Here is a 40,999-nt window from a genome sequence, read left to right on the forward strand (position 1 = left end):
CGGAAGCCCGCGACCACGAACCCCGCGTGGCGCTGGACGGCGGCACGGACGGCCTCGACGTACAGCGCCGGGTCGCGGCCGACGCGCTCCGGTGGCTCGCCCCCGGCGGCCATCTGCTGATCGAGACCAGCGAACGCCAGGCACCGCACACCCTCGATGCCTTCCGCCGCGGCGGCCTCGTCACCCGGCTGGCGACCGACGACGACCTGGGCGCGACCGTCGCGATCGGCACCAGCCCGGCCGGGGCGCCGTGACGGTCTGAGGCGCGGACGGCGCAGCCACCGCGGGCCCTACCGCCGCCGCTCCCTCCGGAGCGTCTCCTCGGCGGTACGGGCCCGCTCCCCCGCCCCCGGCGGCGGGGCGAGGGTGATCCCGGCCCGCGTGAGGATGCCCAGGTCCAGCTCCCACGTCACCCGGGACCGCCGCTCCCACACGTCGAACGCGTCCCTGACGTGCTGCCGGGCCGCGCCCCCGGCCATCCCGGTGACCTTGACCAGGTGCGCGAACGCCTGCGCCTCCAGGCCGCGCACCTGCGCGTACCCGAAGTGGGTGACCGTGTGGCAGTCGGTGCACAGACAGACGAGCCGCCCGAGGGTCTGCACCCGGGCGGCGTCGTCGAAGACCCACCGCTCGTGCGCCTCCAGCCAGCGCTTGGCGTCCCGGTCCTCCGCGGCGCCGCATATCTCGCAGCGGCGCCCGGCCCGGCGGGTGATCGTACGGCGCAGCCGCTCCCAGTCCTTGGCGGCCACGCACGACCGCACGTTGGTGAACCAGCAACCGCGCGGCACCAGATCGACGAAGAGGCCGCTGCCGAGCCCGCGGTCCTCACCGGGCAGCAGGTCGGGCACGTCCGGCGCCGCCGCCCAGCGCCGCAGCGCCTCCGTCCCGGCCCGGGGCGCGTACCACCGCTTGGCCGCCGGGTCCCAGCGCGCGCCGCCCTTCTTGGCCTCGTCCTTCTCCACGAACGGCACGTCCAGCCAGAACCGTTCGTCAGCCATCGCGGCCCCCTTCGACCGGTCACCACGTCCGGCGGCATCCTGCCCACGGTGTGAGCCGAACCACACCGCCGGAGTGTCACGCTTCTCCGACGCGACGTGTCTCCATGACACCCGAGGAGAGGAACCGGACGCCATGCCCAGGTGCCAGGACCCGCGCGGAGCGGCGGTGAACCATGCCTGAGGAGACCTGCACGGACGCCTTCACCGAACACCGCTCCCTGCTGTTCACCATCGCCTACGAGATGCTGGGCAGCGCCGCCGACGCCGAGGACGTCCTCCAGGAGAGCTACCTGCGGTGGCGCGCGGTCGATCCGGCCACGGTCGGCCGTCCGCGCGCCTACCTGGTCCGTACGGTGACCCGGCAGGCCCTCAACCACCTGCGCGCGGCCAAGGCGCGGCGCGAGGACTACGTCGGCATGTGGCTGCCCGAGCCGATCCGTACGGCGCCCGGGGTGAGCGAGGACGTGATCCTGGCCGAGTCCGTCTCGATGGCCATGATGCTCGTCCTGGAGACGCTGAACCCGACCGAGCGCGCGGTGTTCGTGCTGCACGAGGTGTTCGGCTACACCCACGGCGAGATCGCCGCCTCGATCGGCCGGACCGAGGTCTCCGTACGCCAGACCGCCCACCGCGCCCGCCGGCACGTCCACGCGCGGCGCCGGCGTTTCGAACCCGTCTCGGACGCCACCGCGGAGATCGTCCGGCGCTTCCTGGCCGCGGCCGCCACCGGCGAGATCCAGCCGCTGATGGACCTGCTGGCACCCGACGTCGTGGTGATCTCCGACGGCGGTGGGAAGGCGGCCGCCGTCCGCCGCCCGGTCACCGGCCGCACCGAGGTCGCGCGGTTCGTGCTCGGCGTGTACCGCGGCGGCACCGCCACCGCCCGCGTCGAGCCCGCCACGTACAACGGCATGCCCGCGGCGCGGTTCGTGACGGACGACGGCCTCGACTGGCTGGTCGCCTTCGAGGTACGCGACGGACGGATCACCGGTCTCTACGGCGTACGCAACCCGGACAAGCTGCACCACGCCGAAGCGGTGCGCACACTCGACAGAGGAGGACCCCAGCCATGGAAACCATGACCGTGGAGCGCGTCATCGACGCCCCGATCGCGACGGTGTTCGCCTGGCTCACCACGACCACCCACTACACCCGCTCGCCCCTGGTGGTGCGCTGCCGCCTGACCCGGCACGGGGAGGGCGCGCCCTACGGCGTCGGCGCCGTCCGCAGCCACCTCTGGCTGATCGGCTGGTTCCGCGAACGCATCACCCACTACGACCCGCCGTACGCCACCGAGTACGTCGTCGAACGCAGCCTGCCGCCGTCCCGGCACGAACTCGGCCGTATGACGTTCACCGAGGCCCCCGAAGGCGGCACCCACGTCCGCTGGACCACCCGCGCCGAGATCCCCGTCCCCCTCCTCGGCGGCTTCCTCACCCGCCACGTCGCCCGCCCGATCATCACCCGCACCTTCGGCAACATCCTCGCCGCCGCGGACACGGCTCTGTCCGGGGCCCGCCGCTGACCAGCCGCCGGACGCCCACGCGCTGCCGGCGGCACCCGGAAACCACTGGCCCGCACCGCCGCCCGCATGATGACGTGGCACGGTGACCGACCCCGATGAGGCGGCAACGCGCCGACCGAAGACACTGGCTTGGGCGAACCGGCACCTGGAGCCCGGCGAACGGATCGTCGGCACCAGGCGCCTGCACGGCGGCATCACCGCGGAAATACGGCGGCTGACCATCGCCGCGCGGGACGGCGGCACCCGCGCCCTGGTGCTGCGCACCTTCGTCGGCGTGGAGCAGGCCGAGGACTGGCTGGCCAGGGAATCCGGCGCCCTGACCCAGCTCACCGACACCGACGTCCCGGCCCCTGAACTCGTCGCGGTCGACCCGACCGCCGCGCACTGCGAGTACCCGTCACTCCTCATGACCCACGTGACGGGACGCACGGTCCTCGACAACGACGGACTGGAGACGCGCCTCCCCCAGCTCGCCCGCCAGCTCGTGGCGATCCACGCCCTGCGCCCCGCCGTGCGGCCCCGGGAGTACGTGGCGCTGACGACCGCCGAAACCGTCGTGGTCCCGACAGGCGCCGACGCGACGGCATGGGCGGCCGCGACCGACGTGATCCGCAACCCCCCGCCGTCCTACGAAGGACGCTTCCTGCACCGCGACTTCCAGCCCGGCAACATCCTGTTCGATGCACCCCCCTCAAGCCCGGCGAGCGCCCGGCTCACCGGCGTCGTCGACTGGGCCACCACCTCCTGGGGCCCGGCAGACCTCGATGTGGCGCACTGCTCCGCCGTCCTCGCACTGCTGCACGGCCCGGCATGGGGCCTGCGGTTCACCGAAGCCTACGAGGAGGCCGGCGGCGTACTGGCCGCGACCGCGAGCGAACGGCTGTACTGGCAGGTGCGGGACGCGCTGGCGTCCTCGGAAGAACTGCCGTCCGTGGCCCAGCCCTGGCAGGAGGCCGGCCGGACAGACCTGACAACACGAGCGCTGGAGGAGCGGCTGGATGCCTATGTCACCGCCCTGATGAAAGGGGCGGGGTGAGCGGTGCGGTCCGGGGGCACCCGAGAGGGGGCGGGACACGTGGCAATCGGCTGAGACTGAGCAGGCTAGGTGTCGTCATCCCGCCGTGCCGACCTGGTGTTTCTTGAGGTTCTGAGCACGACATCTGTCGTCAGATTCGCATGTTTCTTGACGTGTTCCGTGCTTTTTGCAGGCAAGTTGTCGCCAACTCCTAAGGGCGCCTGTCCGCAGGGAGGCGCGTCGCTTACCTGGGGACATGAACGAAACGCAGGCTGGCGGAGGGACGGTCGGCCGCCCTGGGACATCGTCGTACGCGGATGGACCGTTGTGGTCGCACCGGTGTACGTGGACGGATCTGCTGGTGCCCGTCTCGCTGGACGCGGGGCGGGGCCGCCTGGACCTGTCTGACGGCTGGGCTGAGCGGTGGACCGCGACGTGGAAGTACGCCGGGGACGAGGTGACGAGCCCGGTCCGGCATCTGGGGCAGGCCCCGGTGGACAGCCGTGTCCCGATGCGGGGGTTCACCTGGCGGCGCGAGCAACGGCACCGGCCCGGTCTGGAGTCGTTGCTGTCGACCGGGCGGCTGCACGGGTTCGAGAGCCTCGAGGAGGACCAGCTCCTGGTCGCCTTGGACTTTGCCGGTGATCTGGTCGAGGTGCTGTCGCAGCCGCTGCGGATCCGGTTCCGTACGGTGGAGGGGTGGCGTAAGCACACACCGGACTTCCTCGCGGTCACGCGGACGGGGACCTGGCTGATCGACGTTCGGCCCAGGGAGTTGATCGGGCCCGAAGACCTGGAGTCCTTCGCGGCGGCCGAGGAAGTGGCGCTCGTCTGCGGCTGGCACTACGCGGTGGCGGCCCAGTGGCGTCCGCATGTGCGGTCCACGCTCAGCGCGATGTACGGGAAGCGTCGTCCGACGCGTGACGTGCTCGGTGTTGAAGGTGACCTGCTCGCTGATGCTGAAAAGGGCGTGACGTTCGGGGAGTTAGCGGCCGCGCAGACGTACTGGCCGGTGGTGCGGGCCCGGCTGCTGCACCTGCTGTGGCATCGCAGGCTCGGTGTCGACCTCTCGCAGCCGTTGACGGACGGGTCACGGGTGGTGCCGGCGGGAGGCGCGCTGTGATCGAGGCGGCCGCGCTGGACCTCTCGCCCGGAGCGGGCGTGGTGCTCGATGACGTGGAGTGGCTGGTGGAGCGGCAGGAGCCGCACCTGGGGCGGGTCCACCTGGTGGGGGTGGACGGAGAGCGGCAGCAGGTGAGCTTCCGGTTCCTGGTCAATCACCCGCAGTGCCGGCCGTCGTCGCGTACGGCGGCGGAGGGTGCGAACCGCGTGCGCCAGCCGTCGTCGTGGTGTGACGTGAAGCCGGAGAAGCGCCCCTTGATGGAACAGCGCTTCGCTCACCTGATGGAGGTGAACTGTGGTTTCCGCAGCGGTGTTCCGTACCGTTCCGAGCCGGGGGAGCCGCGCCCCGAGTACGACCCGGACCGCACGACGCTGACCGAACGGAGGGAGGCGAAGGCCGCCGAGTTGTCGGCGTTGCGGCCCGAGGAGGCCAAGCTGCTCCTGGGGGTGGCCCATGTCGGGGCGCGCACGCTGGAGCGGTGGGAGCGTCGGCGCAGGCGGTACGGCATCGTGGGGTGCGCCGATCACCGGTGGCTGCGGGAGAGCGGGGGACACCCGAGCATTTCCGAAGAGGTCCGTGAGGCGATCTTCGCGGTGAGGCAGGAGACGCTGCACCGGTCCCGGGTGAGTGGCCGCACTCGCGAGAACATGATCCAGCGCTATGTGCGCGAGACCTTCGAGGACGAGGAGATCGAGGTCCCCGGCTATCACACGCTGCTGCGGGTGTGGAAGGAGTGGTTCGGTCCCGGCGGTGCCCGGCAGAAGTACGAGCGGTCGGCCGAACTGCCCGCCAAGAACGGGCATGTGTTGGTGACAAGGCCGGGCCAGGTCGTTGCGCTGGACACGACGGTCCTGCCGGTGAAGGTCCGCGAGAACGTCTTCGGTGATCCGGTCGATGTGCACCTGACCCTGGCGCTGGATGTCTACACCCACTCCATCTGCGCGTTCCGCCTCACGCTGGTGTCGGACTCGTCGGTGGACGTCGCGATGGTTCTGCGCGACGTCATGCTGCCTCTGCCGATGCGTAAGGAGTGGGACGAGGACATGGAGTGGCCCTACCCGGGGCTGCCGGCCGCGGTGGTCGCCGAGTTCGCCGGGCACAAGGTGGCCGGTCTGCCGTTCCTCAAGCCCGAGACCATCACCTCCGACCACGGTTCGGTCTACCGCAATCACCACCTGGTGGATGTCCAGGAGGCGATGGGCTGCCGGATCCTGCCCGCTCGCGTGCTGCGGCCGCAGGACAAGAGCTTGGTGGAGCGGGTGTTCGGCAGTATCCGCTCGCTGCTGTTCGAGAAACTGCGCGGCTACAAGGGAGTTGATGTCGCCGACCGCGGGGCCGATCCCGAGGGCGATGCCGTGCTGACCATTGCCGAGATGGAGCACGTCATCGCGACCTGGGTCGTGAAGGTGTGGCAGAACCGCAGTCTGGGCAAGTTCGCGCCCAGCTGGGATCCGGGTGGCGACCACAGTCCCAACTCCCTGTTCGCGGCCTCCTTCGCTCAGGAAGGCTTCGACCTGGACATCCCGTCACCGGAGTCGTACTACCGCCACCTGCCAGCCCACCATGTGTAGCGGATCTACCGCCGGGGCGTGAAGGTCAAGGGACTCTGGTACGACGCCGACGTTCTGCACCGTCTCGACGAGCCCCTCACCCGGGGCGGCCGGTACAAGCAGCAGTGGGTCATCCACCGCGAACCCCGCGACCGGCGTGAGGTGTTCTTCCAGGACCCCGGCACGCACGAGTGGCATGCCCTGCGCTGGACGGGCCTGCCGCCCGAGGGCGAGATCCCGGCGTTCGGTGACGCCCGTGTCGAGGAACTTCTCACCCGGGTACGGCAGGCCGGGCTCAAACCGCGCTCGGACAGCGACCTCGCCCCGATCCTGCTGGAGATGATCGGGGCCGTCGACCCGGTCAAGCACTGGCCGTCGAAGATGACCAAGTCCCAGCGCGTACAGCACGCCCGGGAGATCACCCAGGCCCGGGCCGCCGCTGCCGACCGGCCTCCAGCACCGCCCGGCAGCCCTGCGTTGTCCGCGATCAGCACGCCCGTGGCGGAGCCGTCGTGGCAAGGGAGGGCGAAGGAGGCCGCCCGAAGCCTCGATGCCCATCGGCGCCGCCGACGGGAGGACGCCATGACAACGCAGCCCTCGGACCCTCCGCCACTCGGTACGAGCCGCCGTGGCCGCAACTTGTTCGTCCTGGCCGACGACGAACCCGCAGACCAGACCCCGCAGTCGGCAGATGAGGAGTGAGATGAGCGACGAGGGCACTGCCGGAGCCGACGAGGGCGCCGCGCGAGCCGCGGACGGCCCGGTGCCGTTCCTGCGCTTCGGCCCGCGACCGGACCGCACCACGTACGAGGGCTGGCAGGAGTTCCGCAAGACGCGGGGTCTGTTCGTGCCGGTCAAGAAGATCACGCTGGCCGAGTATCGGCGGATGAGTCCGCGTAAGAAGTCCCTCCACGACCTGCACCGGGCCGCCACCCACGTCAACCTGCGGCTGCAGCAGACCCCGATGAGCGAGGCGGTCACCGCGTTGATGCGCTCCCGCATCCAGAACAACGCGATGCGTTTCGACCCCAGCACCCTCGACGGCCTGATGATCAACGGGGGCGGCTACCAGGGCAAGACCGAGACCGCCTGCCTGACCGCCGCCGAATTCGAGGACGACTGGCGGGTCCTGTTCGAGGAGTACCGTGCCTACCACCTCGATGCGATGCCCGGCACCCGCAACCTGAGCGCACCGGTCGCCTACTGCCAGACCCCGATCAAGGCCACCCCGATCGGCCTATGCGAGGCGATCCTCGACTTCTACGGCGCCCCCTACGGCCGCAACCTCCGCGGCATGATCCGCAACGCCCGCGAATCGATCAAAGTGCATGGCACCACCGTCCTCATCATCGACGACATCACCCGGCTGAAGATGCACCGCGAGGACGACCAGGACACCCTGGACCTGATCCGCGGCCTGATGGACCTAGACGTCACGCTCGTCCTGATCGGCGTGAACATCCCCCGTTCCGGACTGCTGCGGGAGGGCTGGCACGATCCGCGCACCAAGCAGTGGGTCTACGCGCCGCTGAAGAAGGGCAAGAGCTACAACCCCGAGGCCTCCACCCAGACCGAACGCCGCTTCGACATGGTCGACCTCGACCCGTTCGACGACAGCACCCCCGCCGGCACGGAGGCGTTCGTCCAGCACCTCGTCGGTATCGAGAACCAGATCCGGCTCTTCGGTGCCGGACCGGGCACCCTCTCCGCCGGCGACATGCCCGAGTACCTGTTCCGCCGCACCCACGGCATCGTCGGCCTGCTGCGCCGACTGATCGAGGACGGGCTGGTCAAAGCGATGGAGAGCGGGCTGGAGAACCTCACCACCGACCTCCTCGACGAAATCACCATCAACCTCGGCAACGTCCCCGGCCACGACGACATCCGGGACGCGGACGCCGGCGAGATCCCCGACGTCGACACCGCACCCCGCCCCGGTCCGGGCAAGAAGCCGAAGAAGGGCCGCAACACGGTCTACGACGACCCCGGCACACCCCCGGCGGCCGAAGCATGAACCAGAACACCACCGCGGTTCGCCCGCTGCCGCGCAGCCTCGACCCGCTCGACGACGAGACCCTCGTCGGATTCCTGCTGCGCCTCGCCCACCACAACGGCACCGACCCGGCCCAGATCGCCACCCGCATGGGGCTCACGGAAACTCAAGGAGCCGCGGCCGGAATCGCCTCGCCGTGGCTGCTCGCCGACATGGACAAACCGCGCCTCGTCAGGGCGGCCCGCGCGGCGCATCTGACGGTGGCCGAGGCCGACAAGCTGCTGCTCTCCCCTATGGGACTCCGATACGGCCTGGTCAGCCGCCGGTACTCGCCCTGGACAGACCCGGGGCAGCTGGGCCGTCCCAGCCGCTGGGTCTACCTGCGGACCTCCCAGTACTGCCCACCGTGCCTAGCCGGAGACGACAGCCCCATCCAACGCCTCTACGGAGGGGCCTGGAAGCGCATCTGGAGATTCCCGGTCGTCTTTGCCTGCTCGCAGCACCAACAGCTCCTGCAGCGGACCTGCCCCGTGTGCCGCGCTCCCGCCCAGTCCGCCCAGACCGGAATAATCGCCCGACCAGCTACTCCCGATCTCCACCCGGCCCAGTGCCGTTCGGCCCCCACAGCGGCATCAGGCAGCAGACGGGGATCGGTGTGCGGCGCGGACCTGCCCCGTGAGCACTCACCTCGCAAGAAGGAAGACGCCACCTCTCTGAAGGTGCTGCTGGCCCTCCAACAACGCCTCGACGTACTGCTGTCCGCCGACGGACCCAGCACGGTCAAGAGCTGTGGACGGCTCGTGCCGGTCGCCCAGTACTTCATCGACCTACGCATCGTGGCCAGCCTCATCCTGGCCTCCTGGCCGGAGGCGAGGTCCTACGCCCCCACCCCTGTCCTCGCCGAGGCCATCGGACGGGAAGCAGAACGCCGCCGCCGCGCCGTCCTGCGCCGCAAACCGACAGCGGGCAAGAAGACCCCCGCACCCGCACCCCGTACATCGCTCCTCGCACCTCTGGAATCCCCTTCAACCGCGGGCGCGGTGCTGGCGATTGCCGAACAACTCCTTGACGCCCGTGAGAACCGGTGGACCCGGATAGCTCTGGAGCCGATCTACCTCAAGGCCATGGAGATTGGCCGGCATGCCGTCGGTGACCTTGCCAGGCATCCCGGACGCTCCGCAGCGCTGCAGACAGCCCTCAGCATCGGCGGGGGCCCGGTAGACCTCCGGAGCGAAGAGGAAGAGATCTGCATCCGTCTCGGCCCGCGGAACGGCTGACCGTGCGCCCCCTGCCCCGCAGCCTCGCCCCCCTGCCGGACGAACTGCTCTCCGGCTACCTCCTGCGCCTCAGCTGCCACCTGGGCACCTCACCGGACGAGATAGCCGCCCGCACCGGCCTCGCCCCCGGCTTCCCGGACCGACGACGCCCCAACCGGCTGCCGCTCGGTACGCTGTACCACCTCGACGAGGAACGCCTCCATGCCTTCGCCGTCGCCTCCCGGCTGTCCGTCGAGGAGGCCGCATCCCTGCTGCTGGCTCCACTGGGTCGCCGCTATGGGCCGCTCCACCCGGACTTCAGCCCCCGTAGGGACCCCGCCCGGATCATGTCCGACAACCCCTGGATCCTGACCCGCTCCACCCGCTGCTGCCGCACCTGTCTGACGGGTGACGGCAGCGAGATCCAGAACCTGCTCGGCGGAGCGTGGAAGCGCAGCTGGCGCCTGCCTGTGACCTTCGCCTGCACCGAACACCAGCGGCTCCTGGACCACCAATGCCACGCCTGCGATCAGCCGATCCACGTCGCCAACACCCACACCGCGATCCCCCGCCTTCACGACGCAACCCTGCACCCGCTCCAATGCCGATCAATCCCCAGCGGCAGAGACCGCACCGCGGCATGCGGAGCCGACTTCACGACCGCCACCGCGCCGACCGACATCCCAGACACGCCGACCCTCGAGGTGCTCCTACGCCGCCAGGAGCACCTCAACATGCTGCTGGACGACAACGGCCCCGAACGGGCCCTGAGCGCCGGGACCTTGGTGCCCATCGCCCGCTACTTCGCGGACCTGCGGGCCACAGCGGGACTGCTCTTCCTCACCTGGCCCCTGGTCCGCGAACACACGGCCACCCCGCAGCTCGCCGCCGCGCTGGACCGCTCTTACAAGCGCCGCCGCACCCTGGCTGTACCCCTGATGAACGCCGCGAGCAAGCGCCACAGTTCCCGCCCGTACACCGTCCCGCCCGACGACGCGTTCACCACCGGCGCCGCGCTCGACACCGCAGCCCGCCTGCTCGACGCCCCCGACCCTGCCGAAGCCCGCACCCGGATGGCCCCGCTCTTCGCACGGCTGCACCGGACCAACCCCGGCCTCAGTTCCTACGTACGACGCCCCGCATGGATCTCCGCATCCCTGAGGGCCGCGGCAGACGACCACTGACCGACCCGCGATGCAAGCAAGGCGCGCCAGTGTGACTTTTCGAGGTAGCTGACACCTGATCGCGGTGGTTGCCACCTGGGGGCGATGGGGCACCCTGAACACGGCCACCTCGTACTCGGGGTGAGCCCGGATCTACTCGGCCTTGTTCCCACCGGCGTCCGCCAACCAGTGGGCGGACGCCGGTGACCCGGCCGCGTCAGGCGGGGCCGATTCCGCTGATCAGGGAACGGATCACCATGTCAGCCCCCTGAGCGGTGCTCAGCTCCGGCATCTCGTGTGCGGCGATGTTGGTGAGGTGGATCAGCAGGGAGCGGGCCCAGCGACCCGGAAGGCCGGGGCGGATGACACCCTCGCGCACCGCTCGGTCCATGAAGGCGTCGAGTTGCTCGATCAGCCGGCGGAGGCGGGCGGCAGCCACCTCGTCCGTTACCTGCTGCACGTCCACCGGCCACCGCCTGCTGACGGTGATGATGCCCTCCGCATACCTGTGCAGCGCCACCATCACAGGCGCCTCGGTCAGCCGTGCCTCGGCGACGGCATTTTCGCAGGCATCGAGTTTGGCCGCATGGACAGCGGCCATGAGTGCCTCACGAGTCTTGAAGCGTCGGTAGACGGTACGTCGGTCGACGCCTGTCGCCGCTGCGATCGCCGCGATGCTCGTGCCGGGGTCACGCGCGAGCAAGCGCGCCCCGGTCTGCAGGACCGCGTCCAGGTTACGTGCCGCGTCAGCTCTCATCGTGACCGGAGCATACGCAGAGGTGAGACCAATGGGCCAGCAAGTGCCACATCTCTATTGCAATCCATAGCCTAAGTGTCACACTGTTGTGGTGAATTGGCTCGGCGTATCCGCGCCGGGTCCCCCTTCGTTCGAGGAGCCTCGCGTGAGCCCGGTCCGTATGTCCGAGAAACTGAAAGAGACCCTCGACTCCAGGGTCTTCGTCACCGTGGCAACCCTTCAGCCCGACGGGAGACCGCACCAGTCGGTGGTGTGGGTGGGGAGGGACGGCGACGGCCTGTTCTTCGTGACAGGTGTCGACAAGCTCAAGGTGCGCAATCTGCGGCGCGACCCCCGGCTTAGTGTGACGGTCAACCCGCCGGACGAGCCATACGGGTACGCGGTGATCAGCGGCACCGCCCGGTTCGAGAGCGCGGGCAGCCACGAGCGCCTGGACGGACTGGCCGTCAAGTACACCGGCAAGACCTATGCCGAACACCACCCGGAGTCACATGCCACCCTCCCGGAGCTGGTCACCGTCCACGTCACCCCCGAAAAGATCGCGGCCCGGTTCCTGTGAGGCGAAGAGGCAAGAGGAACACCGAGTTGAAGACCTACGTCATCGCCGGCGGCACGGACGGCATCGGCAAGGCCGTCGCGCACGGGTACCTGGAAAGAGGGCAGGAGGTGGTGGTCGTAGGGCGCAGCGCGGAGAAGGGCGAGGCATGGCTCGCTGCCGCGCGACAACGTGGCGCGGACGAGCGGGCGCACTTCATACCCGCCGACCTGAGCCTGCTGTCCGAGACCAGAGCGGTGGTCGACCACATTCGGTCGTCCTTTGCGAAGGTGGACGCCCTTGTGCTGTGTGCCCGACACTTCCGGACCACCCGCCTGGTCACGGCTGAAGGCTTCGAGAACACCTTCGCCCACTTCTACCTCAGCCGCTTCGCACTGAGCCACGGGCTGGCCGACCTGCTCGAATCAGCCGATGCCCCGGTCATCCTCAACATCGCCGGGCCCGGCACCGAAGGAGAGATCTACTGGGAAGACCTGCAGCTTGCAAGGGAGTACGACGGGCAACGAGCGCTCATGCAAGGCGGGCGACTCAATGATCTGCTCGGTGTCGCGTTCCTCGACACCCGGCCCGGGACGAAGGTGCGATACGTGCTGTTCAACCCGGGCACGGTCAGCACCAGTTTCTCGGGGCAGTACACGCCGGACGTCATGGCGCAGGTCGACATCATCCGCCGGTCCGCACAGTCGGTCCACGAGGCCATAGTCCCGATCGTCAAGGTCCTGGACGACCCGCCCGCCGCGCCGCTCAGCGCCTTCGTACGGGACGTGCCACTCAGCCCACACGGCCCCGGGTTCACGATCGAGGAAGCACGGCGGCTACACCTGCACACCAAGAGGCTGTTGGCCGACTGAGCAACAGGGACGACGAGGGGCTGAGGCAGCGGACCTCAGCCCTCCGCAAGCAATCGGCTGATCAGCCCCCCCAGCGCCTTCCATCTGTACGCGCTCCTCGAAGTACGCCACCCTGCAGGGGAAGTCGACGGCGTCGACCGCACCGTCGATCTTCGAGGTTGGTGTCAGCTGGACCGAAAAGCCGATGAAGGTGCCAACAGAATCGACCTTCTGGTGCCAAGTACAGCGATCAGATCCACCGAGCAGCCCAGCCCAACCCACAGCCCTGGTGTCACCTACCGCGAAAAGTCGCAGCCAGTCCTGCACAGTCACGACTTCACGACAGATGTCGTGCTCACACGACAAGTACCGTGCTCAGCCTCATCGGCTCGGCCACCCCGTCTACGCCACTTTTGCTAGCACCCGCTTGCAATAGTTAGCACGATGGCGCACCATCGGGGCATGGCATCACTCAACGTCGGCAATCTCGGCGAGTTCCTGCGGGAGCAGCGGCGCACCGCGCAGCTGAGCCTGCGGCAGCTGGCCGATGCCGCCGGGGTGTCCAATCCGTATCTCAGTCAGATCGAGCGCGGGCTGCGCAAGCCGAGCGCGGACATTCTTCAGCAGCTCGCCAAGGCGCTGCGGATCTCCGCCGAGACGCTGTACGTGCAGGCCGGGATTCTCGACGAGCGGAAGGTGGACGGGGTCGAGGTGCACACCGCGATCCTCACCGATCCCGCGCTGACCGAGAAGCAGAAGCAGGTGCTGCTGCAGATCTACGAGTCCTTCCGCAAGGAGAACGGACACGGGAGCGGGCACGGCGAGAGCGGCGGCGCGACGGCGCACGAGCCCGCTCCGGACGCCCGAGAGGCCGACGGCGACCCGCACGCCACCTGAGCGACCGACCACCGATTCCAGGAGGAACCACGCCATGGCCATCACCGACGACGTCCGCAAGGTGCTCACCGACCCGACTCCGCTGTACGCCTTCGCCGGCGGTGTGGACCTCGCCGCCGAGAAGGCCAAGGAGCTGCCGGCCCTGGTCGAGAAGCTCCGCGAGGAGGCTCCCAAGCGCTTCGAGGCCGTCCGCAACACCGACCCCAAGACCGTGCAGGACCGCGTCACCAAGGAGGCCAAGGAGGCGCAGGACTGGATCACCCGGCAGCTCGGCCTGCTCGACGCCGACTTCAAGAAGCTGAGCCAGCAGACGCAGGACCTCGTGCTGCAGGGTGTCGGCCGGGCCGCCGAGGCCGCGGTCAAGGCCCGTGAGGGCTACGAGGGGCTGGCCGAGCGCGGTCGCGGCGCGGTGCAGAACTGGCGCAGCGAGACCGCCGAGGCGACCGAGGACCTCGCGGTCGCGATCGAGCCGGAGCCGCGGCAGGAGCCGAAGCAGGAGCCCGTGGCGGGCGGCGCGCAGCGCGCGGAGACCGCCGGGAACACCGGCGGGAGCGAGCCGGAGGCCAAGGCCGCCACGGCCAAGAAGGCTCCGGCCGCCAAGAAGACGACGGCGAAGAAGACCGCCGCGCCGGGCGAGAACGACAAGTAGGCGATCCAGGACAGCGGGCCGGGCACGCCACGCGTGCCCGGCCCGTTCTCCGGGTACGGTGGGCCGACGACGGACCAGAGTCGAACGGGTGGTGGCAGTGCTGATCTACGGGTTCCAGAACGTGCTGAGCTGGGTGCAGCTGGTACTGGCCGTGTACGCCGCCGCGATGCTCGTCGACGCGGCCGTACGGCGCGAGGACGCCTACCGGGCGGCGGACAAGCAGACCAAGGGCATGTGGCTGATCTTCCTGGTGATCGCCACCGCGCTGCTGTTCCTGCTGCCGCTGATGTCGTTCCTGCCGATCATCGGCCTGATCGCCGTGATCGTCTACACGGTCGACGTGCGGCCCGCGATCAAGGGGATCACCGGCGGCCGGGGCCCGCGCCGCGGTGGATCGAGTTCGGACGGGCCGTACGGGCCGTTCAACGGCGGGCGGTAGGGCGCACGGGTACGGCGGCGGTCACGGAGCGGTGCAGCCGGCAGGTGACGGCGGCGTGCGGTGGGTGCGCCGGTGGCGCGTCCGTCGCGTCCGTGCGCCTCAGTTCTGTACGCGTCCCCGGTCCAGCAGCAGGACGGCCACGTCGTCCGTCAGCTCCCCGCCGTTGAGGTCCCGCACCTCCGTGACCGCCGCGTCGAGCAGTTCCTCGCCCCGCAGTCCGGCGGCCATCTGACGCCCCACCAGCTCCGTCATGCCCTCCTGGCCGAGGCGCTGGTTGCCGTCGCCGACGCGGCCTTCGATCAGGCCGTCCGTGTACATCATCAGGCTCCAGGAGCCGCCCAGCGCGACCTGGCGGCGCGGCCAGCGGGCGCGTGGCAGCAGACCCAGCGCCGGACCGCCCTCCTCGTACGGGAGCAGCCGCGGCTTTCCGCCGGACCGGGCGAGCAGCGGCGCGGGGTGGCCGGCCAGGCACACCCCGGCGTGCCGTCCGTCCGGCGCGATGTCCACCAGGCACAGCGTCGCGAAGATCTCGTCGTCGGCGCGTTCGTGCTCCAGGACCTTCTGGAGGGTGGACAGGAGCGCGTCGCCGCACAGCCCGGCGAAGGTCAACGCGCGCCAGGCGATGCGCAGTTCCACGCCGAGCGCGGCCTCGTCGGGGCCGTGGCCGCAGACGTCGCCGATCATCGCGTGCACGGTGCCGTCGGCCGTCCGTACGGTGTCGTAGAAGTCGCCGCCGAGCAGCGCGCGGCTGCGTCCGGGGCGGTAACGGGCCGCGAAGCGCAGGTCGGAGCCGTCCAGGAGCGGGGTGGGCAGCAGGCCGCGTTCCAGCCGGCGGTTCTCCTGGGCCAGCATCCGTGACTCGGTGAGCTGGCGCTGCGCGAGGTCGGCGCGTTTGCGCTCGACGGCGTACCGCACCGCCCGGCTGAGGGCGGCGCCGTCGAGTTCGTCGTGGAAGAGGTAGTCCTGCGCGCCGACGCGTACGGCCTCGGCGGCCCGCTCGGCGTCGGCCTCGGAGGTCAGCGCGAGGACGGCGTGGGAGGGGGCCATCCGCAGTACCTCGCGCAGCGCGCCCAGCTCGTCGTGGCCGCCGTCCTCCTCCGCCGGGTGCCCGTCCCGGTCGGTGCGGTCCCGCGCGACCGCGGGCGTCAGGTCGAGCAGGATGCAGTGCACGTCGTCGGTGAGCAGCCGCTCCGCCTCGGTGAGATTACGGGCCGTACGGACACGGGCCCTGCGGCCTTCTCCGTCCCGCATCTCGGGTACGGCGCTGCTGGGGTCGTCGCCTATGAGGAGCAGGGTCAGTCCGGCGTCGCCTGAGCGGGAAGGGGCGGGAGAGGGGGAAGGGGCGGTGGGAGCGGAGGTGCCCGCGGCGTCCGCCGGCGCCGTGGACGGCCCGGCCGGGTGCGCCGCGCCGCCGCGCGCGTCGCCCGCCGACGCTGCCTCCTCCGGCAGCACGGCCGTCCGCTGGCGCGGAATGGGTACGGACATGCTCTGCTTCCTTCCCTCCCCCCGAGGGTGCGCGGGCCCGCCGAACGGCGCGCCACTGTGCCCGGTTCCGCCGCCGCCCGGCGGTCGGTCCGGGCGGTGCGCCACCGGGCACCGAGAGGCGACCATAGCGGTAGCGCGGAGGCTTACGGAATGGCCGACGGCACCCGGCACTTGTCATATGCCGTGCCCCACATGCCCGGTGACCTGGGCGGAGAGGAGCGCGGAATGACGAACATCACCTCGACAGCGTCAGGTCGGCCGTCGACGCTCCGTGACGAAACGCACGCGCTCCTCACGCTGCGTACCGGGGCGAACTCCCCCGTGTACGGCGCCACGAGCCCCTCCCGCACCGCTACTTGTCTGGCCGCACCACCCCGAGAATCGGCATCGACCCGGCCCCGGCGACCGTGATCTGCCGGCCCGGCCGCGGCGCGTGCACCATCGCGCCGTCCCCGATGTACATACCGACATGGCTCGCGTCCGGGTAATAGATGATCAGGTCGCCGGGGCGCAGGTCCTTCAGATCGATCCGCGGCAACTGCCGCCACTGTTCCTGCGAGGTGCGCGGCACCGACCGGCCGCCCGCTTCCCAGGCCCGCATCGTCAGTCCCGAGCAGTCGAAGGTGTCCGGGCCCTCGGCGCCCCACACATAGTCCTTGCCGATCTGCGACGTCGCGTACGCCACCGCCTTCTTTCCGGCCTCCGAGGCGTGCGCGCCGATGTCCTTCAGCACGCCGGAGTCCAGCCACTTCTGCTGCTCCTGGAGCGCCCGCGCGTCCTCCAGCTTCTTCAGCCGTTCCTTCTCCTCCGCGGCCAGCCGCGACTCCAGCTGCTGCGCGGCCTCGATCTTCTTGCGGACGTCGAGCTGCGCGGTCTCCGTCTTCCTGCGGTTCTCCTCCAGCCGCTCCCAGCGGTCGGTGGCGTCCTGCGCGTACCCCTCCAACGCGTTCTTCGTGCGGGCGAGTTGGTCGCTCAGGTCCTTCGCGGCGTGCTGGCCCTTGCGGACCAGTGTGGCGTTGTCGAGGAAGCGCTCGGGGTCCTTGTTGAGCATGAGCCGGGCCTCGGGGGGAACGCCGCCGCCCCGGTACTGCGCGCTGGCCAGCGCGCCCGCCTGGCGTTTGAGCTCGTCCATCTGCTGCTGCGTCCGGTCGATCGTCTGCGCCAGCTTGACGATCTCCTTCTGCTGGAGGGCGACCTGCTCCTTCGCCGCGTTGTACGCCTCGGTGGCCTGTTCCGCCTTGCGGTAGAGGCCCTCCAGCTCCTTGCGCACCTCTTCCAGGTGCTTTTCGGACACGGCGGGGCCGGGATCGGCGTACGCGGCCGGAGCCGTCCCGCCGAGGATTCCGGTCACGCCCAGGACCACCGCCGTGGCGGCCACCACGGCGCCGCGCAGCCCCCGTGCACCCCGCCGGCGCCCGGCGCCCGCCCGGCTCCGTCCCCCCGCCCGCCGCGGCCCGTCCGCCGCACCCGCCCGGTCCCCTACGTCACGTTTGCCGTACGCATCGGGATTGCCCCGCCCTGCCCCCTGCCGCCCCACCAGCCACCTCCGGTCGTTCCGCACCGATTCGTGCACGTCCACAGGCGCGGATGCTGCCATACCGGCGGGTAATCCGACAGAGCGCTGCGCAGGATCACGGGCCGTCCGCGCGCCGCCCCCAGCCGACGGCCGAGGTTCACCCGGCGTTCACCCTCCTCCTTCGGCGGCTTCACCTGATCTGCCTAATTTCGGCCGTACCGAGCGGCGCGCCACTCCTGCGGAGCGACCGCGGCACGGCATTGCTGAACCGTCCGACCACCCGCTCCGGCGACCCTTGCCCGACCGCTGCGGCCGCCGCACAGTGACCACACGGTCACCATCCGGGTGACCACCCGGTCGCCACGCCGGTGACCATCACGTCTGCACCCCGCACGCCGAACAAGAAGCGGCGCGCCCCAGGAAGGAACTCACGACAGTGAAGCAGCTGCAGCGCAAGAACCGGGTTCGCGCCCTCGCCGTCGGCGCTCTCGCCGTCACCGGTGCCCTGGCCCTGTCGGCGTGCGGCTCCGACGACACCAGTGGTGGCGGCGGGGCGGCTTCCGCGGCGAAGACCGGCAACATCAAGTGCGAGGGCAAGGGCAAGCTGCTCGCCTCCGGCTCGTCCGCGCAGAAGAACGCCATGGACGCCTGGGTGCAGGCGTACTCCGGCGCCTGCAAGGACACCAGCATCAACTACCAGCCCACCGGCTCCGGCGCGGGCATCACCACCTTCCTCCAGGGCCAGACCGCCTTCGCGGGCTCCGACTCGGCGCTCAAGCCCGAGGAGGTGGAGAAGTCCAAGAAGGTCTGCCAGGGCGGCCAGGCGATCAACCTGCCGATGGTCGGCGGCCCGATCGCGGTCGGCTACAACGTGCCGGGCGTGGACAGCCTCGTACTGGACGCGCCGACCCTCGCCAAGATCTTCGACTCGGAGATCACCAAGTGGAACGACGAGGCGATCAAGAAGCTCAACCCGGACGCCAAGCTGCCGGACCTCAAGATCCAGGCGTTCCACCGCTCGGACGACTCCGGCACCACCGACAACTTCACCAAGTACCTCAAGGGCGCCGCCCCCGACGCCTGGAAGCACGAGCCCGGCAAGACCTGGGAGGGCAAGGGCGGCCAGGCCGCGTCCGGCTCGGCAGGTGTGTCCTCGCAGGTCAAGCAGACCAGCGGAGCGATCTCCTACTTCGAGCTGTCGTACGCCACGGCCGGCAAGATCAACACGGTCAAGCTGAACACCGGCGCCAAGGACCCGGTCGAGGCCACCGTCGACAACGCCTCCAAGGCCATCGCCGAGGCCAAGCAGGTCGGCAAGGGCAGCGACCTGGCCCTGAAGCTCAACTACACCACCAAGGCCGAGGGTGCCTACCCGATCACCCTGGTCACGTACGAGATCGCCTGCGACAAGGGCAACAAGGCGGAGACCCTGCCCGCCACCAAGTCCTTCCTGACCTACATCGCCGGCAAGGACGGCCAGAACGCCCTCAAGGAGCTGGGTTACGCGCCGCTCCCGGCCGAGATCGCCGACAAGGTCCGCTCGGCCGTCGCCTCGCTCTCCTGACCCACCGGGCGGCGGCCCGCGCCCCGCAGGCCGCCGCCCGTCCGGTGCACCGCCGCGCCAGGAGCCCCCGCCGGGCTCCGCAGACCGGAGAAACCATGAACTCAGCACCCTCGATATCCAGCGCACCACCGCCACCACCCGCGCCGCCCGCCGCCTCCCCGGTGTCCGGCAGCGCGGTACGCCCCGGAGACCGGATCTTCCTCGGCCTGTCCCGCGGCTCGGGCATCGCCCTCCTGGTGATCATGGCGGCCATCGCGGCCTTCCTGACCGTCCGCTCCGTGATCGCCGTCTCCGGGGACCACGCGAACTTCCTGACCTACTTCGAGTGGACCGCCTCCGGCACCGAGCCGAAGTTCGGCATCGCCGTCCTGGCCTTCGGCACCGTGGTCAGCTCGGTGATCGCGATGGTCATCGCGGTCCCGGTCGCGGTGGGCATCGCGCTGTTCATCTCGCACTACGCGCCGCGCAGGCTGGCCTCCCCGCTCGGGTACGTCATCGACCTGCTCGCCGCGGTGCCCAGCATCATCTACGGCCTGTGGGGCGCGCTGTTCCTCGTACCGCACCTGACCGGCCTCTACGGCTGGCTGGACGACTACCTCGGCTGGACCGGGATCTTCTCCTACGCCGACGAGGCCCCCCGCTCGCTGTTCACCGTCGGCATCCTGCTCGCGATCATGATCCTGCCGATCGTGACCAGCGTCAGCCGCGAGGTCTTCCTCCAGGCGCCGAAGATGCACGAGGAGGCCGCGCTCGCGCTCGGCGCGACCCGCTGGGAAGTCATCCGGATGTCCGTCCTGCCGTTCGGCCGCTCCGGCGTCATCAGCGCCTCGATGCTGGGCCTGGGCCGCGCGCTCGGCGAGACGATGGCGGTGGCCACCGTCCTGTCCCCCAGCTTCCTGATCAACAGCAGCCTGCTGGACGGGGGCGGCGGCACCTTCGCCCAGAACATCGCCAGCAAGTTCAGCGAGGCCGACGAGTTCGGTCAGGACGCCCTGATCGCCTCCGGCCTCGTCCTCTTCGTCATCACGCTGCTCGTCAACGGCGCGGCCCGCCTGATCATCGCCCGCCGCAAGGAGTACTCGGGGGCCAACGCATGAGTAACACGGTCACCGCGCGGCGCCCCGTCGCCGACAGCGCCCCCCTCCCGGTCTCGCTCAAGCAGCCCCGGCTGCCCCGCTGGGCCCCCGCCGGCCTGGCCGTGGCCGCGGCCGCCGTGGGCTGCGGCATCGGCCTGGCCGCCGGCCTGGAGAGCCGCATCCAGTGGGGCCTGATCGCCGCCCTGCTGTTCGTCCTCGGTACGTTCCTGCTCGCTGCCGCCGTCGAAGGCACCCGGCAGGCCAAGGACCGCCTCGCCACCAGCCTGGTGTGGATCTGCTTCCTGCTGGCCGTGATCCCGCTCGCCTCCCTCATCTGGGAGACCGTCGCCCGCGGCATCAAGGTCGTCGACGGCTACTTCCTCAGCCACTCGATGGGCACCCTGCCGGACGCGATGGCCGGCGGCGGCATCTACCACGCCCTCGTCGGCACCCTCCAGCAGGTCGGCCTGGCCGCGCTGATCGCCGCGCCGATCGGCCTGCTCACCGCGATCTACCTGGTCGAGTACGGGCGCGGCAAGCTGGCCAAGGCCGTCACCTTCTTCGTCGACGTGATGACCGGCATCCCCTCGATCGTGGCCGGCCTGTTCGTCCTGTCGGTGTGGATCCTGATCCTCGGCTTCGGCCCGTCCGGCTTCGCCGGCGCGATGGCGCTGGCCATCCTGATGATGCCGGTGGTCGTGCGCTCCACCGAGGAGATGCTCAAGCTGGTCCCCAACGAGCTGCGCGAGGCGTCCCTGGCCCTCGGCGTGCCGAAGTGGCGCACCATCCTCAAGGTGGTGCTGCCCACCTCGGTCGGCGGCATCGCCACCGGCGTGATGCTGGCCATCGCCCGTATCACCGGTGAGACCGCGCCCGTACTGCTGCTGGTCTGGGGCGCGAAGACGATCAACAGCAATCCCTTCGAGGGCGCCCAGCAGTCGCTGCCGCTGTATGTGTTCCAGCAGTGGCAGCAGGGCTCCGACGCCTCGTACGACCGTGCGTGGGGCGCGGCGCTCGTCCTGATCGCCTTCGTCATGATCCTCAACCTGGTGGCCCGCGGCATCGCCCGCTGGAAGGCCCCCAAGACCGGCCGCTGACCCCAGCGACACGAAAGAAGCAGTGATTCCCATGGCCAAGCGAATCGACGTCAGCGGCCTCTCCGCCTACTACGGCAGCCACCGGGCCATCGACGACATCTCCATGACCGTCGAGCCCCGCTCGGTGACCGCCTTCATCGGCCCCTCGGGCTGCGGCAAGTCGACGTTCCTGCGCACCCTGAACCGGATGCACGAGGTCACCCCGGGCGGCCGCGTCGAGGGCAAGGTGATGCTGGACGACGAGAACCTGTACGGCAGCGGCGTGGACCCGGTGGCGGTACGCCGTACCGTCGGCATGGTCTTCCAGCGCCCGAACCCGTTCCCCACCATGTCGATCTTCGACAATGTCGCGGCGGGCCTGCGCCTGAACGGCACGGTGAAGAAGAAGTCCGACCTGAACGACGTCGTCGAGAAGTCCCTGAAGGGCGCCAACCTCTGGAACGAGGTCAAGGACCGGCTGAGCAAACCCGGCTCCGGCCTGTCCGGCGGCCAGCAGCAGCGGCTGTGCATCGCCCGCGCCATCGCGGTCGAGCCGCAGGTGCTGCTGATGGACGAGCCGTGCTCGGCCCTCGACCCGATCTCCACCCTCGCCATCGAGGACCTGATCGGTGAGCTGAAGGAACGGTTCACGATCGTCATCGTGACCCACAACATGCAGCAGGCGGCGCGCGTCTCGGACCGTACGGCCTTCTTCAACCTGGCCGCGGTCGGGCAGCCCGGCAAGCTGGTCGAGATCGACGACACCGAACGGATCTTCTCCAACCCGTCGGTCCAGGCCACGGAGGACTACATCTCCGGCCGCTTCGGCTGAGCGCCCGTCCGGGCCCCGCGCGGCGCCCGGACCCGGGCCCGGCCCGCCCCCTGCGTCCTGCGGTGCTGCATGGCGGTGCCACCGCAAGGACGAGGCCCGCCCTCCGGAACCGGAGGGCGGGCCCACAAGAACGTGCGGCTCAGCGGCCGCGCACCGTCACGCGAACACCAGATGGACGGCCCAGTAGCACAGCGCGGCCACCGCCGCGCCGGCCGGCATGGTGATGAACCAGCCCATGACGATGTTCTTGGCGACGCCCCAGCGCACCGCCCGGGTGCCCTTGGTCGAGCCCACACCCATGATCGCCGAGGTGATGACGTGGGTGGTGGAGATCGGCGCGTGGAACATGAACGAGGCGGTGTACATGACGGACGCCGCGGTCGTCTCGGCCGCGAAGCCCTGCGGCGGGTCCAGCTCGATGATCCGCCGTCCGAGCGTGCGCATGATGCGCCAGCCGCCCGCGTACGTGCCCAGCGACAGGGTCAGCGCACAGGCGATCTTCACCCAGACCGGGATGGCGTCGCCCGCGGTCTGCACGTCCGCGATGACCAGCGCCATCACCACGATGCCCATGGTCTTCTGGGCGTCCTGGAGGCCGTGCCCGAGCGCCATGCCGGCCGCCGAGACCGTCTGCGCTATACGGAAGCCCCGCTTCGCCTTGTGCGGGTTGGACTTCCGGAACAGCCACATGATCACGACCATCACCAGATAGCCGAGGACCAGGCCGATCACGGGCGAGAGGAACATCGGAACGACGATCTTCTCTATGACGCCCGACCAGTAGACGGTCGTACCGCCCGCCAGCGCCGCGCCCACCATGCCGCCGAAGAGCGCGTGCGAGGACGACGACGGCAGTCCGAAGTACCAGGTGACCAGGTTCCAGACCACCGCTCCGACCAGGGCGGCGAAGAGGATGCCCATCCCCTTGGAGCCCTCGGGCGTGGAGATCAGCCCCTCACTGACCGTCTTGGCGACCCCGCTGCCCAGGAAGGCGCCGGCGAGGTTCATCACCGCGGCCATCGCGAGCGCCGCCCGCGGGGTCAGGGCCCGGGTGGAGACCGAGGTCGCGATGGCGTTCGCGGAGTCGTGGAAGCCGTTGGTGTACGTAAATCCGAGCGCGACCCCGATGGTCACGATGAGCGCGAAGGTGTCCACCGGAGGTCAGGACTCCTTGACCGCGATCGTCTCGACCGTATTGGCGACATGCTCGAAGGCGTCGGCCGCCTCTTCCAGGATGTCCACGATCTGCTTGAGCTTGAGCACCTCGATGGCGTCGTACTTGCCGTTGAACAGGTGCGCGAGCAGCTTGCGGTGGATCTGGTCGGCCTGGTTCTCCAGGCGGTTGACCTCGATCCAGTACTCGGTGAGGTTGGACATCGTCCGCAGGTTCGGCATCGCCTCGGCGGTCAGCTCCGCCGCCCGCGCCAGGACCTCGATCTGCTGCTCGACGCCCTTGGGCAGCTCCTCGATGCTGTAGAGGACGACGAGATCGACGGCCTCCTCCATGAAGTCCATGATGTCGTCGAGCTTCGAGGCGAGGTTGTAGATGTCCTCGCGGTCGAACGGCGTGATGAACGAGGAGTTCAGCTGGTGGAAGATCGCGTGGGTCGCGTCGTCCCCCGCGTGCTCCGCCGCCCGCATCCTCTCGGCGATCTCTGTCCGCGCGGAGGCGTCCGCCCCGAGCAGTTCCATCAGGAGCTTCGAGCCTGTGACGATGTTGTCCGCGGACGCGGCGAACATGTCGTAGAAGCTCGTCTCCCTGGGGGTCAGACGAAAGCGCACGTGAAATCCTCGGGGTGCATCGGATTCGGTCGAGTTGATGCTAGGCGCATCATCCAGCCACTGCTAACCGGCATTCCTTCAGTGTCGCCCATCGGGCACCATGCTCTGCACGGGGTACCGCCCGCGCCTGCGAATTTCTGTACCATATACCCGCTAGGGGTATATGGAACGCCTACGTACCACGGGAGATGGCCATGACGACCACGGACGCCGACACCAACGGCACCACCGCAGCCGCCGCGGCCCGCCCCGCCGACGGGCCGGTAACCGCCCTCGGCACCGACCCCGCCGCCGTCACCGCTCACGATCTGGGCATCCACGGTTACGCGCAGCAGAAGGACGCACACCTCAAGAGGCTGCGCCGGATCGAGGGCCAGATCCGCGGTCTCCAGCGGATGCTGGAAGAAGATGTGTACTGCATCGACATACTCACCCAGGTGTCGGCGAGCACGAAGGGATTGCAGTCCTTCGGCCTCCAGCTCCTGGAGGAGCACCTGCGGCACTGCGTCGCCGACGCCGCCGTCAAGGGCCCCGAGGCCATCGACGAGAAGGTCAAGGAAGCCACCAAGGCCATCGAGCGGATGCTGCGCACCTGACCGCGGCCGCCGGACGCGGGTGCCGCGCAGCACCGTCACGCCCGGCGCCGCCGCCCTGTCACCTGCGGTTCCCGGGTCCGTGACCCGTTCGCACGCGGTCCGCGTCCACGTCCAGCACCTCGTCGATACGGTCCGAGCTGAGCCGATCCTCGCTCGCGGCGGCCGCCGCGATCATCAACTCACCAGTCAGGTCGATCTCGACGAGGGCCACGTGGTCCTGAACCGTCGAGTTGCGGTGTCCGGCCACGTACAACACCTCCTCCTTCGAGCGCCTCCCCACTCTTCTGGTGGTTACCGCCCAGAGTAGGTACGGGCGCACGCTCCGCGCATGGCACGGATGGACCATTTCCGCCAGTTCGCACAGGCCGTGGAGACGTGCCCCGGACACCGCGGTCCGAGTCGGGGCCGAGCCCGCCGGCCCGCGCTGCCCGGCCGACCGTGACGGCCGTGGTCAGCCGCCCGTGGCGACCGTGCTCAGCCGCCCGTGGCGGCGACCTTGCCCGTGTAGATGTCGTCCCGGTCGGGCAGCCGGACCGGAACCGGCGCCCCGAAGCCGTACAGCGTGGTGGTGGAGGTCACCGACGTGCCGCCCGTCGTGCCGTTGGCGAAGCGGAAGCGCTGGCGCACCTTGCGCAGCCGCCCGGCGTCGTCCAGATACGCGTCGAAGGCCACCACGTCGGTGGTGAAGCCTTTCTCCGCCGCGGTCAGCGCGGGCCGGAACGCGGCGGACGCCGCGCGCGCCGCCGACCCGATGTCCGTCGTCCCGCTGAAGTGCCGCACCGGGACGCCGTCCAGCCGCTCCCGCCCCTCGTACGTCACCTCCCGCACCCCCCGCAGCAGCTCGGCGGCGGCCATCGGGTCGGTCGCGCCGCCGGTGACGAGATTGCCGTCGGCCAGCGAGGCGGTGTCCACCCGTACCCACTTGCCGGCCGGCACGCCCGCCCCGCGGTTCTTCATGTACAGCGCGGACGGCGTGAGGATCTCCGTGATCGTGCGGTGCGCGCCGCTCCCGTCGCCGGTGTCCGGCAGCCGTACGTTCAGCTGCCCGATCCGCTCGCGGTAGTCGTGGCCGCCGGTCCCCCGGATGGCGACGCGGGTGCCGCCGCTGACGGTCTCCAGCTCCGTACGCACCCGGGAGGTGCCGGCCCGGACCAGCGCGTCGGCACTGGCGCGCAGGGCCGCGGCGTAGTCCGTACGGCCGGACGGGGCACCGGCGTCCGCCGGGCCGGCGGCATCCCGCGGCCCGGCGGACGACCGGCCGCCCGGTGGGCGGGCACGGTCGGTGAAGGGCGGCCCGGCCGCGGACCCGCCCACCGGGCCGTCTGCGGAGCGGCCGGCCGAGGTGTGATCGTCGGCCGCCGCCCCGTTGGGGGAGCAGCCCGTGGTGAGCAGCCCGGCCACCAGGCCCGCCCCGCACACGGCGGCCGCGACGGCGCCGCCTCGCCTGTCCTGCACCACCATCGCGTACGAGCCCCCTCGGCCGCTCTGCTCGTGAAGTTGCGGACCGGGATGTTCCGGTTGTCCGGACCACCACGACCCGTTCCGTTCAACGACTGTTCAGCCCGCTTCGTCACGCCCGTACACCCCGGGCGCGTACGGTGGCGCCGTGCAGGACCGAGCAGCACAGGAGCCGACAGCGCCGCCCTCCGGGGCGTCCGACCACCGGACCACCACCACCGAACGAGGTTCGTTCTGCCTGGCCCGCTGCATCTGCGGCTGGCACGGCCCGGCGCGCCGGGCCCGCTCCCAGGCACGGACGGACGCGGAACAGCACCACCGGACGGGGTGAGCGCCACCCCCGCCGGCCGGCCCCGGGCGGGCGCGCCGTACCCGCCCGGCAGACCGGTTCCGGGCGGGCAGCCGCACCCGCCCGGCAGACCCTCCATAACCGCCCGTAGAGCCCCGTCGGCACGCCCCTGGAACCTCCCCGGGCCCCCGTCCCATCTGGGTAGGGGGAAGCATCCACGGCGCGCGGACCCGCAAAGGGTTCCAAAAGGGGCAGTTCACAATGAAGCGGCGCACGATACTGGCAGCCGGCGGCGGACTCGCGGCGGCGACCGCCGGCTTGACCACCGCCTGCAGCACCGACACCGGCCACGCGAACACCCCCGGCGGCACGGCGTCCGGCGGCGTCGGCCTCAACACCAGCTCGCAGGCGGGCAGGCCCCCGGCCGCCAAGGCGTCGTGGGACGCGCTGCGCAAGAGCCTCGACGGCAAGCTCGTCCGCGCCGGCGAAGCCTCGTACGACGCGGCCCGCCGCCTGTACAACACCCGTTACGACAACCTGAAGCCCGCGGCCGTCGCCTACGTCCGCCACCCGGCCGACATAGCCGAGTGCCTGTCCTTCGCCCGCCGCCACAACGCCCCCGTCGCGATACGCAACGGGGGTCACTCATATGCCGGTTGGTCCAGCGGCAACGGCAAGCTCGTCATCGACGTGTCCGCTCTGAACTCGGTCTCCGCGCCGTCCGGCGGCATCACCCGCATCGGCGCCGGCGCCAAGCTCATCGAGGTCTACGAGGGCCTGGGCCGGCACAACGTCACGATCCCCGGCGGCTCCTGCCCGTCCGTCGGCATATCCGGCCTCACCCTCGGCGGCGGTCACGGCGTCGCGTCCCGCGCCTACGGCCTGACCTGCGACAGTCTCGTCGGCGCCACCGTCGTCACCGCCGACGGCAAGACCGTCGAGTGCGACGCCAAGCGCAACAGCGACCTCTTCTGGGCCCTGCGCGGCGCCGGGAACGGCAACTTCGGCGTGGTCACCGCACTGCGCTTCCGCACCCACGCGGCGCCCCGCTCGGTGATGGCCTACCTGACCTGGCCCTGGGCCAAGGCCACCGCCCTGCTCCGCTCCTGGCAGGAGTGGGGCCCCACCCAGCCCGACGAAATATGGTCGTCCCTGCACCTGGACGCGCACCCCGGCGGCACCCCGACCGTCTCCGTCGCCGCCTTCTCCCTCGGCTCCTACGGCGACCTCCAGAACGCCGTCGACGAACTGGCCGACCGCGCGGGCGGCCCCGGGCCGGCGAAGTCCGTACGCCTGACTCCCACCTCGTACCTCGACGCGATGGAGTCCTACGCGGGCTGTTCCACGAAGACCACCGAACAGTGCCACCTGCCGGGCGCCCTCCCCGGCCGCAGCGCCACCGGCAAGCTCGCCCGCGAGACGTACGCCGCCCGCTCCGACTTCTACGACCGCTCGCTCGACGCGGCCGGCCTCCGGGCCCTGCTCGGCCAGATCGAGGCCGCGAGCCGCAAGGGCGTCGCCGGAAACGCGTCACTGACCGCGCTGGGCGGGGCGATCAACCGGGTCCGCCCCACCGACACCGCCTTCGTGCACCGCCGGTCGCGCTTCCTCGCGCAGTACCTGGCGTCCTGGAAGGCGGGCGGCACGGGCGCCGCGCAGAGCGCCTGGCTGAACGGCATCCACGGCGCGATGCGGCGCTACGCCTCGGGCGCCGCCTACCAGAACTACACGGACGCGGCCCTGACCGACTGGAAGAAGGCCTACTACGGCCCGGCCGCCGGCCGCCTCACCGAGCTGAAGCGGCAGTACGACCCGAACGGGCTGTTCAGGACGTTCCCGCAGGCCCTGTGACGGCACGTCCGTCCCCCCGTACGACGAGGGAGGACCGGGCTGTCGGCCCCGGTCCTCCCTCGTCGTCCGCTCCGTGGTCCCGGCTACGCCGCCAGGTCCTCGTCCCGCTCCTCGCGCGCCACCGGCGGTACGGCCGCCACCGGCTCGGAGACCGCGCGGGGCGCCGGGCCGCCGGCCCGGACGAGCCACCAGGCGGGCGAGCGCCCCACAGCCGTCGTCACCGGGACGAGCATCGCCTGCGCCACCGGCGCCAGCAGCAGCGCCACCGCCGTACCGAGCGCGAAGCCGCCGATGACGTCCGTCGGGTAGTGCACGCCCATGTAGACCCGGCAGAACCCTTCCAGCAGCGCCAGGCCGATACCGATCAGCCCGTACACGCGGTGCGCGATGAACAGCCCCACGCCGACCGCCATGGTCAGCGTCGCGTGGTCGCTCACGAACGAGAAGTCCGTCTTGCCGGGAATGAGCACTTCCAGTCCCGCATGGACCCGGAACGGCCGGGGCCGCTCCACCACCGCCCGGATCGGTATGTTGGCCAGCAGCGCCACCCCGGCGGCCAGCGGCGCCCAGACCAGGCCCGCCACCGCGCCCGGCGCGTCCCGCCGCCTGCGCGCACCCCACCAGGCGATCAGACACAGCACGGCGAGCGCGGCGATGAGGCCGTACTCACCCACGAACTTCGTGGCGCGGTTGAGCCACTCCGGTGCGTCCTTCGCGAGGCCGTTGATGCCGTCGAGCACGTTCACATCGGGGTTCGACCCGTCCATTGCGAGTCCAGCCATCTGCCGCGGCCCCTTACCTTTCGCGCGCGCGAGCGCCGTGTGAGTGCTGCCAACCCCCGTGGTCGTCGGGCGTGGCCGGATTTCCACGGCCTCGCCATGTCTCCATGCCCAGGAAACGCGATGGACAGCCGAGCCGTTCCAGCTTCCACCGGATGATCACCAGGACGTTATCGAAGAGAGACTGATGTCCGCAGTTCAGGGCCCCATGTTCACGCAACGTTCGACCGGGGCAGCGCTTTCGCGCCATCTTCGGTGACGCGGGTCGCACCGATGTAGTCCGGCGTGTCGATCTTGTCGAAGCGGATCACCGCTCCCGTGTACGGAGCGTTGATCATGTAGCCGCCGCCCACGTAGATCCCCACGTGGTGGATGGACCGCGGATCGTTCAGGTTGTGCGCGAAGAACACCAGGTCCCCGGGGAGCAGCTCGTCCCGCTTCGGGTGCGGCCCGGCGTTCCACTGGTCGTTCGCCACCCGCGGCAGCTCGATGTCCACCGAGTGGTACGCCGCCTTCGTCAGCCCCGAGCAGTCGAACCGCCCGTCCTGGTCCGGCGTGCCGTTCCCGCCCCACAGGTAGGGCTTGCCCAGTTGCTCCTGCGCGAAGGTGATCGCGGCGGCCGCCTGCCGGGACGCCGGGACCCGCCCCACCGGCGCCTCGAAGCTCTTGGCGAGGGTCGTGATGATCCTCACGTAGTTCTGCGTCTCGCGGATCGCCGGCACCCCGCCCGCCTTGATGACCCGGTACGCGCCCGCGTTGTACGCCGCGAGCATGTTGTGCGCCGGGTCGCCGGGCACGTCCTTCACGTACTTCGCCAGCTCGCAGTCGTACGACGCCGCCGACGGGATCGCGTCCGCCGGGTCCCACACGTCCCGCCGGCCGTCCCCGTTGCCGTCGATGCCGTGCGAAGCCCACGTACCGGGAATGAACTGGGCGATCCCCTGCGCCGCCGCCGGGCTCTGCGCCTTCGGGTTCCAGCCGCTCTCCTGGTACAGCTGCGCGGCCAGCAACGCCGGATTGATGGCGGGACACAGATTGCCCCACTTCTGCACCAGCGGCTGGTACGACGCCGGCACCGCGCCCTTCGCCAGCCCCACCGCCCGGCCCGCGCCGCCCGCCAGGCCCGCGGCGGCGGTGTACGTGCCCACCACGAGCAGCGCGAGGAAGCAGAGCACCAGCCCGACCCCGACCCCACCGGCCACCCAGTATTTGCGCACCCCTCAACCCTCCCCCATACGGGCGCGTTTCACCGCCGTTTTCGTCATGTACCTCACCACACGACGGCTGTACGGGCCCACACCCACGCCCCCGTGAACCGCCCGGGGCGCGCGGCCCCGCCCCGCTCCCGCCCCCTCACTCCCCCAGCCCGAACCGGACCGGCTCCCCGCCACCCGGCCCGTGCCGGCCCACACCCCGGCCGTCGGCGCATGCCCCGGGCCTCTCCGGCGACCGGGCCGCCGCCCTGACCGACGCCGCCCGCCAGCGCGTCAGCCACATCGAGAGCGACCGCGTCCACGTCCCGTGCAACGGCCTCCACCACCTCCTGCGCTCCACCGCCATCCGTATGCACGCGCCCTCCGTCGTGCCGGGCATGTTGCAGGCCGCCGATTACGCCCGCGCGTTGAGCGACATGGCGGAGGGGACCGACCGGAACGAGGCCGTCGACCTCTACGTCGACTTCCGTATCGCCCGCCAGCACGTCATCCGGCCGGTGCGTGGAGGTGGCCGCGAACACGAACGGACCGATCCTCTGCCCGGAGTGCGACCGGCCAGGGGTGGCCGCCCGTGTGGGCGCCCGCGCCTGGGCCGCGTTCCTCCGGGACGCCAGGACGGGGAGCGGCCCCCCGGAGCGACACCCACCCGTCCCCGAGCCGCCCCTGACGGGCCGTAAAGTCCTCCGCGTACGAGTGAGTGCACGAGGTCACCGCCCACCGCGGACCCGACGGAGGAACTGATGCCGACCACCCCCACTCCCCCCGAGAACCTCACCTGGCAGAAAGCCACGGACGACGAGAGCGCGCCCGAGTACATCGAGGTCGCCTTCGGGGCCGACGGCAACGTCTACCTGCGGACGAACACCGAGCCTGACAACGTCGTGGTCACCACGCGCGTCAAGTGGGACGCCTTCGTCCTGGGGGTGAAGGCCGGCGAGTTCGACCACTTCGTGGGGCTCTGAGCAGCGCCCGTCACGGCGCACCATTCGAACATTGCCCGGTGTGATCGGCCGTGATACACACGGTGACACCGACGGGTCCCCGGGCGACGCACGTCCCCGTACGCACGCAATCCCCACGGGATCCGTCAAAGAAAGCCGCCAAGTCGACATCTGGTGGCGGTTTTGTCAGCGAAGATAGATGCTGGCCCGTACCGTGTGGCGCGGGTACGCAACAACCCATAAGGGGCGGTGAGTTCATTCATGCACTTGGCGGCCGAAAAGGGCGACATCACCACCATCATTGGCGGAATCGCCCCGGACTGGGGCCCGTTCGGGACACTGGGCAACGAGGCACGCGTCATGATCGAAGTGGTCATGGCAGTAGCGATTCTGCTCTGTCTCGGCATCGCGATCTGGGGCGCGGCGAAACAGCGCATCGGCGCCACCGCGCTGCGCGACACGTTCAGCGCCGAACAGGGCAAGGGCCTCATCGTGGCCGGCCTGACCGGTGTCTTCATCATCGGGTCGCTCGGCACGCTCTTCACGATCGTGTACGGGATGGCCGTGTAGCCGGGGCGGTCGGCGACGGCCGCGCCGGCACCCCGGGAGGGCCCGGCCGCCCCGTACGGACGACGGGCCGACGGCCCGGCCGGCGAACGGACAGGCCTTGCGGGCCGCAGCCGCCCCTGTAGCACCACTGCGCCCCACCGCCCCCTCCCATCACCCCGAATCCCCTCGTCCACGCCTCGCACGCCCCCGGCGCAGCGCACCACGGACCGCCTCCTCCCGTACGCCCCGCCGGCCGCCCGCACCACAGCCCCTCCTCACCTCCCCCACCACCGGCCACACCCCACCGCCGAGAGCACCCGCCGATGCCCGCTCATTCCGCCCCGAACCGTTCCGCTTTGCGCCACTCCGGCGAGCAACGGTCCGATTGGGCCGCGTACCGGGCGGGGACACAAGGGCTTGGCGGGGACCGAGCGGCAGCCGCGGCCCACGGGGTGACCGCAAGTGCCGCAGAGTCCCCCATTCGCCTCTTCCGCCCGACATCTGAGGTCCCGTCACGGTGAGATCTACTCGTACCACTGCGCCCGAGCCGCTGCCCGCGCGGCTACGGTCATATACGGGCGGCAAAAGGACAGCAGGGACGGCCAGGTCGGTTGAGGGGGCACAGGCACGATGAGTCTCAGCGATGGCGGTGGATACGGCGGTGGCGAGCCGGGCGGCCCGGACACGGGCGGCCAGACCCGCACCAGACTCCCCGACGGCGGCGGCGACCCGTACGGGGGCGGCCGCCGCACCCGTACGGGCTCCTCCAGCCGGAACCTGATCACGATCGTCGGCGTGGTGGTCCTCCTGATCGCCGCCATCGCCTTCGCGAACCGGGGCGGGGACGGGCCGGGGGCGGGCGACGACAACGCTAAGGAAGCCGACGCCCGCTCCACCGCGCCGACCGGCACCAAGCCGGTCGAGGGCAAGAACGGCGGCATCGCGTCGGGCTTCGCGAAGACGGAGCAGGGGGCACAGTCGGCGGCGGCGAATTACGCGGTGGCGCTCAACAGTGACGGCATGTACGAGAAGGACCGACGGCGGACGATAGTCACCACGGTGTACGCGCCGGACGTGGCGGCAGCCCGCGAGAACGCCCTCGACAAGGCGTACGGCAACCCCAAGTTCCTCGGCCGGATCGGGCTCAAGCCCGACGGCCGGGCCCCCGACGGCTCGACGTTCGTCTCCCGGGCCAACCCGGTCGGCACCAAGGTCGAGAAGTTCTCGGGTGCCGCGGCCAAGGTCTCGGTCTGGTACTCGGCCCTCTTCGGCATCGCCGGAGCCGATTCCAAGAACCCGGTCGCGGAGGGGTGGTACACGAACACCTTCGACCTGCGGTGGATCGACGGGGACTGGAAGATCACCGACTTCACGCAGAAGGACGGTCCGGCTCCGGTCGGCCGGGACCAGACCGCGTCGTCGGCCGAGGAGATGTCCAAGGCTGTGCAAGGTTTCGGAGGGTTCACGTATGCCCGCTAACCATCGTCGTCGCGTTCTCTCCCTCGCCGCACTGGTGACGGGCGTACAGACGGCTGTCCTCCTCCTGGCGTCACGCGCCTTCGCGGAGCCGAGCCCCACCCCCACCCCCACACCCACGGGCACGGGCAGCCCTTCGGCGAGCCCCTCTCCGAGCAACGAGGCATGCGACCTCATTCGCGGCCTCGCCAGGGAATATTGCCAAGAGGGCGATAAAGCTGACACCACCCCCAAATCCCCCGGCGGCCTGACCGACAACAACCCCCTCGACCCCCTCACCTCCCTCGCCAAGGGCTGTGCCGACGCCGCCGCCTGGATCGTCAACAAGCTGTCCGACGCCGTGAAGGCGACCTCGCAGGTCGACTTCACCAACGCGGCCTTCCTGAAGCAGTACGCCGTCGTCTTCGCCGCCTCCACCGTGCTGACGCTCGTGCTGTGGCTGCTCGCCGTCGCCAAGCGCGCCGTGCGCGGCGTGCGGCTGACGGAGGCGATCAGTGAGGCGATCGGGTTCCTGTGGCTGACCGTGCTCGCCTCCGCGTTCACGCCGCTGATCCTGTACACCGTCGTCTCCGCGACGGACGGCATCACCGAGATCATCGCGAAGGGGACGGGCGCGCAGACCGACACCTTCTTCGGTGCGTTCGCGGCGGCCCTGAAGAAGGACACGGACATCGGTGGCGGCCCGATCATGCTGATCGTGGTCTCGCTGGTCTCGGTGCTGGCAGCCGGTGTGCTCTGGCTGGAGCTGGTGATCCGGGCGGCCCTGCTGTACGTGGGCGCGCTGCTCGGCACGGTCGTCTACGCGGGCCTGGTCGACAAGAACATGTGGGGGCACGTCCGCCGCTGGGCGGGCATCATGATCGCGGTGATCATGGTGAAACCGGTCATCGTGATCGTCCTGGGCATCGCCGGCGCGCTCACCACCGGCGACGGCCCGAACGCCATCTCGGCCGTCGTCTCCGGCCTCGCGATCATCCTGCTGGCCATCTTCGCCAGCGCCGTGATCTACCGTTTCGTGCCCGGTTTCGGCGACGAGATGGTCTCGGCCCGTACGAACAAGAAGCAGGCCACCGAGGGCTCACAGGCCGCAGCCGTGATCTCCTCGCCCGCCGCGCTGGTGTCCCAGGGCATCAAGACGCACAGTTCCCGCAGGTCCGGCGGGGGCGGCCAGGAGCAGGGCGGCGGCCAGGCCCGGCCCGCCGACGCGGTCTCCGGCGGTGTGGCCGCCCACGGCAGCCGCGGCGGCTCCGGCGGCCGCGTCCCGGCCCCCGCCTCGCCCGCCCCCCGTTCGCGTCCGTCCCCCGGTTCCAGCTCCGGCTCCACCGGCACCGCCCGCTCCGGCAAGACCTCAGGAGGTGACGGGCGTTGACGACCCAGTCCCACCCGATCGCGCCCCGCCGCACGTACCTGATCGGCCGCGCCCGCCCGAACGCGATCGTCGGCAAGAACCGCGAGACCGGCGAGATCGCGCTGATCATCGCGGGCGCGTTCCTCGGCATGGTGTGCGGCCTGCTGGTGCCGGTGCTGTCGCTGCGGATCGCCACCCTGACCGGCTTCCCGCTGCTGGCGATCGCCGCGGTCTACTTCCCGTACCGCGGCCGTACGTTCTACAAGTGGTTCGAGATCAACCGCAGCTACCGGCGTACGGTCCGCCGGGGCACGACGTACCGCTCCGGCGTCGCCGAGGCCGGGGTCCGGCTGGACGGCCGGGAGGTGGAGATCGGCCCGCCGCCCGGCATCGGCCGCATCAACTGGCTGACCGCCCCGTTCGGCCCGGACGAGATCGCCGTCCTGCTGCACGCCGACCGCCGTACGGTCACCGCCGCCATCGAGATCGAGGGACCGGGCGTCGGCCTGCGCGACAGCGAGGACCAGGAGGCCCTCGTGGAGCGGTTCGGCACACTGCTCAAGCACGTCGCCAACGGGGACGGCTTCGTCACCCGCCTCCAGATGCTGGCCCGTACGCTCCCCGCCGACCCCGACGCGCACGCCAAGGACGTCGCCCAGCGCGGCAACGCCGACTCCCCCGCCTGGCTCCAGGAGTCGTACGACCAGCTCCAGTCCATGGTCTCCACCTCCTCCGAGCAGCACCGCGCCTACCTGGTCGCCTGCATGCACTACACCCGCGAACTGGCCGCCGAGGCCCACACCATGGCGCGCGCCGCGCACCTGCACAACGGCGGACTGATCCGCAAGAAGCTGGACCGGGACGCGGGCCTGGCCGTCGTCATGGCACGCGAACTGACCGACATCTGCGCGCGGCTGGCCGAGGCCGACATCCGCGTGCGCCAGCCGCTCGGGCAGAGCCGGCTGTCGTCCCTGGTGCACTCCATGTACGACCCGGACCACCCCATCGACCACATCCAGGCGATGAGCCAGCGCAACGCCTGGCCGGCCGAGCTGGACGCGATGGAACCGACGTACCTCCAGGCCAAGACCCGTGAGTCGGCCACCCGCGCGCCGTGGTGCCACGCCACGGCCTGGGTCAAGGAGTGGCCGCTGACCCCGGTCGGCGTCAACTTCCTGGCGCCGTTGCTGGTGCACACTCCCGACGTCATCCGTACGGTGGCGGTCTGCATGGACCTGGAGCCCACCGAGATCGCGATCGAGCGGATGCTGACGGAGAAGACCAACGACGACGCGGAGGCCAGCCGGGCCGCCAAGATGAACCGGGTGGTCGACCCGCGCGACGTGGCCCACCACGGCCGCGTCGACCAGCGCGGCGAGGACCTGGCCTCGGGCGCCGCGGGCGTCAACCTCGTCGGCTACATCACCGTCTCCTCCCGCTCCCCGGAGGCACTGGCCCGCGACAAGCGCACCATCCGCGCCTCGGCGGGCAAGAGTTACCTCAAACTGGAGTGGTGCGACCGGGAACACCACCGCGCCTTTGTGAACACGCTGCCGTTCGCGACCGGGATCCGCCGCTAAGCCGCTGGGAGGCGCGTACGTCATGGCCATGCTCGATCCGCTCGCAGCGCTCACCGAGGCGTTCACCAGCTTCCTGTTCGGGAAGGTGGAGACGACGCGGCTTCCCGTACGGACCTCCACCGGCCAGGCCCAGGCCGTCTACCTGCCGACCGCCGCGCCGGGCCTGGGCGACTCCGGCGTGATCATCGGCCGCGAGGTCTACAGCGGCAAGGGCTACATCTACGACCCCTTCCAGCTCTACGGACAGCAGTTGCCGGCCCCGCACTGGCTGGTCCTCGGCGAGTCCGGCAACGGCAAGTCGGCGCTGGAGAAGACGTACGTCCTGCGCCAGCTCCGCTTCCGCGACCGGCAGGTCGTCGTCCTGGACGCCCAGGGCGAGGACGGCGTCGGCGAGTGGAACCTGATCGCCGAGCAGCTCGGCATCACCCCCATCCGCCTGGACCCCACCGCCGCCCTGAACGGCGGTATCCGCCTCAACCCCCTCGACCCGTCGATCACCACCACCGGCCAGCTCGCCCTGCTCCGTACGATCATCGAGGTCGCCATGGGCCGCGGCCTGGACGAGCGCTCCGGCTTCGCGCTCAAGGTGGCGCACGCGTACGTCAACGAGACGATCACCAACCGGCAGCCCGTACTGACCGACATCGTCGAACAGCTCCGCCACCCGGAGGAGGAGTCGGCGGAGGCCATGAACGTCGACATAGACGACGTACGCGCCTGGGGCCTGGACGTCGCGCTGGTCCTCGACCGGCTGGTCGACGGCGACCTGCGCGGCATGTTCGACGGCCCGACCACCGCTGGCATCGACCTCGACGCACCGCTGATCGTCTTCGACCTCTCGCACATCGACCGCAACTCGATCGCGATGCCCATCCTGATGGCGATCGTCGGCGTCTGGCTGGAGCACACCTGGATCCGCCCCGACCGGAAGAAACGGATCTTCCTCGTCGAGGAGGCCTGGCACATCATCAACTCGCCGTTCGTCGCCCAACTGTTCCAACGGCTGCTGAAGTTCGGCCGCCGCCTCGGCCTGTCCTTCGTCGCCGTCGTCCACCACCTCAGCGACGTGGTCGACGGCGCCGCCGCCAAGGAAGCCGCGGCGATCCTGAAGATGGCCTCCACCCGCACGATCTACGCCCAGAAGACCGACGAGGCCCGGGCCACCGGCGCCGTCCTGGGCCTGCCGCGCTGGGCCGTCGAGATCATCCCGACGCTCACCCCCGGCATCGCGGTGTGGGACGTCAACGGCAACGTCCAGGTCGTCAAACACCTGATCACCGAGGCGGAACGGCCGCTGGTCTACACCGACCGGGCGATGACCGAGAGCTCCGCGACGATGACGGAGGAAGCGCTCGCGATCGGGCGGGCGGCGGACGCGGAGGCCGAACAGCGGGCCGAAGCGCTGGCGCTGCGGCGGCAGTTCCGGGACGAGTCGAGCGAGACGGTGGCGTGAGGCGGGCATACGGGCACGGGGGCGGGGACGGGCGCGGTGGTACGGGCCCGCAGGGCGGCTCGGGAGGCGCAGGGGGCCCTGGCGGCCCGGGTGCCGGGCGGGGGCGCGGCATCCCCGACTCCCTCCTGATCGGCGTCCTCGCCTTCCTCCTCGGCCTCACCCTCCTGACCTGGACGGCGACCGGCCTGGCCGGACTCTTCACGCACGGCGCCTGGCCGGACGGGGTGACCTTCACCCGTACGCCCCTGGCCCTGCGCAGCCTCATAGGCGCCCCGCACGACCTCGCCGCCGCCTGGCCCGACACCCCGGCCGTACAGCTCTCCGGGTACGGGCTGTTCTGGGGCATCCTCATCAGCGAACTGCTGGTCCTGGTCGTCCTGACGGTCTTCGTCCTGGGGACGATCGCCCGCTACCGGGCCGTACGGGCCCATCGGCACGCTGTGGGCAAGGGGAGCGGGTGGGACGGGACCACTGGGGCCTTCGGGTGGGACGGGGCTGCTGAGACGGGTGCGGCCGCTGGCACGGGCGGGGCCGACGGGCAGAGCCAACCGGCGTCTGCGGACGGCCGATCCGCGGCTGCCGCCCCTCCCCCGGCCCCTACGCCCACCGCACCACCGCCCTACGCCTCTCCCGCCACGCCACTGCCGGCCTCGCAGCTTGCTGTGCCACCGATCTCGGAAGCCACAGTTCCAACGCCCTCGGGACGTGGGACACCACCGGCCTCGGGCCCCGCAGCGCCAGCGGCCTCATGGCTCACTCCTGCCGCAGCGGCCTCGGGGGCACCCGTGACGGCCGCCCCGACCCCCACACCGGCCTCACCAGAGACTCCTGCCGCTCCCACCCCGGCCGTCCACTACGGCACCGACCGCCGCCAGGCCGGCACGCTCGCCGCGGCCGCCGTCGCCGCCGCCGAAGGCCCCCTCGTCGTGGCCACCACCGACCCCGCCCTCTGGGCCGACACCAAGGACGGCCGCGCCAAACTGGGCCCGCTGCTGACCTACGACCCGCAGCACCTCCTGGACACCCCGGCCCGGATGCGCTGGTCCCCGACGTCCGGCTGCGAGGACATCGCCACCGCCACGGCCCGCGCGACCGCGCTCCTGGCCCCCGTACGCCCTTCCAGCACCCTCGACTCCACGGTGGCCGACGCCGCGACGACCCTGCTCCGCTGCTGGCTGCACGCCGCCGCCGTGGACGGGCGGCCCTTCCGCCAACTGCACCGCTGGGCCCACACCAAGGGCGCCGCGCACGAGCCCGTACGCATCCTGCGCACGAACCAGAAGGCGTCGGCGGGCCAGGCGGGCGAGCTGGAGTCCGTACTGACCGCGCACACGGAACGGCGCGAGATGGCTCAGGAGCTGGTCTCCCGCACCCTGGCGTCCCTGGCCTCGATCCACATCCGGGACGCCTGCAATCCGGCGCGAACCGATGCCCTCCTTCTCGAATCTTTCATCGACGAAGGGGGAACGCTCTACGTGGTAGGGGAATCCATCGAGGATCCGCGAACCACTCCGGGTGCGATGCCACTGTTCGTCGCACTCCTCTCCAACGTGGTCGAGCGCGGCCGCCGCATGGCCGAACGGTCATCCGCCGGTCGGCTCGACCCACCACTCACCCTCGTCCTGGACGACATCGCGGCGCTGGCGCCGTTCCCCGCTCTGCCCGGCCTCCTCGAAACCGGCCGTGCACAGGGCCTGTTGACGCTGGCCACGATGCGCTCCCGGGAACAGGCCCGCGCCCGCTGGCCCCGCACCCCGCTCCCGGACTGACCGGCGGCCCGCTACGCGCGCTCCAGCGCCATCTCCCGCTCGACAGCGGCCTCGTCCTTGGGATCGGCCATCGTCCGGCCGGTCTCCACGAAGCCCAGCGACCGGTAGAGGGCCGCCGCGCGGTCGTTCTCCTCGTGCACCCAGAGCCGTACGCGCTCCACCGCCGGTCCGGACCGGCTCCACGCCCACTCCACGGCAGCGGCGAACAGGTCGCGCACCAGCCCCGTGCCGCGGTGCTCCGGGCGTACGTAGACCCCCACGATGTGCGCCCACGGCGCCTCGCCGCCCCGCTCGTCCGCGCCCTCCTTCTCGACGAGCACGACGACCATCCCGCCCCAACTGCCGTCCGGTGCCTCGCCGATGAACGTCAGCGGGTCCCGGTCCTCGTCACTCCGCGCCGCCCGCCGCTGCCACACCTCGTCCGGGTACGCCGCGACCTTCTCGAACCCCTCGTTGAAGGCGATGCGCGCCATCGGATCGGAGAGTGCCGCCAGCCGGAGTTCCCTGAGCCGCTTCCACTCGTCCGCCTTGACCGGCCTGATCAGATACCCCATCGGCCCAGCATCCCAGCAGCCCGTCCCTCTGGCCACACGTAATTCTCCCTCCCCACCCCGCACTTACTAGTTAGGCTAGCCTCACCTAACTAACATTCTCCTCATGGAGGCACCGCCTTGCCCCGAGCCATGTCCCCCTCCCCCTCCGACCCAACGCCCCTCAAACCCACCGCGTCCGCGGAGCCCCACCCGACACCACCCGGACACCCCACCTCCCACCCCCGACCTCAACACCGCCCCCAAACCCTCACCGCCCTCCGCCTGGCCGGCATCGCCGGAATCCTGACCTCCGTGGCCTGGCTCGTCGGCGACATCCTGCTGCTCGGCAAGCCCATGGTGTCGCCGCACCAGTTCCCGATCCTCGACGCGTACGACGGCATGGCCCGCGACTCACTGGCCGCGATGCTCCCGGCCTCCACCACCCGCCTGGCCTGGGGCGCCCTGCTCGGCGTCCTGACCGGGCCGCTCTATCTCTACGCCTGCCGCCACTTCCGCCACGCCCTTCTCCCGCAACCCCGCCGCCTCGCCCTGCCGCCCTTCCTCCTCCTGACGGCCGGCTACGCGCTCGCCCCCTTCGCCCACGGATCGTTCTTCTACTGGGGCCAGGCCGCGAAGGCGGTGCACGAGTCCGGCGCCGACGCCGCGGCGCTGGTCACTCTTCCGGGCGACCTCGCCACAGTGCTCTTCATCCCGTACGCGGTACTCCTGGTCCTCTGGGGTGTCGGCTCCGTCTGGATGGCCGTCCTCGTCCTCCGCGGCGGCACCGCTCTGCCCCGTTGGATGTGCATCGCGAACCCGCTGGTCTGCACGCTGATCGGCACTCTCGTCACCAAGCTCTGGCCCGGTGCCGTGGGTACGGCCCTCCAAGGAGCTGCCCTGAGCGTCGCCAACCTGCTGCTCTTCTCCCTCACCACCGCGGTGTTCTGGAAGAAGACCGGCTGAAGAAAGCCGGCTGGCACTGTCCCGGAACGCAAAAAAGCTCCGGTCCCTGAACCAGAGGTTCAGGGACCGGAGCTGAAAAATTGTTCGGCGGCGTCCTACTCTCCCACAGGGTCCCCCC

42 protein-coding genes (1 of these 42 only partly in view) are annotated in these 40,999 nt (G+C 70.7%); 31 read left to right on the forward strand and 11 right to left on the reverse strand.

The features are described from left to right. Window positions 1–254, forward strand: partial view of a putative protein N(5)-glutamine methyltransferase gene (locus AB0A97_RS37045; protein ID WP_361158961.1) — the 3' portion only. Its footprint begins 625 nt before the window's first position; 254 of the gene's 879 nt are visible here — the last part of the coding sequence; its start codon lies off the left edge, out of view; the stop codon is at window positions 252–254. A gap of 36 nt (window positions 255–290) precedes the next feature. On the opposite strand, the gene AB0A97_RS37050 is transcribed toward AB0A97_RS37045, so the two are convergent. Beyond that, the gene (locus tag AB0A97_RS37050; RefSeq protein WP_361158964.1) at window positions 291–998 is read right to left on the reverse strand and encodes a DUF5710 domain-containing protein; all 708 of its coding nucleotides are present in this window, start codon (window positions 996–998) and stop codon (window positions 291–293) included. Window positions 999–1,171: 173 nt separating this feature from the next. Here AB0A97_RS37050 and AB0A97_RS37055 point away from each other — a divergent pair, with 173 nt between their 5' ends. From AB0A97_RS37055 to AB0A97_RS37095, 9 genes are all read left to right on the forward strand, one after another. Next, window positions 1,172–2,080, forward strand: a complete 909-nt coding sequence (locus AB0A97_RS37055) for an RNA polymerase sigma-70 factor (protein WP_361158966.1) — start codon at window positions 1,172–1,174, stop codon at window positions 2,078–2,080. Beyond that, entirely contained in the window at window positions 2,068–2,523 is a 456-nt protein-coding gene (locus AB0A97_RS37060) for an SRPBCC family protein (protein WP_361158968.1), read from the forward strand. Before AB0A97_RS37055 ends, AB0A97_RS37060 begins: the two co-directional genes overlap by 13 nt. Window positions 2,524–2,605: 82 nt before the next feature. Beyond that, window positions 2,606–3,559, forward strand: coding sequence for an aminoglycoside phosphotransferase family protein (locus tag AB0A97_RS37065; protein WP_361158971.1), 954 nt, complete (start codon window positions 2,606–2,608; stop codon window positions 3,557–3,559). 340 nt (window positions 3,560–3,899) lie between these two features. Further along, complete coding sequence (locus tag AB0A97_RS37070; protein ID WP_361158973.1) at window positions 3,900–4,661, forward strand: TnsA-like heteromeric transposase endonuclease subunit; 762 nt, start codon at window positions 3,900–3,902, stop codon at window positions 4,659–4,661. Further along, window positions 4,658–6,232, forward strand: coding sequence for a hypothetical protein (locus tag AB0A97_RS37075; protein ID WP_361158976.1), 1,575 nt, complete (start codon window positions 4,658–4,660; stop codon window positions 6,230–6,232). Before AB0A97_RS37070 ends, AB0A97_RS37075 begins: the two co-directional genes overlap by 4 nt. An 18-nt stretch (window positions 6,233–6,250) precedes the next feature. After that, window positions 6,251–6,913, forward strand: coding sequence for a hypothetical protein (locus tag AB0A97_RS37080; protein ID WP_361158979.1), 663 nt, complete (start codon window positions 6,251–6,253; stop codon window positions 6,911–6,913). 1 nt (window position 6,914) lies between these two features. Then, on the forward strand, window positions 6,915–8,225 hold the full coding sequence (locus AB0A97_RS37085; protein WP_361158982.1) for a TniB family NTP-binding protein: 1,311 nt from the start codon (window positions 6,915–6,917) through the stop codon (window positions 8,223–8,225). Next, window positions 8,222–9,481, forward strand: coding sequence for a TniQ family protein (locus AB0A97_RS37090; protein WP_361158985.1), 1,260 nt, complete (start codon window positions 8,222–8,224; stop codon window positions 9,479–9,481). The genes AB0A97_RS37085 and AB0A97_RS37090 overlap by 4 nt, the downstream gene beginning before the upstream one ends. 2 nt (window positions 9,482–9,483) lie before the next feature. Beyond that, complete coding sequence (locus tag AB0A97_RS37095; protein ID WP_361158988.1) at window positions 9,484–10,644, forward strand: TniQ family protein; 1,161 nt, start codon at window positions 9,484–9,486, stop codon at window positions 10,642–10,644. A 196-nt stretch (window positions 10,645–10,840) separates the two neighbouring features. On the opposite strand, the gene AB0A97_RS37100 is transcribed toward AB0A97_RS37095, so the two are convergent. Next, window positions 10,841–11,380, reverse strand: a complete 540-nt coding sequence (locus AB0A97_RS37100) for a TetR family transcriptional regulator (protein ID WP_361158991.1) — start codon at window positions 11,378–11,380, stop codon at window positions 10,841–10,843. 145 nt (window positions 11,381–11,525) lie between these two features. Between AB0A97_RS37100 and AB0A97_RS37105 the strand changes: the two genes are divergently transcribed. From AB0A97_RS37105 to AB0A97_RS37125, 5 genes are all read left to right on the forward strand, one after another. Then, entirely contained in the window at window positions 11,526–11,939 is a 414-nt protein-coding gene (locus AB0A97_RS37105) for a PPOX class F420-dependent oxidoreductase (protein WP_361158994.1), read from the forward strand. Between the two features lie 26 nt (window positions 11,940–11,965). Next, complete coding sequence (locus AB0A97_RS37110; RefSeq protein ID WP_361158996.1) at window positions 11,966–12,787, forward strand: SDR family NAD(P)-dependent oxidoreductase; 822 nt, start codon at window positions 11,966–11,968, stop codon at window positions 12,785–12,787. 441 nt (window positions 12,788–13,228) lie between these two features. Continuing rightward, on the forward strand, window positions 13,229–13,663 hold the full coding sequence (locus tag AB0A97_RS37115; protein WP_361158999.1) for a helix-turn-helix transcriptional regulator: 435 nt from the start codon (window positions 13,229–13,231) through the stop codon (window positions 13,661–13,663). 34 nt (window positions 13,664–13,697) lie between these two features. Beyond that, the gene (locus tag AB0A97_RS37120) at window positions 13,698–14,312 is read left to right on the forward strand and encodes a hypothetical protein (protein WP_361159002.1); all 615 of its coding nucleotides are present in this window, start codon (window positions 13,698–13,700) and stop codon (window positions 14,310–14,312) included. A 97-nt stretch (window positions 14,313–14,409) separates the two neighbouring features. Next, entirely contained in the window at window positions 14,410–14,751 is a 342-nt protein-coding gene (locus AB0A97_RS37125) for a DUF2516 family protein (protein ID WP_361159069.1), read from the forward strand. Between the two features lie 99 nt (window positions 14,752–14,850). On the opposite strand, the gene AB0A97_RS37130 is transcribed toward AB0A97_RS37125, so the two are convergent. Next, complete coding sequence (locus tag AB0A97_RS37130; protein ID WP_361159004.1) at window positions 14,851–16,236, reverse strand: PP2C family protein-serine/threonine phosphatase; 1,386 nt, start codon at window positions 16,234–16,236, stop codon at window positions 14,851–14,853. A 352-nt stretch (window positions 16,237–16,588) separates the two neighbouring features. Then, complete coding sequence (locus AB0A97_RS37135) at window positions 16,589–17,614, reverse strand: NlpC/P60 family protein (protein ID WP_361159007.1); 1,026 nt, start codon at window positions 17,612–17,614, stop codon at window positions 16,589–16,591. 574 nt (window positions 17,615–18,188) lie between these two features. Here AB0A97_RS37135 and pstS point away from each other — a divergent pair. The 4 genes from pstS to pstB all read left to right on the forward strand — a co-directional run bounded on the left by pstS (window position 18,189) and on the right by pstB (window position 22,300). Next, window positions 18,189–19,316 (forward strand): phosphate ABC transporter substrate-binding protein PstS, encoded by a 1,128-nt coding sequence (gene pstS, locus AB0A97_RS37140; protein WP_361159010.1) that lies wholly within the window; start codon window positions 18,189–18,191, stop codon window positions 19,314–19,316. 95 nt (window positions 19,317–19,411) lie between these two features. Continuing rightward, the gene (gene pstC, locus AB0A97_RS37145) at window positions 19,412–20,413 is read left to right on the forward strand and encodes a phosphate ABC transporter permease subunit PstC (RefSeq protein ID WP_361159013.1); all 1,002 of its coding nucleotides are present in this window, start codon (window positions 19,412–19,414) and stop codon (window positions 20,411–20,413) included. Then, window positions 20,410–21,489 carry a phosphate ABC transporter permease PstA gene (pstA, locus tag AB0A97_RS37150; protein WP_361159016.1) on the forward strand — a complete coding sequence of 360 codons (1,080 nt, stop codon included), beginning with the start codon at window positions 20,410–20,412 and terminating at the stop codon, window positions 21,487–21,489. Before pstC ends, pstA begins: the two co-directional genes overlap by 4 nt. Window positions 21,490–21,520: 31 nt before the next feature. Continuing rightward, the gene (gene pstB / locus AB0A97_RS37155; protein WP_361159018.1) at window positions 21,521–22,300 is read left to right on the forward strand and encodes a phosphate ABC transporter ATP-binding protein PstB; all 780 of its coding nucleotides are present in this window, start codon (window positions 21,521–21,523) and stop codon (window positions 22,298–22,300) included. 156 nt (window positions 22,301–22,456) lie between these two features. Here the strand turns inward: pstB and AB0A97_RS37160 are convergent, their stop codons facing one another. Beyond that, a complete protein-coding gene (locus tag AB0A97_RS37160) occupies window positions 22,457–23,455 on the reverse strand; it encodes an inorganic phosphate transporter (protein WP_361159020.1) in 999 nt (332 codons plus the stop codon). A gap of 6 nt (window positions 23,456–23,461) precedes the next feature. Further along, window positions 23,462–24,082, reverse strand: coding sequence for a DUF47 family protein (locus tag AB0A97_RS37165; RefSeq protein WP_003983068.1), 621 nt, complete (start codon window positions 24,080–24,082; stop codon window positions 23,462–23,464). Window positions 24,083–24,276: 194 nt separating this feature from the next. Here AB0A97_RS37165 and AB0A97_RS37170 point away from each other — a divergent pair, with 194 nt between their 5' ends. Further along, window positions 24,277–24,678: a metal-sensitive transcriptional regulator gene (locus AB0A97_RS37170; protein ID WP_361159024.1), complete on the forward strand. Its 402-nt coding sequence runs from the start codon at window positions 24,277–24,279 to the stop codon at window positions 24,676–24,678. A gap of 58 nt (window positions 24,679–24,736) precedes the next feature. Here the strand turns inward: AB0A97_RS37170 and AB0A97_RS37175 are convergent, their stop codons facing one another. Together AB0A97_RS37175 and AB0A97_RS37180 are read right to left on the reverse strand one after the other, a co-directional pair. Then, window positions 24,737–24,931: a hypothetical protein gene (locus tag AB0A97_RS37175; RefSeq protein ID WP_361159026.1), complete on the reverse strand. Its 195-nt coding sequence runs from the start codon at window positions 24,929–24,931 to the stop codon at window positions 24,737–24,739. A gap of 221 nt (window positions 24,932–25,152) precedes the next feature. After that, entirely contained in the window at window positions 25,153–26,139 is a 987-nt protein-coding gene (locus AB0A97_RS37180) for a hypothetical protein (RefSeq protein ID WP_361159029.1), read from the reverse strand. A gap of 145 nt (window positions 26,140–26,284) precedes the next feature. Here AB0A97_RS37180 and AB0A97_RS37185 point away from each other — a divergent pair, with 145 nt between their 5' ends. After that, window positions 26,285–26,467 (forward strand): hypothetical protein, encoded by a 183-nt coding sequence (locus tag AB0A97_RS37185; RefSeq protein WP_361159032.1) that lies wholly within the window; start codon window positions 26,285–26,287, stop codon window positions 26,465–26,467. 219 nt (window positions 26,468–26,686) lie between these two features. Continuing rightward, window positions 26,687–28,276, forward strand: a complete 1,590-nt coding sequence (locus AB0A97_RS37190) for an FAD-binding oxidoreductase (protein ID WP_361159035.1) — start codon at window positions 26,687–26,689, stop codon at window positions 28,274–28,276. An 83-nt stretch (window positions 28,277–28,359) separates the two neighbouring features. Here AB0A97_RS37190 and AB0A97_RS37195 read toward each other — a convergent pair whose 3' ends face one another. Beyond that, on the reverse strand, window positions 28,360–29,058 hold the full coding sequence (locus tag AB0A97_RS37195) for a phosphatase PAP2 family protein (RefSeq protein ID WP_361159038.1): 699 nt from the start codon (window positions 29,056–29,058) through the stop codon (window positions 28,360–28,362). 209 nt (window positions 29,059–29,267) lie between these two features. Further along, complete coding sequence (locus AB0A97_RS37200) at window positions 29,268–30,272, reverse strand: bifunctional lytic transglycosylase/C40 family peptidase (protein WP_361159041.1); 1,005 nt, start codon at window positions 30,270–30,272, stop codon at window positions 29,268–29,270. 341 nt (window positions 30,273–30,613) lie between these two features. On the opposite strand from AB0A97_RS37200, the gene AB0A97_RS37205 reads away from it, so the two are divergent. The 8 genes from AB0A97_RS37205 (at window position 30,614) to AB0A97_RS37240 (ending at window position 39,385) form a co-directional block, all read left to right on the forward strand. Then, entirely contained in the window at window positions 30,614–30,946 is a 333-nt protein-coding gene (locus AB0A97_RS37205; protein WP_361159072.1) for a Scr1 family TA system antitoxin-like transcriptional regulator, read from the forward strand. Window positions 30,947–31,009: 63 nt separating this feature from the next. After that, on the forward strand, window positions 31,010–31,231 hold the full coding sequence (locus AB0A97_RS37210) for a DUF397 domain-containing protein (protein WP_125045682.1): 222 nt from the start codon (window positions 31,010–31,012) through the stop codon (window positions 31,229–31,231). A gap of 240 nt (window positions 31,232–31,471) precedes the next feature. Further along, entirely contained in the window at window positions 31,472–31,780 is a 309-nt protein-coding gene (locus AB0A97_RS37215) for a hypothetical protein (RefSeq protein ID WP_030021086.1), read from the forward strand. A 609-nt stretch (window positions 31,781–32,389) separates the two neighbouring features. Continuing rightward, entirely contained in the window at window positions 32,390–33,238 is an 849-nt protein-coding gene (locus tag AB0A97_RS37220; RefSeq protein ID WP_361159044.1) for a hypothetical protein, read from the forward strand. Continuing rightward, complete coding sequence (locus tag AB0A97_RS37225; protein ID WP_361159047.1) at window positions 33,228–34,604, forward strand: hypothetical protein; 1,377 nt, start codon at window positions 33,228–33,230, stop codon at window positions 34,602–34,604. The genes AB0A97_RS37220 and AB0A97_RS37225 overlap by 11 nt, the downstream gene beginning before the upstream one ends. Next, window positions 34,601–36,163 (forward strand): SCO6880 family protein, encoded by a 1,563-nt coding sequence (locus AB0A97_RS37230; RefSeq protein WP_361159050.1) that lies wholly within the window; start codon window positions 34,601–34,603, stop codon window positions 36,161–36,163. The genes AB0A97_RS37225 and AB0A97_RS37230 overlap by 4 nt, the downstream gene beginning before the upstream one ends. A gap of 28 nt (window positions 36,164–36,191) precedes the next feature. Beyond that, window positions 36,192–37,616: an ATP-binding protein gene (locus AB0A97_RS37235; RefSeq protein WP_361159074.1), complete on the forward strand. Its 1,425-nt coding sequence runs from the start codon at window positions 36,192–36,194 to the stop codon at window positions 37,614–37,616. A gap of 110 nt (window positions 37,617–37,726) precedes the next feature. Next, window positions 37,727–39,385: a type VI secretion protein gene (locus tag AB0A97_RS37240; RefSeq protein WP_361159076.1), complete on the forward strand. Its 1,659-nt coding sequence runs from the start codon at window positions 37,727–37,729 to the stop codon at window positions 39,383–39,385. An 11-nt stretch (window positions 39,386–39,396) separates the two neighbouring features. Here the strand turns inward: AB0A97_RS37240 and AB0A97_RS37245 are convergent, their stop codons facing one another. Then, a complete protein-coding gene (locus AB0A97_RS37245; RefSeq protein ID WP_361159053.1) occupies window positions 39,397–39,939 on the reverse strand; it encodes a GNAT family N-acetyltransferase in 543 nt (180 codons plus the stop codon). 129 nt (window positions 39,940–40,068) lie between these two features. Here AB0A97_RS37245 and AB0A97_RS37250 point away from each other — a divergent pair, with 129 nt between their 5' ends. Then, the gene (locus AB0A97_RS37250) at window positions 40,069–40,881 is read left to right on the forward strand and encodes a DUF6796 family protein (protein WP_361159079.1); all 813 of its coding nucleotides are present in this window, start codon (window positions 40,069–40,071) and stop codon (window positions 40,879–40,881) included. Window positions 40,882–40,999: the final 118 nt, after the last annotated feature.

The sequence above is a fragment of the Streptomyces sp. NPDC045470 genome (assembly GCF_040646595.1).
GTDB lineage: Bacteria > Actinomycetota > Actinomycetes > Streptomycetales > Streptomycetaceae > Streptomyces.

What these genes read in the sequence shown, in the direction of transcription:
- AB0A97_RS37050 (WP_361158964.1), bottom strand. Translation starts at nt 998, where the DNA reads ATGGCTGACGAACGGTTCTGGCTGGACGTGCCGTTCGTGGAGAAGGAC.
- AB0A97_RS37055 (WP_361158966.1), top strand. Translation starts at nt 1,172, where the DNA reads ATGCCTGAGGAGACCTGCACGGACGCCTTCACCGAACACCGCTCCCTG.
- AB0A97_RS37060 (WP_361158968.1), top strand. Translation starts at nt 2,068, where the DNA reads ATGGAAACCATGACCGTGGAGCGCGTCATCGACGCCCCGATCGCGACG.
- AB0A97_RS37085 (WP_361158982.1), top strand. Translation starts at nt 6,915, where the DNA reads ATGAGCGACGAGGGCACTGCCGGAGCCGACGAGGGCGCCGCGCGAGCC.
- AB0A97_RS37090 (WP_361158985.1), top strand. Translation starts at nt 8,222, where the DNA reads ATGAACCAGAACACCACCGCGGTTCGCCCGCTGCCGCGCAGCCTCGAC.
- AB0A97_RS37100 (WP_361158991.1), bottom strand. Translation starts at nt 11,380, where the DNA reads ATGAGAGCTGACGCGGCACGTAACCTGGACGCGGTCCTGCAGACCGGG.
- AB0A97_RS37115 (WP_361158999.1), top strand. Translation starts at nt 13,229, where the DNA reads ATGGCATCACTCAACGTCGGCAATCTCGGCGAGTTCCTGCGGGAGCAG.
- AB0A97_RS37120 (WP_361159002.1), top strand. Translation starts at nt 13,698, where the DNA reads ATGGCCATCACCGACGACGTCCGCAAGGTGCTCACCGACCCGACTCCG.
- AB0A97_RS37130 (WP_361159004.1), bottom strand. Translation starts at nt 16,236, where the DNA reads ATGTCCGTACCCATTCCGCGCCAGCGGACGGCCGTGCTGCCGGAGGAG.
- pstC (WP_361159013.1), top strand. Translation starts at nt 19,412, where the DNA reads ATGAACTCAGCACCCTCGATATCCAGCGCACCACCGCCACCACCCGCG.
- pstA (WP_361159016.1), top strand. Translation starts at nt 20,410, where the DNA reads ATGAGTAACACGGTCACCGCGCGGCGCCCCGTCGCCGACAGCGCCCCC.
- pstB (WP_361159018.1), top strand. Translation starts at nt 21,521, where the DNA reads ATGGCCAAGCGAATCGACGTCAGCGGCCTCTCCGCCTACTACGGCAGC.
- AB0A97_RS37170 (WP_361159024.1), top strand. Translation starts at nt 24,277, where the DNA reads ATGACGACCACGGACGCCGACACCAACGGCACCACCGCAGCCGCCGCG.
- AB0A97_RS37180 (WP_361159029.1), bottom strand. Translation starts at nt 26,139, where the DNA reads ATGGTGGTGCAGGACAGGCGAGGCGGCGCCGTCGCGGCCGCCGTGTGC.
- AB0A97_RS37190 (WP_361159035.1), top strand. Translation starts at nt 26,687, where the DNA reads ATGAAGCGGCGCACGATACTGGCAGCCGGCGGCGGACTCGCGGCGGCG.
- AB0A97_RS37195 (WP_361159038.1), bottom strand. Translation starts at nt 29,058, where the DNA reads ATGGCTGGACTCGCAATGGACGGGTCGAACCCCGATGTGAACGTGCTC.
- AB0A97_RS37210 (WP_125045682.1), top strand. Translation starts at nt 31,010, where the DNA reads ATGCCGACCACCCCCACTCCCCCCGAGAACCTCACCTGGCAGAAAGCC.
- AB0A97_RS37215 (WP_030021086.1), top strand. Translation starts at nt 31,472, where the DNA reads ATGCACTTGGCGGCCGAAAAGGGCGACATCACCACCATCATTGGCGGA.
- AB0A97_RS37220 (WP_361159044.1), top strand. Translation starts at nt 32,390, where the DNA reads ATGAGTCTCAGCGATGGCGGTGGATACGGCGGTGGCGAGCCGGGCGGC.
- AB0A97_RS37225 (WP_361159047.1), top strand. Translation starts at nt 33,228, where the DNA reads ATGCCCGCTAACCATCGTCGTCGCGTTCTCTCCCTCGCCGCACTGGTG.
- AB0A97_RS37235 (WP_361159074.1), top strand. Translation starts at nt 36,192, where the DNA reads ATGCTCGATCCGCTCGCAGCGCTCACCGAGGCGTTCACCAGCTTCCTG.
- AB0A97_RS37245 (WP_361159053.1), bottom strand. Translation starts at nt 39,939, where the DNA reads ATGGGGTATCTGATCAGGCCGGTCAAGGCGGACGAGTGGAAGCGGCTC.
- AB0A97_RS37250 (WP_361159079.1), top strand. Translation starts at nt 40,069, where the DNA reads ATGTCCCCCTCCCCCTCCGACCCAACGCCCCTCAAACCCACCGCGTCC.